The organism is Sphingomonas sp. DMC8, assembly GCF_056314185.1.
In genome coordinates this window covers 342,874-400,235 of sequence record NZ_JBQUYV010000002.1, presented here as the reverse complement: position 1 = coordinate 400,235, position 57,362 = coordinate 342,874, and the positions used below count along the sequence as shown (strand labels likewise).

Genomic DNA, 57,362 nt, shown 5'->3' with positions numbered 1-57,362 from the left:
GGTGCGGCGCGGGTCGGTGGCGATGCGCCAGCGCGCACGCACCTCGCCCTTGTCGAGCAGCGCGAACACGACATTGGTATTGCCGGCATCGATCGCGAGCAGCATCCCCTACCCCTTCGTCCTTACAACAGGAACACGTCGCCCGCGTGAATGGCACGGCTGGTGCCATCGGCCAAGCGCAGGATGAGCGCGCCTTCGCTATCCATGCCGCCAAACAGCCCATCCACGCTGCTGCCATCGCTCAGGCGCGCCGTAAGCGCCGTACCTTCGGGATGAGCGCGTGCCAGCCAGCGCTCGCGGACCGGCCACAGCCCTTCGCCGCGCCATTTGCCCAGCCAACGGCCAAAGCTCTCGGCCAGTACTTCGGCGAAAACATCGGGCACCACCGGCACACCCTGCGCCGCGAGACTGGTAGCCGCGCGGTCGAGGCCTTCGGGGGCGGCAGCAAGATTGACACCAATCCCCACTGCGACCGCGTCGCCGGCGCGTTCCAGCAGAATGCCGGACAGCTTGGCGCCGCCCACCAGCAGATCGTTCGGCCATTTAAGCATCGCCGTCACGCCAAAGGCGCGCACCGCCTCTTCCAGCGCAACGGCGGACACCAAGGCCAGCGTCGCGGGCGGCGGATCGGTAGGCCGCAGCCGTACCAGCGTGGAGATATAGCAATTGCCGACGGGCGAAACCCAGGGTCGGCCCTGCCGACCCTTGCCAGCAGTCTGGCGCTCCGCCCGCAACCAAAAGCCTTCCCCGGCGCCCGAAAGCGCCAGGGAGAGCATGTCGGCATTGGTCGATCCCGTCTCGGCGACGGTACGGATAACCGCCGTCAGAACAGCGCCTTCGCTGCGACCACGGCCCAGCTACCCAGTGCGCCGAACACCAGCCAGCCAATCGGCGAGATCGCCACCGCGCTGATCGTGATCAGGCCGCCCTCGATAAGGTCGGTCTTGCCGGCAAAGGCCGGGGCCGGCTCGTCAAAGTACATCGTCTTGACGATCTTCAGGTAATAATAGGCACCGATCGTCGAGGCAGCGGCACCCACCGCAGCGAAGACCCAGAGGCCGGCATTCACAGCCGCGATGAACACGCCCAGCTTGGCGAAGAAGCCGAGCAGCGGCGGAATACCCGCAAGGCTGAGCATGAAGATCATAAGAGCCAACGCCAGACCCGGCCGCGTGCGCGACATGCCCGACAGGCTGGAAATCGTCTCGACCGGCTCGCCATCCTCACCGCGCATCTGCAGCACCACCAGGAAGCTGCCGATCGTCATGACGACATAGATCGCCATGTAGACGAGCACGCTCGACACACCTTCCGGGCCGCCGGCGGCAAGGCCGATCAGCGCGAAGCCGACATTGTTGATCGACGAGTAAGCGAGCAGACGCTTGATGTTGGTCTGGCCGATCGCCGCCACAGCGCCGAAGATGATCGAGGCGAGCGACGCGAAGATCACGATCTGGCGCCAGTCATGGATGGCCGGACCCATGGCATCGATCGCCACGCGCACCGCAAGCGCCACCGCCGCCATCTTCGGCGCCGACGCGAAATAGGCGGTCACCGGGGTCGGCGCACCTTCATACACGTCGGGCGTCCACATGTGGAACGGCACCGCCGAGATCTTGAACGCGAGACCAGCGAACACGAATACCAGCCCGAACAGCAGGCCCAGATGCTGCGGCGACTTCAGGCCGGCGCTGTATGCGTTGGCGATACCGTCGAACAGCGTCGTGCCGGCAAAGCCATAGACCAGGCTGATGCCATAGAGCAGGATGCCGGAGGCCAGCGCGCCGAGCACGAAATATTTGAGGCCCGCTTCGGCCGACCGCGTATCGCGACGCATGAAGCTGGCGAGGATGTAGGCCGACAGGCTCTGCAGCTCGAGACCGACATAGAGGCTCAGCAGGTCGCCCGCCGACACCATCATGCCCATGCCGACCGTCGAAAGCAGGATCAGCACCGGATATTCCGGCCGAAGATCATCGCCCGAGGTACGCTCGAAGAATTTTGGCGCGATCAGGATGGCGATACCTGCCGCGACATAGATAACCACCTTGGCGAAGGTCGCGAAGGCGTCCGCGCGATAGAGACCGCCAAAGGCCACGCCGCCCGTGGCCGAAGGCCCCGCCAGCGCGATGCCGGCACCCGCGAGCAGCGCCACCGACACCCAGCTTACCAACTTGGTCGATGCCTGGCCGCCCCAGGCGGCCACGAGCATCAGCACGATCGAACCGACCGAGAGCACCAGCTCCGGCAGCGTCATCAGCAATTGCGTCGAATAGGTCATCAGTGCGCCTCCCCGTGCGCGGAGGCCTCATGGGCGGGTGCCGCCTGCGGCGTACCCGGCGTGGGTTTGGAGTCGCTGATCGAAGCGGTATGGGCGGCGCTGTTGAGGCGCGCAGTCAGCCGTTCGACATCGGCACGCATCGGCTGCAGGAAGCTGGTGGGATAAACGCCCATCCACAACACCGCCGCCGCCAGCGCGACCAGCATCGCGATTTCGCGGCCATCAAGGTCCGGCATCGCCTTCACATCGTCCTTGGTCAGGTCACCCCACACCACCCGACGGAACAGGTAGAGCATATAGGCGGCGCCGAGGATGATGCCGGTCGTGCCGATCAGCGCGGTCCAGGTCGAAACCTGATAGGTTCCTGCCAGACCGAGGAATTCGCCGACAAAGTTGCTGGTCCCCGGCAGGCCGATCGAGGCCATGGTGAACAGCAGGAACAGCACCGCATAACGTGGCATGTTGATCGCAAGACCGCCGTACCGGTCGATCTCGCGGGTGTGCAGACGGTCGTAGATGATGCCGACGCACAGGAACAGCGCGCCCGACACCAGGCCATGGCCGAGCATCACCATCATCGCACCGTCGATGCCGTTCGCGTTGAAGGCGAAGAGACCCATGGTAACGATCGCCATGTGGGCGACGGACGAATAGGCGATCAGCTTCTTCATGTCGGTTTGCACCAGCGCGACGAGCGAGGTGTACACCACGGCGATGCACGACAGCGCGAACACCAGCCACATGAACTGGACCGAGGCCAGCGGGAACATCGGCAGCGAGAAGCGCAGGAAGCCATAGCCGCCGAGCTTCAGCAGCACGCCCGCCAGGATGACCGACCCCGCGGTCGGCGCCTGCACGTGCGCATCGGGAAGCCAGGTGTGGAACGGCCACATCGGCATCTTCACCGCGAACGAGGCGAAGAAGGCCAGCCACAGCCAGGTCTGCCAGTTGGCCGGGAAGTCATGCGCCATCAGCACCGGGATCGAGGTGGTGCCGGTATTGAGCACCATTGCGATCATCGCGATCAGCATCAGCAGCGAGCCGATCAGCGTGTACAGGAAGAACTTGTACGACGCATAGATGCGGTTCACGCCGCCCCAGATACCGATGATCAGATACATCGGGATCAGGCCACCTTCGAAGAAGATGTAGAACAGGAACAGATCCTGCGCCGCGAAAGTGCCGATCATCAGCACTTCGGTGGCGAGGAACGCCGCCATATATTCGGGCACGCGCTTGGTGACCGACAGCCAGCTTGCCCCGATGCAGATCGGCATCAGGAACAGCGACAGCATGATCAGGTTGAGCGCGAAGCCGTCAATGCCCAGCGCCCAGGCGAAATCGACGCCGCCGAGCTGGAACAGGCTGACATGCTCAACAAACTGCCACTGCGGCGCGCCGGCGCCCGACTGGAAGTGCATCCAGAGGACGACACCCAGCGCCAGGTTCACCAGCGTGGCGAGGAGCGCCGTCCAGCGGGCTCCCTGCGCACCGACGAAGAGGCAGAGCACAGCGGCAACCGCAGGCACCGCGAGCAGGACGGAAAGGATCGGAATGCCGGTCATTTTTCCATCACCCCGCAATGACCCAGGTGAGCGCGGCCGTAAGCCCGATCAGCATGACGAAGGCATAGGTGTAGAGATACCCCGATTGCAGCTTGACGGCACCCACACTCCCGATCTGCACCAGTCGCGCGGCGCCATTCGGGCCGAACCGGTCGATCGTCTGTTCGTCGCCCCGCTTCCAGAGCAGGCGGCCGATGGCCATTGCCGGGCGGACGAACAGGAAGTTGTAGAGCTCGTCAAAATACCATTTGTTGAGCAGGAACAGGTACAGCGGACGGAACTGCTCGGCGAACGCCGCCGGGAAGCCCGGCGAAACCAGATAGGCATACCAGGCGATCGCCAGACCGCTCAGCATCGCCACCGTCGCCGACAGCTTCACCCACACCGGCACCGCATGCATCGCGTGCATCAGATGCTCGTTGAAGGCGAGTGCGCCGTGCCAATAGGTTTCGCCAGCCGTCGGCTCGATGAAGAAGCCGTGGAAGACGAAGCCAGCGAGCACCGCGCCAACCGACAGGATAATCAGCGGCAGCAGCATGACCGGCGGGCTTTCATGCGGGTGATAGCCCGCCGTGCCGTCGCCATGGTCGTGCGCGTGGTGATGATCGTGACCGTGCGCGGGGTGCGCGGCATGCGCATGATCGTCATGGCCATGGCCGTGCGCGTCATGCACCGCGTGCTGGATGTGCTCGGAAGCCGCCCAGCGCGGCTTGCCATGGAAGGTCAGGAACACCAGACGCCACGAATAGAAGCTGGTGAGCAAGGCCACGATCACGCCGACCCAGAAGACGCCGGTGTTGCCGGCAGCATAGCTCGCCTCGATGATCGCGTCCTTCGAGTGGAAGCCGGCAAAGCCGAACGCCACCGGGTTCCCGAACAGCGCGGGGATGCCAACGCCGGTGATGGCGAGCGTGCCCATCATCATCGCCCAATAGGTGATCGGGATGTGCTTACGCAGGCCGCCATAATAGCGCATGTCCTGCTCGTGGTGCATCGCGTGGATCACCGAGCCGGCACCCAGGAACAGCAGCGCCTTGAAGAAGGCGTGCGTGAACAGGTGGAACATCGCCGCGCCATAGGCGCCGACGCCCGCCGCAAAGAACATGTAGCCGAGCTGCGAGCAGGTCGAATAGGCGATCACGCGCTTGATGTCGGTCTGCGTCGTGCCGACGGTTGCGGCGAAGAAGCAGGTCGCGGCGCCGATCGTGGCGACCACGCCCATCGCGACATGGCTCTGTTCGAACATCGGCGACATGCGGCAGACCATGAACACGCCGGCGGTCACCATGGTCGCGGCGTGGATCAGCGCCGACACCGGGGTCGGGCCTTCCATCGCGTCCGGCAACCAGGTGTGCAGGCCGAGCTGCGCCGACTTGCCCATCGCGCCGACGAACAGCAGCAGGCAGAGCACGGTCAGCGTGTCGAAGCGGTGGCCGAGGAAGCCGATGGTCGAACCGGCATGGCTCGGCGCGGCAGCCAGGATCGTCGGGATGTCGACGGTGCCGAACACCAGGAAGGTGCCGAAGATGCCGAGCATGAAACCAAGGTCGCCGACGCGGTTGACCACAAAGGCCTTGATCGCCGCGGCATTGGCGCTCGGCTTGCGGAACCAGAAACCGATGAGGAGGTAGGACGCGAGGCCCACGCCTTCCCAGCCGAAGAACATCTGCACCAGATTGTTCGCGGTCACGAGCATCAGCATCGCGAAGGTGAACAGCGAGAGATAGGCGAAGAAGCGCGGCTGGTCCGGCTCCTCGCTCATATAGCCCCAGCTATAGAGGTGAACGAGCGCCGAGACGCTCGTGACGACGACGAGCATCACTGCGGTCAGCGCATCAACGCGAAGTTCCCAGGTGAAATTCATCGTGCCCGAGCTGACCCAGTGCAGCACCGGCGTGACGCTCGGCGCGGCATTGCCGCCCAGATATTGAATGAAGATGGGCCACGAAAGGCCGCATGCCACGAACAGCGAGATCGTGGTGACCAGCTTCGGGAGCGCAGCCCCGAACGACTTGTTCACCAGACCCGCAACGGCTGCCGCGATCAGCGGCAGGAATACGATGATCAGAATGGACGACATCAGCCCTTCATCCGATTGACGTCGTCGACCGAAATCGTGCCGCGACCGCGGAAATAGATGACCAGGATCGCAAGGCCGATCGCGGCCTCACCGGCGGCGACGGTCAGCACGAACATCGCGAACACCTGACCGACCAGGTCGTGCAGGAACGACGAGAAGGCGACGAGATTGAGGTTCACGCTCAGCAGGATCAGCTCGATCGCCATGAGGATGACGATCAGGTTCTTCCGGTTCATGAAGATGCCCAGCACCCCCATGGTGAACAGGATCGCCGAGACGACCAGATAATGGGTTAGCGTGATCACAGCTCCATCCCCTGCCCGACAGCCGGGTTCATGTTGCGGGTGGCATCCTTGGCGCGGCGCGCGATCTGCTTGCCGACATTCTGCGGCCGCACGTCGCTGCGCTTGCGATAGGTCAGAACGATCGCACCGATCATCGCGACGAGCAGCACCAGGCCGGCGCCTTCGAACACGAAGAGGTAGCGCGTGTAGAGCAGCTGGCCGATCGCTTCGATATTCGGCACGCCGCCGTCCACCGGCGCGACGCGGCGACCCAGCGCCAGCGTGCCGGCGCTCCACGCACCAACCGCGACGATGATCTCCGCGACCAGCGCCACCGCGAGCAGGCCGCCGACAGCGGCATATTTCATCACGCCAGCGCGCAGCTCGGCAAAGTCGATGTCAAGCATCATCACGACGAACAGGAAGAGCACCGCGACCGCGCCGACATAGACGATCACCAGCAGCATGGCGATGAATTCGGCGCCCACGAGCACCATCAGGCCCGCTGCGTTGAAGAACGCCAGGATGAGCCACAGGACGGAATGTACCGGGTTGCGCGACAGGATCGTGAATGCGCCGGAGACGCACACGATGATCGCGAACAGGTAAAAGGCGAGAAGCTGGATCACGGAATCGGATGGCCCCTTTGAATGGTGCGGCGCTTAACGGTACGGCGCGTCGGCGGCAAGGTTCGCCGCAATCGCGCGTTCCCAGCGATCGCCGTTCGCGAGCAGCTTATCCTTTTGATAAATCAGCTCTTCACGTGTTTCGGTGGAAAATTCGAAATTCGGCCCCTCGACAATCGCATCGACCGGGCACGCTTCCTGGCACAGGCCGCAATAGATGCACTTGGTCATGTCGATGTCGTAGCGCGTCGTGCGGCGGCTGCCGTCGTCGCGCGGTTCGGCCTCGATCGTGATCGCCAGCGCCGGGCACACCGCCTCGCAAAGCTTGCATGCGATGCAGCGTTCCTCGCCATTGGGATAGCGGCGCAGGGCGTGCTCGCCGCGGAAACGCGGCGACACCGGGTTCTTCTCGTACGGATAGTTGATCGTCGCCTTGGGCTTGAAGAAATACTTCAAGGTCAGGGCATGCGCCTTCACGAACTCCCAGAGAGTCCAGGTGCGGACGAAACTTGCGACGCTCATGCGGGCACTCCAACCCGGGTCAGCATGAGGTACCCGGAAACGAGGAAGACGAAGAGAAGCGACAGCGGCAGGAAGATCTTCCAGCCCAGGCGCATCAGCTGGTCATAGCGATAGCGCGGGACGGTGGCCTTCACCCAGCTGAAGCAGAAGAAGAAGAACAGCATCTTGGCGAACAGCCAGATGATACCCGGCACCATGTAGAGCGGCGCCCAGTCGAACGGCGGGAGATAGCCGCCCCAGAACAGCGTGGCGTTCAGCGCGCACATCAGGATGACGTTGGCATACTCGCCGAGCCAGTAGAGCGCGAAGGCCATCGACGAATATTCGGTCTGATAGCCCGCAACCAGCTCCGATTCCGCCTCGGTCAGGTCGAACGGCGCGCGCTGCGTCTCGGCAAGCGACGAGATGAAGAACACGATCGCCATCGGAAACAGCAGCGGGTTGACGAAGTTGCCGTTGATGCCGAAGCCGCCGAGGAACTGGCCGTAATAGCCCTTCTGCGCCTCGACGATGGTGCCGAGGTTGAAGCTGCCGGCCCAGAGCACGACCGAGATCAGCACGAAGCCGATCGAGACTTCGTAGCTCACCATCTGTGCGGCGGCGCGGATCGCCGAGTAGAACGGATATTTCGAGTTCGAAGACCAGCCGGCGAGGATGATGCCGTACACGCCCAGCGACGAGGCCGCGAGCACATAGAGCAGGCCGACATTGATGTTCGACAGCGCGACGCCCGCCTGGAACGGCACCACCGCCCACACGATCAGCGCGACCGTGAAGGTGATGATCGGCGCGAGCAGGAACAGGCCCTTGTTCGCACCCGACGGCACAATGGTTTCCTGCAGCGCGACCTTCAGGCCGTCGGCAAACGACTGGAGCAGGCCGAGCGGACCGACGACGTTCGGACCGCGACGCAGCGCCATCGCCGCCCAGATCTTGCGATCGGCATAGATGACCATCGCGACGGCCAGCATCACCGGCAGCGCGATGACGAGAATGTCGATCAGCGTGGCGATAAACCAGGCCGCCTCGAACGGCAGGCCGAGATAGGTGAACCAGGAGGTCATTCTGCGGCCTCTGCGAAATCTTCGCCATGGAGCAGTTCGGCCGAGCAGCGCTGCATCGTCGGCGACGCACGGCAGATGGCGTTGGTGAGATAGAAGTCGGCGATCGGATAGGTCACCGGGCCGGAAGCCTGCGACGGCAGCGACGGCGGATTCCACGCATAACCGGCCAGACCTTCCTGGCCGAGCGCCGGAACCTCGGCGGCCATCGCGGCGCGCAGTTCGTCGAAGCTGTCGAACGGCAGCGTGCGGCCGAGCTTTTCGGAGAGCGCGCGCAGGATCGTCCAGTCCTCACGCGCCTCGCCCGGTGCGAACACCGCCCGATCGGCGCGCTGCACGCGGCCTTCCAGGTTCACATAGGTGCCCGGCTTCTCGGCATAGGTGGCGCCCGGCAGGATCACATCGGCATGATGCGCGCCCTGATCGCCATGGTGGCCGATATAGACCTTGAAGCTGCCGGCGAACTTGGTGAAGTCCACCTCGTCAGCGCCCAGGAAGAAGGCGAGCTTCGGCGCAGCTGCGACGATGTCGGCAATGCCGCCCTTCTGCGCATAGCCGAGCATCAGGCCGGCCATCCGCGCCGCCGCGGTGTGGACGACGTTGAAGCCGTTCCATGCCGCTTCGGTCTCGGTCGCGGCGCGCTGGAACGCACCGGCAATCGCGAGTGCAGCACCATGGCCGTTCTTCAGCGCGCCCGGGCCGAGGATCAGCGCAGGCTTCTTCGCATTGTCGATCGCCTGGGCGAGATGCTCCGGCAGGCTGTTCAGCAGCCCCAGATCATCGCCCAGCCACTCGACCTTGTAGGTCAGGTCGACTTCCGGCCCGATCGCGAACACCTTGGCGCCGCGCTTGATCGCCTTGCGCACGCGGGTGTTCACCAGCGGCGCTTCCCAGCGCAGGTTGGTGCCGACCAGCAGGATCGCATCGGCCTCTTCGAGCGCCGCGATGGTGGTGTTGAACGCCACCGCCGACAGGCTCGACGTGTCATAGGCCATGCCGGTCTGGCGGCCTTCGAGCAGGTCCGAACCGAACGCCTTCACCAGCGCCTTGGCAGCATACATGGTCTCGGCATCGAGCAGATCGCCGGCGATCGCCGCGACGCTGGAACCCGCCGTGGCGGCCACGCCCGCAATCGCGTCGAACGCTTCTTCCCAGCTCGCCGGAACCAGCTTGCCGTCCTTGCGAACGAACGGGCGGTCGAGACGGCGGCGGACCAGCGCGTCAACATGGTAGCGGGTCTTGTCGTGCGCCCACTCCTCGTTCACGTCCTCGTTGATGCGCGGAAGGACGCGCATCACCTGACGGCCGCGGCTGTCGAGGCGGATGTTGGTGCCGACCGCGTCCATCACGTCGATCGACAGGTTCCGCTTCAGCTCCCAGGGGCGATATTCGAACGCGACCGGCTTGTGGGTCAGCGCGCCGACCGGGCACAGGTCCGCGACATTGCCCGAAAGCTCGCTCTTGAACGCCTTTTCGAGATAGGTCGTGATCTGCATGTTCTCGCCGCGATAGATCGCGCCGATATCCTCCACGCCTGCCACTTCCTCGCCGAACCGAACGCAGCGGGTGCACTGGATACAACGGGTCATCACCGTCTTGATGATGGGCCCCATGTACTTTTCCGTGACCGCGCGCTTGTTTTCCTCGTAGCGCGAGCTCCCACGGCCATAGGCGACCGACTGGTCCTGCAGATCGCACTCGCCGCCCTGATCGCAGATGGGGCAATCGAGCGGGTGGTTGATCAGCAGGAATTCCATCACGCCTTCGCGCGCAGCCTTCACCATCGGGCTGTCGGTGCGGATTTCCTGATTGTCGGCGGCCGGCAGCGCGCACGAAGCCTGCGGCTTGGGCGGTCCGGGCTTCACCTCGACCAGGCACATGCGGCAATTGCCGGCGATGCTAAGCCGTTCATGATAGCAGAAACGCGGAATCTCCTTGCCCGCGGCCTCGCAGGCCTGGAGCACGGTGGCGCCCTGCGGCACCTCTACTTCGATTCCGTCAACCTTGAGCTTGGGCATTACTCTGCCGCCTCTTGCATGGTTTCGATGCCGCCCGACTTGCGCTCGGTGATCCGGCGCTCGATCTCGGGGCGGAAATGGCGGATCAGGCCCTGGATCGGCCAGGCGGCCGCGTCGCCCAGGGCGCAGATGGTGTGGCCTTCGACTTGCTTGGTGACCTGCTGCAACGTGTCGATTTCGGTGATGTCGGCGTCGCCGGTGCGCAGCCTTTCCATCACCCGCCACATCCATCCGGTGCCTTCGCGGCACGGCGTGCACTGGCCGCAGCTCTCATGCTTGTAGAAGTAGGAGAGCCGGCTGATCGCGCGGACGATGTCGGTCGACTTGTCCATCACGATCACGGCCGCGGTGCCGAGGCCCGAGCCGAGTGCGCGCAGGCCGTCGAAATCCATCGGACAGTCCATGATCTGGGCTGCCGGAACCAGCGGCACCGACGAACCGCCCGGGATCACCGCGAGCAGATTGTCCCAGCCGCCGCGGATGCCGCCGCAATGCTTCTCGATCAGCTCGCGGAACGGGATCGACATGGCCTCTTCGACCACGCACGGCTTGTTCACATGGCCCGAGATCTGGAAGAGCTTGGTGCCCTTGTTGTTCTCGTTGCCGAAGCTGGCGAACCATTCGGGGCCGCGCCGCAGGATCGTCGGCGCAACCGCGATCGACTCGACGTTGTTGACCGTGGTCGGGCAGCCATAGAGGCCCGCACCCGCCGGGAACGGCGGCTTCAGGCGCGGCTGGCCCTTCTTGCCTTCCAGGCTCTCGATCATCGCGGTTTCTTCGCCGCAGATATACGCCCCGGCGCCGCGATGGACGAAGACGTCGAAGTCATAGCCCGAACCGCAGGCATTCTTGCCCAGCAGGCCCGCAGTATAGGCCTCGGCGACCGCCGCGAACAGCGTCTCAGCCTCGCGGATATATTCGCCGCGGATGTAGATGTACGCCGCACGCGCCCGCATCGCGAAGCCCGCGACCAGCGCGCCTTCGATCAGCAGATGCGGATCGTGGCGGATAATCTCGCGGTCCTTGCACGAACCCGGCTCGGACTCGTCGGCGTTGATGACGAGGAAGCTCGGGCGCTCCGGCGTCGGGTTCTTCGGCATGAAGCTCCACTTCATGCCCGTCGGGAAGCCGGCGCCGCCACGACCGCGCAGGCCCGAAGCCTTGATGCGGTCGATGATCGTGTCCGCGCCCAGTTCCAGCAGCGCCTTGGTATTGTCCCACGCGCCGCGCGCACGGGCGGCGTCGAGGTGCCACGACTGATAGCCGTAGAGATTGGTGAAGATGCGGTCCTTGTCCTGAAGCACCTTAGCGTCCCTTCCCGACCAGCTTCTGCACGAACAGATAGAAGACTACGGCCAGACCGATCAGGACGACCGTCCCGATCAAGTTAAATGCGAGCTTGAGCACCCAGCCGAGCACGACGATGCCGCCGATGATGGCCAGGATGGTGACGATCAGGCTGTTGCCCCGCATCACCATTCGCTCCGATAATCATGGTTCTCGCCCACCATCGCGGTCAGCGTGGTCGGCCCGCCCAGCGGCTCGACGGTGTGGCGGCCCGGCTCCTGCGTACCCGTCTTCGGGGTCTCGCCCTTGGCCAGCGCGTCGAGGATGCCAAGCGTGCGATCGTAGTCGAGATCCTCGTAATTGTCGTCGTTGATCTGCACCATCGGCGCCGACGCGCAATTGCCCATGCACTCGACCTCGGTGAGCGTGAACAGCCCGTCCTCGGTGGTGTGGCCCTTCTTCAGCCCGCGCGACTTGCACGCGGCCATCACGTCGTCCGACCCGCGCAGCATGCACGGCGTCGTGCCGCAGACCTGCACATGGTAGCGGCCGACCGGCGCCAGATTGAACATGGTGTAGAAGGTCGCGACCTCGAACACGCGGATATAGGGCATGTCCAGTTCGCGGGCGACGAACTCGATCACCGGAACCGGAAGCCAGCCCTGCGTGTTCGTTTCCGCGCCGACCTGGCGCTGCGCCAGATCGAGAAACGGAATGGTGCACGACATCTGCCGACCCGCCGGATAGCGGGCCATGATTTCCTTGGCCTTCTCGGCGTTGGCCGGGGTCCAGGCAAAATTGCCCCAGCGCGCGCGGACTTCCGCTTCATCGGGGAGTTGGGGTGCGTCAGCCATCAGCGGTCACATTCACCAAAAACGATGTCCATGGCGCCCAGAATGGCGGTGATGTCCGCCAGCATGTGCCCCTTGGACATGAAATCCATCGCCTGCAGGTGGCTGAACGCGGTCGGGCGCACCTTGCAGCGATAGGGTTTGTTGGTGCCGTCCGACACCAGATAGACGCCGAATTCGCCCTTCGGGCTTTCGGTCGCGACATACACTTCGCCCGCCGGCACGTGATAGCCTTCGGTGAAGAGCTTGAAGTGATGGATTAGCGCTTCCATCGACTGCTTCATCTCGCCGCGCTTCGGCGCACCGACCTTGCGGTCGAGCGTCAGGACCGGGCCTTCCGGCATTTCCTGAATGCACTGCTTGATGATGCGGGCCGACTGATAGACTTCCTCGACGCGGACCATGAAGCGATCATAGCAATCGCCCTTGGTGCCGACGGGGATTTCGAAGTCCATGCGGTCGTACACGTCGTACGGCTGCGCGCGGCGGATGTCCCACGGAATGCCGGCGGCGCGGATCATCGGGCCGGAGAAGCCCCATTTGATCGCGTCGTCGCGGTTCACGATCGCGATGTCGACATTGCGCTGCTTGAAGATGCGGTTCTCGGCGACCAGGCTGATCGCGTCGCCGAACAGCCGCGGCAGGCGCGTATCGAGCCATTCCGCAATGTCGTTCAGCAGCTTGACCGGCACGTCCTGCCGAACCCCGCCGACGCGGTAATAGTTCGAGTGCATGCGCGCACCCGACGCCCGTTCGAAGAAGTTCAGGCAGTCTTCGCGGATTTCGAACATCCACAGGTTCGGCGTCATCGCGCCGACGTCCATCACGTGCGAACCCAGGTTCAGCATGTGGTTGCAGATGCGGGTCAGCTCCGCAAACAGCACGCGCAGATACTGGCCACGCAGCGGCACTTCCAGATCGAGCAGCTTCTCGACCGCGAGCACATAGCTGTGCTCCATCGCCAGCGGCGAGCAATAGTCGAAGCGATCGAAATAGGGCAGCGCCTGGGTGTAGGTCTTGTACTCGATCAGCTTTTCGGTGCCCCGGTGGAGCAGGCCCACATGCGGATCGATGCGCTCGATGATCTCGCCGTCCAGTTCGGTGACGAGACGGAGCACGCCGTGCGCCGCAGGATGCTGCGGGCCGAAGTTGATCGTGTAGTTCGCGATCTGGGTCTCACCCGTCACCGGGTCGACGCCGTGATCGATGATCTGTTCGACGGTATCGGTCATTGGTTCTGCCCCTCACCCTTGGTGGGGATCACGTCCGAGTCCTTGGGCTTTTCGCCAGGCTGGTTGCCCGGGTGCGACTGGCCGGCGCCGGTCTGGGCCGGGCTGTCGGTGGTCTTTGCCTGGACAGCCTGTGGCGGCGCGGGCGGCGCAGCGGGCGCCTTTTCGTCGCCCGGCAGCACGTATTTCGCGCCTTCCCACGGGCTCATGAAATCGAAGTTGCGGAAGTCCTGCGCCAGGCTGACCGGCTCATAGACGACGCGCTTCGATTCCTCCGAGTAACGCAGCTCGACATAACCCGTCATCGGGAAGTCCTTGCGCAGCGGATGCCCCTGGAAACCATAATCGGTCAGGATGCGGCGCAGGTCGGTATTGCCCTCGAACAGCACGCCGTACATGTCGTACGTCTCGCGCTCGAGCCAGCCGGCGACCGGCCAGATGCCCGTCACGCTCGGCACCGGCTTTTCCTCGTCGGTGGTCACACGAACGCGAATCCGGTGGTTCCGCGTGAACGACAGCAGCTGGTAGATCACGTCGAACCGCTCCGCGCGCTGCGGATAGTCGACGCCGGCGATTTCGCTGAGCTGCTGATATTCCAGGCCCAGCGTATCGCGCAGCGCGATCATCGCCTCGACCAGCTTCTCGCGCACCACGGTGAGCGACACTTCGCCCACAGCGTCCTTAGCCTCGACCAGCATGTCGCCCAGCGCGGCCCGCGCAGCATCGATCACGCCGTCATTGGCGGCATATTTCGGAGCAGGCGCCCTCACCGTTCGAAACTCCCGATACGGCGAATCTTCCGCTGAAGCTGCATCACGCCATAGAGCAGCGCCTCTGCAGTCGGCGGGCAGCCGGGAACATAGATGTCCACGGGCACAATCCGGTCGCAACCGCGCACGACGCTGTAGCTATAGTGGTAATAGCCGCCGCCATTGGCGCAGCTGCCCATCGAAATCACGTATTTCGGTTCCGACATCTGGTCATAGACCCGGCGCAGGGCCGGGGCCATCTTGTTGCACAGCGTGCCCGCGACGATCATCACGTCCGACTGACGCGGCGACGCGCGCGGGGCGGCGCCGAACCGCTCCATGTCGTAGCGCGGCATGTTCACGTGGATCATCTCCACCGCGCAGCACGCCAGACCGAAGGTCATCCACCAGAGCGAGCCGGTGCGGGCCCACTGGAACAGTTCCTCGGTGGAGGTGACGAGAAAGCCCTTGTCGGCGATCTCGGCATTGATGTCGTTCAGGAAGCCGACGTCCGGGAGCGTTCCCGGCGGGGGCGGCGCCGAAAGCTCTACTCCCATTCCAGGGCTCCCTTCTTCCAGGCATAGATTAGGCCAAGCGCAAGCTCGGCGACAAAGATCATCATCGAAATCCAGGCGGTCCAGCCGAGCTTGAACACGCTCACCGCCCATGGATACAGGAAGGCAGCTTCCAGATCGAACACGATGAACAGGATCGCGACGAGGTAAAAGCGCACGTCGAACTGGCTGCGCGAATCCTCGAACGCGGGGAAGCCGCACTCATATTCGGTGAGCTTTTCCGGCGACGGCTGGTTCGTGCCGGTCAGGCGCGAAATCAGCATGGGCAGGAACACGAAGGCGCTGGAGAGCACCAGGGCGACCCCGAGGAACAGCAGGATCGGCAGATATTGTGACAGGTCGACCAATGGCCTTCTCTTCTCGCGAATGCGGAATCTTGCGGCGGCTTCTAGGACGGTGCCACCGGTGCGGCAAGAGCCGGAACCAGTGAGAATCACTCGCAATAATTTGCCGCCCGCACGCTTCCTGAATAGCGAATGGATCGCCGGAAAGGTTGCATCGACCAATCCGGACTTTGGGACAGGATTTACCGGGACTTAGCGCGCACGCGCGACGTGCCCGGGCAAGCAAGCGGACATTTTCCATCGAGCCGAAAAGCCTGTGGAAAATCCCCGTCTGCCATGCGCGACAACGCCGGATCAGCGCAGCGCGTTCGCCACCAGCTTGTGCAGCTTCGAATGCAGCCCGTCATTGGCGGCAAGGAACTGGTTCCGCTGCATCGCCATGTCCTGACCGCGATAGTCGGTGACGAAGCCGCCGGCTTCCTTGACCAGCAGCATGCCCGCCGCCACGTCCCAGGGCTTCAGGTCCGATTCCCAATAACCGTCGAAGCGACCAGCCGCGACCCAGGCGAGGTCGAGCGCCGCAGAACCCAGCCGGCGAATCCCCGCCACTTCCGGCGCCACCGCACCGAAGATTCGGCTCCACTCGGCAAAATTGCCATGACCCATGAAGGGAATGCCCGTCGCGATCAGCGCTTCGGTCAGGTCGCGGCGTGAGGATACGCGCAGCCGCTGGTCCTGCAGCCAGGCACCACGGCCCTTCTCCGCCCAGAAGCTCTCGTCGGTAAGCGGCTGATAGACCAGGCCATGGGTGATCTCCGGCTTGCCCTGCGAACCGTTCGGATCCTCGACCGCGATCGCGATCGAGAAATGCGGGATGCCGTGGAGGAAGTTGGTGGTGCCATCCAGCGGATCGACGATGAACCGGGGCTTGTCAGGGTCGCCCGGCAGTTCGCCGCCCTCTTCAGCCAGAATGCGCCAGTCGGGACGCGCCTTGCGCAGTTCCTCGATCAGCGTCTGCTCGGCGCGCTTGTCGGCCATGCTCACGAAGTCCGCCGGCCCCTTGCGGCTGACCTGCAGGTGCTGGACCTCGTTGAAGTCGCGGCGCAGGCGGGGAGCCGCCTTGCGCGCGGCGCGGTCCATGACGGTGAGAAGGCCGGAATGCGCTACCATATCAATCTCTCTCCCTGCCGCTCGTGCGGGGGACTAAGGAAGGCCTGACCCGAAAACGGGAAAAGGGGACGCAGGCCTGCCGTCCCCTTCCCTTCGATAGGTTCGGCCGAAGCCGGCAGATCAATCCGCGCGGCGGACGTAGGTCTGCTCGTACACATCAACGACGATGCGCGTGCCCGATGCGATGTGCGGCGGCACCATGATGCGCACGCCATTGTCGAGTACGGCCGGCTTGTACGAAGACGAGGCCGTCTGGCCCTTCACGACTGCGTCAGCCTCGACGATCGTCGCTTCGATCGTGTCGGGCAGCTGCACGCTGATCGGCTCTTCGTCATAGAGCTCCATCAGCACGTCCATGCCGTCCTGCAGGAAGGCAGCGGCGTCGCCGAGCAGGTCGCGCGGCAGCGTCGTCTGGTCATAGGTTTCCTTGTCCATGAAGACGAGCATGTCGCCTTCCGGATACAGGAACTGGAAATCCTTGGTGTCGAGGCGCACGCGCTCCACGGTCTCGGCCGAGCGGAAGCGGACATTGTTCTTGCGGCCGTCGCGCAGGTTCTTGAGTTCGACCTGCATATAGGCACCGCCCTTGCCGGGCTGGGTGTGCTGGATCTTGACGGCGCGCCAGATGCCGCCCTCATATTCGATGATGTTGCCGGGACGGATGTCCACGCCGCTGATCTTCATGGATCGTGCCTGTCGTTGAGAAAGAGCTGAGCGCGGCCCTTTAGCTCCCGCTGCGCTTTGCCGCAAGCGGGCGCAGCCGTAACAATTTTCGTGCGTCTGCGGTCGCTACGAATAGACAGATGCGCGCGCCTCTGTCGTAATAGATGGCGATGCGGCGGATATTGGCAGATGCAGAAAGCGTACTCGGCTCGCCGACGCGCAATCTCGTCTCCATTCTCGTCTTCGTACTGGTCGTCGCAGTGCTTTCGACGATCGGCTATATGGCCGCAGGGTGGAGCTTCGCCGACGCCAGCTACATGGTGGTGCTGACGCTCTACACGGTCGGTTATGGCGAGGTCCGGCCGATCGACACGCCTTATCTCCACGCGCTGACCATGGGCACGATGGTGCTGGGCTGTACCGGCATGATCCTGCTCACCAGCGCGCTCGTCCAGTTCTTCACCGTCTTGCAATTGCGTAGCATTTTCGGAGCTTCCCGTATGCAAAACCGGATCGACCGGCTTTCGGACCATGTCGTCATCTGCGGCTATGGCCGGATCGGCATGATGCTGGCGCAGGAGCTGACGCGGGCGGGCATGCCGCTCGTCATCATCGAGCGTGGCCTGGAAAAGCGCGCCGAGGCCGAGGCGGCAGAGCATTGCACGCTGGGCGGTGATGCCACCGAGGAAGAGGTACTGATCGCCGCCGGTATCCAGCGCGCGCGGGCGCTTGCCACCGTGCTGCCGGACGATGCTGCCAATGTCTTCATCACGCTGAGTGCCCGCAACCTCAACCCGCGACTGGAAATCATCGCGCGTGGCGAAGCGACGACCACCGAACGCAAGCTGATCCACGCCGGCGCCGACCGGGTGATCTTCCCCACCCATATTGGTGCCGAGACGATGGCGCGGATGATCCTCTATCCGCACAGCCAGGAAGTGCGCGGCGATGCGCAGCTCGGCCGGTTGCGGACCGAACTGGAAGCGCTGGGGCTGGAGATCGAGCGGATCGAGGCTACTCCCGATGCCGCGCTCTGCGGCCTGACCGTTGACGAGGCGGAGCGGCGTGCGAGCAACGGCCTGTTCATCGTCCAGATCGACCGGGCCGACGGCCATGTCCTGCCGCGCCCGGCCCGCGACGAGCGGATCGAAGCCGGTGACAGCGTGCTGGTCGTAATGCGCGATGCCGCAGCCACCGCGCGCGCACTGTTTACCACGCGGCGCCAGATCCGGGCGGGCCGGAACATCTTCTGATCCACCCGGCTGCTGCGCTGCAAAAATTTTCGTCCGAACCGGCCATTTTCGGGCGCCCGCCGGGTTGCATTTTCGCGCCTTCGCTTAATCCTGCCTTCAGCTAGTCGATTGCATGGGGCCCCGATGGCGAATCGCGAACCAACTGCCGCGGCGGCACCGCGTCTACGCTGGCGGCGCTGGACCGCGACCCTTCTCGCGGTGCTGGCTGCAGCAATAGCGATTCTCTACTGGAGCGCCGGTTTCTTCGATACGAACGCAGTGCGCGTATATAGGGCGGACGGCCCTTCGCGGCATATGGCGGTCGTCTATTTTTCCGGCGATATGGGCCTGCACTGGGGTATGGGCCCCTATATTGTCGACGCGCTGACCGAGGCGGGAATCCCGGTCTATGCGGTGGGCATGCCGGCATTGTTCGGAAAGCGCCGAAGCCGCGCCGATGTCGATGCGCTGGTCGCCCATTCGGTACGCGATGCGATGCGTCGAACCGGCGCAACCCGCGTGATCCTGTCCGGGCAGTCGTTCGGTGCCGATATTGCGCGGGTGGGCATCGCCCATCTGCCCGCCGATCTGCGCCCCCATGTCACCGCACTGGTACTGGTGGTGCCGAGCGCCAGCGCCTATTTCCGCGCCGATCCGCTCAACCTAGCCTATCTCGGGACGCCCGACGTAGAATCGATCGAAGCGCGCGCACTGCACTGGCTGCCCGTTACCTGCATCAGCGGCGCGACCGAAAGCGACAGTCTGTGCCCAACCATGCTAGGCGCGAATGTGCGGCGGATCGCCCTGCCCGGCGGCCATTATCTGCGCATGGACCATGACCTGCTGGTCCGAACCTTTTTCACTGCCCTTGCTCCCGTGCTGGGAGCGCAGACAGCGCCGCATCGACCATGAAACGCACGCTCGCCCTGCTCGCCGCCGCGCCCTTTTCCGCCCCCGCTGCGCAGAGCGACGGCAATGATGCGGTGCTCGGCGTCTGGCAAAACCCCCGCCACAGCATTTCGGTTCGCACCACCATGTGCGGCGAGGAGCTGTGCGGCACGATTATCGCTGCCAATCAGGAAGCGCTGGAGGACGCCCGCGAGTCCGGCGTACAGAATCTGATTGGCACCCAGCTGTTGCGCGCCTATCGGCGGGATACGCCCAAGCGCTGGACCGGGACGGTCTATGTGCCTGACATGGGCCGCAGCTTTTATTCGCACATCCAGGTGGTCTCACCGTCCAAACTGCGTATTTCCGGCTGCATCCTCGGGGGTTGGATATGCAAGTCGCAGGAGTGGACCCGGCTGTAGAAGCGCCGACACCCGCAGAGAAAGGGCTGATCGCCCGGATCCGGCGCTACAAGCGACCGCTGCTGGTGCTGCTCGCCCTTGCCGTTGCGCTGCTGGGGTTCGAAGCAGTGCGCGCCATCCTGGCCCAGGTCCGGCTGCACGACGTGCGCCAGGCGCTGCACCAGATCGGTGGCGACCGGCTGGGAATCGCGATCGCGCTGACGACCTGTTCCTACTTGCTGCTCACACTCTACGACTGGTTCGCGGTCCGCACGATCGGCAAGCGGCTGCCCTGGCGCACCGCAGCGCTGGCATCGTTCACCAGCTACACGATCAGCCATAATCTCGGCCTGTCGCTGCTCACCGGCGGCACTGCCCGGCTGCGCGCCTATACCGCCGCAGGACTGGACTTTACCGATGTCGCCCGGATCACGCTGATCGCCTCGGGCACCTTCTGGGGCGGCGTGTTCGCGGTGACGGCGGCGGCGCTGCTGCTCGGCGCGCAACCGCTGGCGGTAGCGGGGTTCAGCATTGCCGCTTCGGTGCAGCACGCGATAGGCGGAGCGCTGGTGTTGGTCGCAATCGTCCTGTTCGCCCTTCGCGCGCGGGGATGGGCAACGGTGCGGATCGGCGAAGCGGTGCTCCCACTACCTACCCCGCAACTGATGGCGGCACAGATCGGTGTCGCGGCGCTGGACCTTGCCTGCGCTTCGGGCGCGCTGTTCGTACTGGTGCCCGGCGCCGACCCGGCGCTGATCGGCAGCTTCTTCCTTGCCTATGCACTGGCGATCGTCGTCGCGCTGATCACCCATGTTCCGGGCGGGATCGGCGTGTTCGAGGGGACGATGCTGGCGCTGCTGCCGCTCGGCCGCAGCGAGTTGTTCGCCGCCCTCCTGCTCTATCGCCTCGTCTATTATCTGCTGCCCCTGTTGGTTGCCGGCGCGCTGCTCGTCGCGGTGGAGGGGAAGCGGCTGCGCCATCCGATCGCTGCTGGCCTGTCGGTTGCGGACCGGATCGGACAGGCGCTGGCGCCGCCGCTACTCGCGCTGCTGGTGTTCGCGGGCGGACTGGTGCTGCTCGTCTCCGGCGCGCTGCCCCCCGCGCATGGCCGCATGCACCCGCTCCACAAGCTGTTGCCGCTGCCGTTCGTCGAAGGCTCGCACTTCGCTGCCAGTCTGGTGGGCACCGCGCTGCTGCTGATCGCCCCGGCCGTGCAGGCGCGGCTAAAGAGCGGCTTCCACGCCGCGCGGGTGCTGCTGCTCGCCGGCGCGCTGTTCTCGTTGCTGAAGGGCGTGGATTATGAGGAAGCGACGGTGCTGCTCGTCGTCGCGGGGATGCTGCAATATGCCCGGCCGGGCTTTTACCGCAGCGCCGGCATCGGCTCGGCACCGGTCGCGCGCTGGTGGTGGGCGGCGGCGCTGATCGCGCTGGCACTCAGCGCCTGGGCGGGCTTCTTCGCCTACAAGCGCGTGCCGTACAGCGATGCGCTGTGGTGGGACTTTGCCTGGCGCGGCAATGCCCCCCGCTTCCTGCGCGCGACGCTGGGGGCGACGATGCTGCTCGTCGGCTGGGCGTTCTGGCGCCTGATGTCGGCTTCGCCGCACATCCGCGAGGGGCAGGAATTGCCCGAGGATGTCGCCGAACGCGCCATCGCCGTCAGCAGCCGCGCCGACGCGATGCTGGCATTTACCGGCGACAAGGACTTCCTCGTCTCCACCTCAGGCGATGCCTTCCTCATGTACCGCGTGCAGGGGCGTACCTGGGTGGTGATGGGCGATCCGGTCGGTCCCGAAGCGGCGTGGTCGGAACTGATCTGGGAAATTCGCCGCCGCTGCGATGCCGCGCGCGGGCGGCTGTGCCTGTTTCAGGTGAGCGCCGCGATGCTGCCGCTGGTGGTCGAGCTGGGCCTGCAGCCGATGAAATATGGCGAAGAGGCGCTGGTCGATCTGCGCCAGGGCTATGCGCTGAAGGGCGCACCCTACAAGTCGCTGCGCCACTGCGTGAACAAGGCCAATGCCGCCGGGCTGGTGTTCGAGGTCATTCCCGCCGCGCAGGTGCCAGCCGCCCTGCCCGCGCTGCGCCGCGTGTCCGATGCGTGGCTGGAAGGCAAGCCCGGCGCGGAAAAGAGCTTCAGCCTAGGCCGGTTTGATCCAGACTATCTGGCCCGCTTCGATTGTGCGGTGCTGCGCCTGCACGGCGAGATCGTCGCCTTCGCCAATATCTGGGAGACGCCGAACCGCGAGGAGATGTCGGTCGACCTGATGCGCTATCTGCCCGGAACGCCCTATGGCGCGATGGACCTGCTGTTCGTCCGGCTGATGCAATATGGCGCGGCGCAGGGCTTCGAGCGGTTCAACCTCGGCATGGCGCCGCTGTCGGGGCTGAAGCCGGGGCCGCTCGCGCCGATCTGGTCGCGGCTGGGCGCGGCGGTCTATGGCCATGGCGAGCGGTTGTACGGCTTTTCGGGCCTGCGTGCGTTCAAGGCGAAATATGAACCCGTCTGGGTGCCGCGCTATATCGGCACCAGCCCCGGCGTATCGGTGCCGCGCGCGCTGATCGACCTTACTGCGCTGGTCGGCGGCTGAGCCGGTCAGGCGAGCCCGGGTTCGCCCGGCACGCTGCCCAGCTCGCCCCGCGCCCGCGCCAGCCGGCCATAGACCAGCTCGAACAGCGGCGACGCCATCATCGTCGTCACGATCGCCATCAGCACCAGCATCGCGAACAGCGTGGGGCCGATAATCCCCTTTTGCAGGCCGATATTGATGATGATCAGCTCCATCAGCCCGCGCGAGTTCATCAACGCGCCGATGCCCAGCGCGGTGCGGTTGTCCTCGCCCGAAAGCCGCGCCGCCGCCCAGCAAGCGCCGAACTTGGCAAGGATCGATACTGCCAGCACCGCCAGCGTGATGCCGATCAGCGACACCGAATTGACCATGTCCATCCGGGTGTTCAGCCCCGAATAGGTGAAGAACATCGGCAGCAGCAGCACCACTGCCAGCGGCTCGATCTTGCGCTTCAGCTCGGCGGCGAAGCGGCCGCGCGGCATCACGGCGCCCAGGATGAAGCCGCCGAAGATCGCATGAATACCGATCGCGTCCATGAAGAAGGCGGACAGGCAGAACAGCGCCATGGTGATGCCGAGCACCGTCAGGCTCATTTCGCCGCTGCGCTCCACCGCCGCACCCAGCGGGGCCAGCAGCCGCCGGCCGACCAGCACCAGGAACAGCGTGTAGAGCAGGCCCCCGCCGATTGCGAGGATCGCCACGCCCGGCCCCGCGCCGAACGTCGCCAGCACGATCGCCAGCACGCACCACGAACAGGCATCGTCGAACGCGCCCGCCGTCAATGACAGCGTTCCCAGCGACGATTCCGCCAGTCCGCGCTCATTGATGATCCGCGCCAGCATCGGGAACGCCGTCAGCGCGATGCAGGCGCCCAGAAACAGCGTCGCGTTGAAGTTGGAAATACCTGCCGCGAACAGGCCGGGTACGGTAACCAACATCGGCGCGACAATCGCCGCCAGCAGGAACGGCACGGCTATTCCGGCGGCAGAAACGGTCATCGCACTTCGCGCCTTGGATCGGAAATGCTCGACCTGCAGCGTGGTGCCGACAAGGAACATGTACAGCCCCACGCCGAACTGCGCGCCGACATAGAGGACGTTCTTCGTCTCTTTGGGGAAGATCGCTGCTTGCAGGTCCGGAAAGACCAGGCCGAGGAGCGACGGCCCCAGGATCACCCCGGCTATCATCTCGCCCACCACCTGCGGCTGAGCGAGCAGCTTCTGCCCCAGCCAGCCAACGACGCGGCAGGCAACAAGGATCACTGCGAGTTGCAGGAAGAAATGGATGCTATAATCGCCCGGCGCGAAGCTCTTCGCCGCACCGGCGGTCGCCGGGCCATGCGCCCCCAGCATCGTCGTCACTGCGTGGACAAAGCTCTGCCAGACGTCTTCGTGCGTCAATCCATTCCCCCTTCCCGCCTGCACCTTCTCACGCGATGCTTGTGTTGTAACACGTCGATACTATTGGAAATTCGCTTTGGCGAGCCCCGGCGGCTAAGCGCATCAGGAGATTGACATGAATGTTGCATTTCTCGGGCTGGGTCAGATGGGTTTCGGCATGGCATCGGCGCTGCTCGATGCCGGACACAGCCTCACTGTCTGGAACCGCTCCGCCGACAAGGCAGCGCCGCTGGTCGCCCGCGGCGCCCGGCTGGCAACCACGCCGCGTGCGGCAGCGGAGGCGGCCGGCGCCGTGATGACGATGGTGGCGGACGATGCTGCGCTCGATGCGCTGCTGGATGGGCCCTACGGGATGCTCGCCGGCATGGCACCGGGTGCGCTGCACCTGTCGCACAGCACGATTGCAGTAGCGACGGCCGACCGGCTGGCAGAATTGCATGCGGCAAACGGCCATCACTTCGTCTCCGCGCCCGTATTCGGCCGCCCGGCCGTCGCTGCTGCGGGCAAGCTCGCCATCGTCGCAGCCGGCGCACCCGATGGCATGGCTGCGGCCGCACCCCTGTTCGAGGCAATCGGGCGCATTGTCTTCCCGATGGGCGAAACGCCCTCGGCCGCCAACCTCGTCAAGCTGGCCGGCAATTTCATGATCATGGCGACGGTGGAAGCCTATGGCGAGGCGATGGCGCTGGGCGAAAAGGGCGGCGTCTCCCGTGAAAAGATGCTGGAAGTGTTCGCCGGCACGATCTTCGACGGCGCGATCCACAAGGCCTATGGCCCGCCGATCGCCGAGCGCCGCCACCGCCCGGCCGGCTTCACCGCACCGCTGGGGCTGAAGGACATGCGGCTGGCGAGTGAAGCCGCGGCGGCGGTGGGCGCGCGCCTGCCGCTGCTCGATCTGGTCCAGGCGCATCTGGTCGAGACGATCGCTACCGAAGGCGCCGACGTCGACGTGACCGCCATGGCGGAGACGATCGCGAAGCTTTGACGAAAAGCATCGATTCCCCTCCCTGCAAGGGAGGGGACAAAGGGGTGGGTGCGCGCGTCTGCGCGCTACAGGGGCTCTATACTTTGCCGAAAGCGAGCCCCGCCGCCTCACGGCGGCGGCCCCACCCCTAGCCCCTCCCTGCAAGCAGGGAGGGGAATCTGTTCGCCTGACTGATTGCGACAGCCTCCATTCCTGCAAGCCCCCACCACAAACAGCACCGAATTCAGGACCAACGCCCTTCCCCGCCGCCCCGTTCGCCGGTACAATTCCCACATGATCGATCGGCTTTTCCTCGCCCATCCGCGTAGCGTCGGCGAGAGCTATGGCGCCCATGCGGCCACTGCGGCGCGCTTCGGCATCACGATGATCGCAGGGGGCGCCGCGTGCCTCATCCATGCGGCACTGCCCTTCCTGTTCGTCCGCACCGCCAGCGACTCGATCAAGCGCCTCTACGGGGAGATGAAGGCGCGCCAGCCCGCCTTTGCCGACGAGAAACCGGCCTTCACGGCGCCGGAATGGCAGATCGACTACGAAATCTGAGCCGGGGGGCCAGTACATGATCGAACATGTCGCCATTATCGGCGCCGGCTTTTCGGGCACGCTTCAGGCGATCAACCTGATCCGCCATCACGGGCCGCGCGCCACGCTGATCGAGCGCGCGCCGGTGGCGGGTACCGGGCTCGCCTATGGTGCCGCCCATCCCTCGCATCTGCTCAACGTCCGTGCCGCGAACATGAGCGCCTTTCCCGACGAACCCGGCCATCTCGTCCGCTGGCTGGAGGCCCGCGGCGTGGAGAATGCCGCCACGGCCTTCGTGCCGCGCCGCGTCTATGGCGAGTATCTGCGCGAGATGCTGGCGCAGGCGCTGGCCGAGCATCCCGACCGCCTGCGCCTGGTCCATGGCGAGGTGCAGGATGTGACCTTCGATGCCGGCGGCGCCACGCTGCAGCTCGACGGCGAGACGATACGGGCCGATGCCGTAGTGCTGGCGGTCGGTAACTTGCCGCCACACGACCCGCCTGGCCTTGATCCCTCCGCGCTGTCGGGCGTCCGATATAAGGGCGACCCGTGGGATTCGAGCGTACCCGAAGGCCTTGGCGATGCCGACACGGTGCTGGTGATCGGCACCGGGCTTACGATGGTTGACGTAGCGCTGCTGCTCGAGGCCCGCGGGTTCGGCGGGCGGATCGTTGCGGTGTCCCGACGCGGCCTGTTGCCCCGCCCGCACGGGCCGAGGCAGGACTGGGATAGGATCACCGAGCGACCACGCACCCGCGCCTCGCAGCTTGTCCGCACTGTCCGTACCCGTGCCGGGCACGTCGGCTGGCGCAACGCCGTCGATGAGCTGCGCCCCTTCACCCAGCCGATGTGGGCGAATGCCAGCATAGCCGAGCGATCGCGGTTCCTGCGCCACCTGCGGCCCTGGTGGGATGTGCACCGCCACCGGCTTGCGCCCGAGGTCGATACCCGGTTGCACGCGCTGATCGATCGCGGCCAGCTGGAGGTGGTTGCTGCCAAGACGCTGGGCTTCAGCGAAAGGACCGATGGTGTCGACGTGACACTGCGCCGGCGTGGCTGTGACGCCACCGAAGTGCTGACCGTTCAGCGGATCATCAACTGCACCGGCCCCCTCGGCGACCTTGGCCGCACGACCGAACCACTGCTCCAGAAACTGGTCGCGCGCGGGCTGATCCGACCCGACGCGGCGCGAATCGGCATCGATGTCGACAATCAGGGGCAGACGATCGGCGCCGACGGCCGCGCCAATTCCCAACTTTATGCGCTGGGGCCGATGACGCGCGGCGCCTTCTGGGAAATCGTCGCGGTGCCCGACATCCGCACCCAGACCTGGGCAGTCGCCCGCCGCCTCTCCAACGCGCATTGGGTGGGCGGCGAGGGGTTATGACGAACTAGTAACATTTGACACTAAATTGGGAGATGCGGTATCAGGTCGTCATGACCGATACCACCAATCCGCTCGGCCTGAATGGCTTCGAGTTCGTGGAATTCACTTCGCCCGATCCGGACGCGATGGCGCGCCAGTTCGAGCAGCTGGGCTTCGTTCCCACCCACCGCCATCCGCGCAAGAACATCACGCGCTACAAGCAGGGCCGCATCAACCTGATGCTCAACCGCGACGATGCCGGCCGTGTGGCGGCGTTCCGCGGCGAGCACGGCCCCTCGGCCAGCGCGATGGCGTTCCGCGTCGCGGACCCCAAAAAGGCAATGGAATGGGCGCTGGCGCATGGCGCGAAGCCGACGGATGAAGACGACACCGTCATTCAGGGCATCGGCGGCTCCTATCTCTATTTCATCCAGGACGGCAGCGACCTCTATGCCGACTGGGCCGAGTTCCCCGGCTGGCGCGAGGCGGAAGCGAAGAACAGCGTCGGGCTCGACCTGCTCGACCACCTCACCCACAATGTCCGCCGCGGCCAGATGCGCGTGTGGAGCGAATTCTACCGCACGCTCTTCGGCTTCGAGGAGCAGAAGTATTTCGATATCAAGGGCAAGGCGACCGGCCTGTTCAGCCAGGCGATGATCGCGCCCGACAAGGCGATCCGCATTCCGCTGAACGAGAGCCAGGACGACAACAGCCAGATCGAGGAATTCCTGCGCGAATATAAGGGCGAAGGCATCCAGCACCTGGCCCTCACCACCGACGACATCTACGACACCGTGGAGCGGCTACGCGCGCGCGGCGTGCGGCTGCAGGACACGATCGAGACCTATTACGAGCTGGTCGACAAGCGCGTGCCCGGGCATGGCGAAGATCTCGAGCGGCTGCGCAAGAACCGCATCCTGATCGACGGATCGGTGGAGAATGGCGAAGGCATCCTGCTCCAGATCTTCACCGAGAACATGTTCGGGCCGATCTTCTTCGAGATCATTCAGCGCAAGGGCAATGAAGGTTTCGGCAACGGCAATTTCCAGGCGCTGTTCGAGAGCATCGAGCTCGACCAGATCCGCCGCGGCGTCATCAAGGTCGACGCCTGACAGTTTCGGAGAGGGAGAGAGCCGGGGGTGCCGCCGCAGGAACAGTGGCATACCCCGGCCCCACCGAACGCCCCCTCCCCGTCCTGATCCAAAAGGGGAGACGCGCTGGAGAGGACGAACCACGTGACCCAGTATTTCCCCGGCTTCGGCAACCATGTCTCCACAGAGGCAGTCCCCGGCGCGCTGCCCATCGGTCGCAACAGCCCGCAGCGGCCGCCTTACGGCCTCTATGCCGAGCAGCTTTCCGGCACCGCGTTCACCGCGCCGCGCGCCGAAAATCGCCGTAGCTGGCTCTATCGCCTGCGGCCCAGCGCCGAGCATCCGCCCTATCGCCCCTACACCGGCGCCCCGCGCTTCGGCACGGCCGCCGCTGCCGGGCCGCTCGCGCCCAACCGGCTGCGCTGGGATCCCCTGCCGGCGCCCATACGCCCCACCGACTGGATCGACGGGATGACGACGATGCTCGTCACCCGCGATCCCGCCGATCTGGAGGGCGTGGTGATGCACGGCTATGCCGCCAATCGCGACATGGACAATCGCGCCTTTGTCGACGCAGATGGCGAACTGTTGTTCATCCCGCAGGCGGGTCGCCTGACCCTGCTGACCGAACTCGGCCGGATCGACATCGACCCCGGCCAGATCGCGCTGGTTCCGCGCGGCGTGCGGTTCCGGGTGCTGCTGCCCGATGGCGAAGCGCGCGGCTATGTCGCCGAAAACCACGGAGCGATGTTCCGCCTGCCTGATCTCGGCCCGATCGGCGCCAATGGCCTGGCGAACACGCGCGATTTCGAGACGCCGGCCGCCTGGTTCGAGGATCGTGACGAACCGTTCGAGCTTGTGCAAAAGTCGTTGGCAAGCCTGTGGATAACTACCCTCCCCCACAGTCCGCTCGACGTGGTGGCATGGCATGGCAACCTCGCACCCTGCCGCTACGACCTTAGCCGGTTCAACACGATGAACACGGTCAGTTTCGACCATCCCGATCCGTCGATCTTCACGGTTCTCACCTCGCCAAGCACCGTTCCGGGGCGGGCCAATGCCGATTTCGTGATCTTCCCGCCGCGCTGGATGGTGGCGGAGGACACGTTCCGCCCGCCCTGGTTCCACCGTAACGTGATGAGCGAGGCGATGGGCCTGATCCACGGCGCCTATGATGCCAAGGCGGACGGTTTCGCCCCCGGCGGCCTCTCGCTCCACAACATCATGGCGGGCCACGGACCGGACGTTGCCAGCTGGCGCGGCGCGACCGACGCAGAATTGCAGCCGCACAAGATCGACGACACCATGGCCTTCATGGTCGAGACCTGCTGGCCCTACCGCCCCACCGACTATGCAGCCGCACATGCCCAGCCCGACTATGATGCGGTGTGGGAGGGCTTTCCGAAAGCGCGGTTGCCGTGAGGCAGTGCCCGGACGCAGTCTGCGTTCCCCTCCCGCTTGCGGGAGGGGTCGGGGGAGGGAAGGACGTGGGGGCAGCGCTAAACCGGCTCATCCCCTCCCCTAGCTCTTCCCGCAAGCGGAAGGGGAACGCGAACCGTAAAGCGTTGGGAGCCCTTCGCCCCGCATGACCGAACGCCTCACCACCACGCCCGCCGGTGTAACCCTTGGCCCGCTGGACCTGATCCCCGACGGCACCGCCCGCAACTTCGTACTGGAAATGCGCGCCGGCCGTTTCCACGGCTTCGTCGTTCGCCGGGGCGCGGCAGTTTTTGGCTATGTCGATCGCTGCGCGCACATGGCCGTGCCACTTACGCAACAGCTCGACGCCTATCTCACCCCGGACGGCGACCATATCCAGTGCAGTTGGCACGGCGCGCTCTACACCGTGGAGGACGGGCGCTGCGTCGGCGGCCCTTGCGTTGGCGCGCGGCTGCTTCCATGGCCTGTACGCATAATCGACGGCATGATCGTGACCGTTGGAGAGGAACCGCAATGACCCCCGATTTCGATTTCGCACTGGGCGATTCCGCCGACATGATCCGCGAAACCACCGCGCGCTTCGCTCGCGACCGGATCGCTCCGCTCGCCGCCCGGATCGACGCCGAGGACTGGTTCCCGCGCGACGAGCTCTGGCCGGCGATGGGCGAACTGGGCCTGCATGGCATCACAGTTCCGGAAGCCGATGGCGGCCTGGGTCTCGGCTATCTCGAACATGTCATTGCATGCGAGGAAGTGGCCCGCGCTTCTGCCTCGATCGGGCTTAGCTATGGTGCACATTCGAACCTCTGCATCAACCAGATCGCCCGCTGGGCCAATGCCGAGCAGAAAGCCAAATACCTTCCGAAGCTGATCTCCGGCGAGCATGTCGGCAGCCTGGCCATGTCCGAGGCCGGTGCAGGGTCGGACGTCGTTTCGATGAAGCTGAAGGCGGATAAGACCGATCGCGGCTACGTGCTGAACGGCACCAAATTCTGGATCACCAACGCGGCGTACGCCGACACGCTCGTCGTCTACGCGAAGACCGGCGAAGGCTCGCGCGGCATCACCACCTTCCTGATCGAGAAGGACATGCCCGGCTTCGCGATCGGCCAGAAGATCGACAAGATGGGCATGCGCGGCTCGCCCACCGCCGAGCTGGTTTTCACCGATTGCGAAGTGCCGGAGGAAAACGTCATGGGTCCGGTCAATGGCGGCGTCGGCGTGCTGATGAGCGGGCTGGATTACGAGCGTACCGTGCTCGCAGGCATCCAGCTCGGCATCATGCAGGCGTGTCTTGACGTGGTGTTGCCCTATGTCCGCGAGCGCAAACAATTCGGGCAGCCGATCGGCAGCTTCCAGCTGATCCAGGCCAAGATCGCCGACATGTATGTCGCGCTCAATTCCGCCCGCGCCTATGTCTATGCGGTGGCGCGCAGCTGCGATGCGGGCAGGACGACGCGGTTCGATGCGGCGGGCGCGATCCTGCTGGCTAGCGAGAACGCCTTCCGCGTCGCCGGTGAGGCGGTGCAGGCGCTGGGCGGCGCGGGCTACACCAAAGACTGGCCGGTCGAACGCTTCCTGCGCGACGCCAAGCTGCTCGACATCGGCGCAGGCACCAACGAGATTCGCCGGATGCTGATCGGCCGCGAACTGCTGGGGGCGGCGTAATCCCAGATGTCCGCGCCCGTCCTCCCCACCCAGGTTCAGCCTGACAGCGAGCAGTTCCGCACCCAGGCCGCGCATAACCGTGCGTTAGCCGAGAAGCTTCGCGCCGATGTCGCCCGCGCCGCACTCGGCGGCAGCGAGTCCGCCCGTGCGAAGCACACCGCGCGCGGCAAGCTGCTCCCGCGCGAGCGCGTCGAACGGTTGCTCGATCCCGGTGCGCCGTTCCTTGAAATCGGCCAGCTTGCTGCGTTCGACCTGTATGACGGCGAAGTCCCCGGTGCGGGCGTGATCACCGGTATCGGCCGCGTCTCCGGCCGCATGGTGATGATCGTCTGCAACGACGCCACCGTGAAGGGCGGCACCTATTATCCGATGACGGTCAAGAAGCATCTCCGCGCGCAGGAGATTGCCGAGGCCAACCAGCTGCCGTGCATCTATCTCGTCGACAGCGGCGGCGCGAACCTGCCGCATCAGGCGGAGGTGTTCCCCGACAAGGAGCATTTCGGCCGCATCTTCTTCAATCAGGCGAACATGTCCGCCAAGGGCATCCCGCAGATCGCCTGCGTGATGGGCAGTTGCACCGCCGGCGGCGCCTATGTCCCCGCCATGTCGGACGAGAGCGTCATCGTCCGCAACCAGGGCACGATCTTCCTCGCCGGCCCGCCGCTGGTCAAGGCGGCCACGGGGGAGGAGATCAGCGCCGAGGATCTGGGCGGCGGCGAACTTCATGCCCGCCGTTCGGGCGTGGTCGACCACCTTGCCGAAAATGACGAACACGCGCTCCAGATCGTCCGCGACATCGTCAGCACGCTTCCGGCCGACCGGACGCCGGACATCGCATTGCGCGATCCGCGCCCGCCGAAATATGCGGCCGAGGAACTATACGGCATCCTCCCCACCGACGTCCGGGCGCCGTACGACGTGCATGAGGTAATCGCGCGGCTTGTCGACGGATCGGAATTCCATGAATTCAAGGCGCTGTATGGCAGCTCGCTGGTGTGCGGCTTCGCGCACATCTGGGGGATGCCGGTGGCCATCCTCGCCAATAACGGCGTGCTGTTCAGCGAAAGCGCGGTGAAGGGCGCGCATTTCATCGAGCTTGCCTGCCAGCGCCGGGTGCCGCTGCTCTTCCTCCAGAACATCTCCGGCTTCATGGTCGGCGGCAAATATGAGGCGGAGGGCATCGCCAAGCACGGTGCCAAGCTGGTGACGGCAGTGGCGACGGCGAGCGTGCCCAAGCTGACCGTGCTGATCGGCGGCAGCTTCGGCGCCGGCAATTACGGCATGTGCGGCCGGGCCTATTCCCCCCGTTTCCTGTTCAGCTGGCCCAATGCCCGCATCAGCGTGATGGGCGGCGAGCAGGCGGCGAGCGTGCTGGCGACGGTCCACCGCGATGCCGCAAGCTGGACGCCGGAGCAGGCCGAGGCGTTCAAGGCGCCGATCCGCCAGAAATATGAGGATGAAGGCAATCCCTGGCACGCCACCGCGCGGCTGTGGGACGATGGCATCATCGATCCGGCCCAGACACGCGACGTGCTCGGCCTCGCGCTCGCGGCAACGCTCAACGCACCGATTCCGGAGCGCCCGCAGTTCGGCGTGTTCCGGATGTGAGGGAGAAGCTAGGCTCCCCGTCCCGTGCTCCGGTCAAAGGATAACAGATGCTCCTCTCCCTCCTCGCTTTCACCTTGGCTTTGCAGGACAAGCCGCTGCCCCCGCCGCCGGCAAATCCCCCGCGGAGCGCAAAGCCGTCGGACAAGCTGCCGCCCGCCAATCCACTGCCCTATCAGGATGCGGATGCCGCCGCAGTCCTCGCGCCGGTCAAGGCACTGCTCGCCGCGATAGGATCGGGTGACCGGACAGCCTTCCTCGCCACCGTGCGCAGCGAAGGCGGCGCCACGGCGGTCATCGCGCGTGCCGATGGCAGCCGCCGCATCGCCCATCTGGGCTGGAGCGAATTCGCCCCCACGATTGGTTCTGGCAAGGAACCGGTCGCGGAACGATTGATCGATCCCGCCGTCGAGATCGATGGCGATATCGCCATGGTCTGGAGCCCTTATGTCTTCACCGTCGCCGGGCGGACGCAGCATTGCGGCACCGACCATTTCGACCTGGTGCGCGAGAACGGCGTGTGGAAAGTGCTGAACGCCACCTGGAACGAACGAACCACGGATTGCCCGGCATGAGCCGCGACACGCTGTTCGTCCTCGACACCGACTGGGCCGATCCGGCGTTCGGCGGGGAGCGGCGCTTTTACTGCAAGGACTGCATCACCGTGGAGGGTCTGCTCGCCGCCTTTCCGGAACGCGCCACCAATATCGAGGTCGTCCGCGTCCCCTGGCCGCGCCCGCGCGGGCCGGTAGTCGACCGGCTGGGTGCGGAGAACCAGAACCTCCCTGCATTGGCTTTCGCCGAAGGCGGTTTCGTCAATGACGTCGAGGGGGTGCTTGCAGCCCTCCACACTCGCCACGGCTTTCCGGAGCGACACCCGTGATCCAGTCCTTGCTAATCGCCAATCGCGGCGAGATCGCCTGCCGCATCATCCGTACCGCCCGGGCGATGGGCATCCGCACCGTCGCGGTTTATTCGGACGCCGACGCGCAGGCATTGCACGTGCGGCGGGCCGACGAGACCGTGCATATCGGTCCCTCCCCGGCGCGCGAGAGCTATCTGGTCGGTGAAAAGATCATCGCCGCCGCCAAGGCCACCGGTGCCGAAGCAATCCATCCCGGCTATGGCTTTCTTTCGGAAAATGCCGATTTCGCGCAGGCCGTGATGGATGCCGGGCTGATCTGGGTCGGCCCGAAGCCCGACAGCATCCGCGCGATGGGCCTGAAGGATGCCGCCAAGGCGCGGATGATCGCGGCGGGCGTACCAGTAACGCCGGGCTATCTCGGCGACGACCAGAGCCCCGCGCGGTTGCAGGCAGAGGCGGACGCGATCGGCTATCCGGTGCTGATCAAGGCGGTGGCCGGCGGCGGCGGCAAGGGGATGCGCCGGGTGGACAGCGCCGCCGATTTCGCCGACGCGCTCGCCAGTTGCAAGCGCGAGGCCGCCTCCTCCTTCGGCGACGATCGGGTGCTGCTGGAGAAGTACATTCTCTCGCCGCGCCATATCGAGGTGCAGGTGTTCGGCGACACGCACGGCAATGTCGTCCATCTGTTCGAGCGCGACTGTTCGCTTCAGCGCCGTCACCAGAAGGTGATCGAGGAAGCCCCCGCGCCGGGAATGGACTCCGAAACGCGCGCGGCGATCTGCGCGGCGGCGGTGCGCGCGGCACAGGCGGTCGACTATGTCGGCGCGGGTACGATCGAATTCATTGCCGACGCCAGCGAAGGCCTGCGCGCCGACCGCATCTGGTTCATGGAAATGAACACGCGCCTCCAGGTCGAGCATCCGGTGACCGAGGCGATTACCGGCGTCGACCTGGTCGAATGGCAACTGCGCGTGGCGAGCGGTGAGCCACTGCCGAAGCAGCAGGACGAACTGGCGATCAACGGCTGGGCGATGGAAGCGCGGCTTTATGCGGAGGACCCGGCTCGGGGTTTCCTGCCCAGCGTGGGTCGGCTCGACTTTTTCGAGGTCGGCGAACGGCATCTCGTCCGGATCGAAACCGGGGTGACGCAGGGCAGCAGCATCTCGCCCTTCTATGATCCGATGATTGCCAAGCTGGTCGTCCATGGCAGCGATCGGGAGCGGGCACGGACGCAGCTCTCGGCCGCGTGCTACAACACGATTGTAGCGCCGGTGAAGACGAACGCCGCCTTTCTCGCGCGCTGTCTGGCGCAGCCCGACTTTGCCGAAGGCCGCATCGATACCGGCTTCATTGCCAGGCACGAGGCTGCGCTTGTCGGCTCGGCCAAGCCCGACCGGGCGGTGGTCGAAGCGGCCGCGATGGCTATCCTCCATCAGGAGATGGGCGATGCCGATGCGGTGCAGCTCTGGCGGTATGAAGGCCGGCGGGCACCCGAGCCCGGGCCAGGCGGCATCTGGCGCGATATTGTAGGGTTCCGAATGAACGCCCGCCCGCGCATTCGCATTGCTCTCCGCCACGAGCACGAGACGTACACGCTCGACCGGATCGTTGAGGAGCCCGCAAAGGTGAGCACGATCATCAAGGGCGATCAGGTGCTCGTATCCGACATGGGCCAAAGCTTTCTGTTCGAGCGGGAACGCGTCACGGCTGGCGCGACCGGCACCGCCACCGATGGTGCCCTGCTCGCCCCCATGCCGGGCCGCGTCACCGCAGTGGACGTCGCCCCCGGCGCCAGCGTCACCAAAGGCCAACGACTGGTCACGCTGGAGGCGATGAAGATGGAGCATGCTCTGGTGGCACCGTTCGACGGCGTGGTTGCCGAACTGCCCGTAGAGGTCGGCGCGCAGGTGCAGGTGGATGCGCTATTGATTCGCATCAGCGCAGCGCAGGAGGATTGAAATGGCCGGCCGCTTCTATGACGAATGGCAGATTGGCGACCGTATCGAACACGCGCTGCGCCGCACCGTTACGGAAACCGATAACCTCCTTTTCTCCACGCTTACCCACAACACCCAGCCGCTACACCTTGATGCAGAGGCCGCACGGGCGAGCGAATTTGGTCAGATCCTCGTCAACGGCACCTTCACCTTCAGCCTGATGGTCGGCATCACCGTCGGCGACACCACGGCGGGGTCGCTGGTCGCCAATCTGGGCTATGACAAGCTGGTGATGCCCAAGCCGGTTTTCCTGGGCGACACGCTACGGGCGTCGTCCGAAGTGGTGGAGCTGCGTCCCAGCAAGTCGCGGCCGGGCCAGGGCATCGTCACCTGGCGGCACCAGATGCACAACCAGCGCGACGAGCTGGTCTGCGAATGCCTGCGCTCAGCCTTGCTCCGCAGCCGCGCTGCCGCCTGAGACCGGCTCAGGCAGCGTCGCGGCGGGCCGGCGGCGGATTGGAGAACTCCATTTCCTCGTCGATCCCCCCAAAGCGCAGCGCCATCAGGTCGCGCGTATAGTTCTGGTGGAGCCGCCACGGCTTGCGGTTACCCTGCCGCGGCAACACCGCCGATGCCCGCTGAACATAACCGGACGTGAAGTCGATGAACGGCTCGGCCGCCACCGGCGCACTCGGCCGCGGCGTCACTTGCCGCATGCCGCGCTTCGCCATCGCATTGAGCAGGCGCGTGACATAGTTGGCGGTCAGATCCGCTTTCAGCGTCCAGCTCGCGTTGGTGTAGCCAAAGGAAATCGCTAAGTTCGGCACCCCGGCAAACATCATCCCCTTGTAGGTCAGCCGATCCGACCAGCGGACTGTCTCGCCATCCACTCGCACCGGCACGCCGCCCATCAGTTGCAGCTCGAGACCGGTAGCCGTGACGATCAGGTCGGCTGGCAGCTCGCGACCCGAGGCCAGCCGGATACCACCGGGCGTGAACCGCTCCACCGTGTCGGTTACAACGTCTGCGGCGCCACCGCGGATCGCCGCGAACAGATCGGCATCCGGCACCAGGCACAGGCGCTGGTCCCACGGGTTGTAGCGCGGCGTGAAATGGGTCGCGACGTCATAGTCCGGCCCCAGTTCGCAGCGGACCATCTCGACCAGCCGCTCCTTCGCCTTGTCCGGGTGTTTGCGCATGGCGCGGTAAAAATACTGGCCGAGCAGCACATTTTTCCATCGGGTGAGCGCATAGGCAGTGCGTGAAGGCAGGAACCGTCGCAGCCAATTGGCAATGCCGTCCTCCGACGGGCGCGCAACGATATAGGTGGGCGAACGCTGCAGCATCGTTACATGCGCCGCCTGCTTCGCCAGCTCGGGCACCAGCGTAACCGCCGTCGCGCCGCTGCCGATCACGACAACGTTCTTGCCGGCATAGTCGATGTCGGGCGTCCAGAATTGCGGATGAACGATACGGCCGCCGAAATCCTCGACACCGGCAAAGTCCGGGCTGTGGCCACGGGCATAGTCATAATAGCCGGCGCACATGAACAGGAAGCTGCAGCGAAACTGCCGCTGTTCGCCATCCACTTCGGCCGTCACGGTCCACAGCGCCTCTTCGCTCGACCAGTCGGCGGCGACTACGCGGTGGCTGTAACGGATATGCCGGTCGATGCCGTAGGCGGCGGCTGTCTCCTCCAGATAACGCAGGATCGCCGGTCCGTCGGCGATGGCCTTGGCCTCGGTCCAGGGGCGGAACGAAAAGCCCAGCGTGAACATGTCGCTGTCCGACCGGATGCCAGGATAACGGAACAGATCCCAGGTGCCACCCAGACGCTCCCGCCCTTCCAGTATGACATAGGTACGATCCGGGCTCTTGTTCTGCAGATGATAGCCGGCACCGATCCCGGAAATGCCGGCGCCCACGACGACAACGTCGAAATATTCTTTCATGTCTGCCTCTCCCGACAGCCATGTTTACACAAAGGTAAGTAAGCCGCTACTCAATAATCCTTCGAATAGCGGATGCTCGCGCCCGAACCGCTGAACGAACTGGTCTGCGACAACAGGCTGAGCGCCCGTGTTAGCGAGACTTCTATCTGGGTGGCGGTGAAGCCCCGCGCATCGGTGATGATCTCGATATAGATATTGTTGGTAATGTACTTGCCGGCGGCCAGCGATGTGCCCCGGCCGGTGGTATCGTCAGCGCCCAGCACACGCAGCCGGTCGATCCCGGTCGCGGACTTCAGCCGTCCGAGCGGATTGAGTCCCCCGCCCGTCGCCCGCAGCGAGTTGAGCGCTGCAGCAAGCTGAATTGCCTCTGTCGCCGACAGGTTGGTGACGTTGGTGCCGAAGAACAGCCGCGACAACACCTCTTCCTGCGGCAAGCTTGGCGTGGAGGTGAACGCGATCTGTGGCTTCTGTGCGGTACCGGTGATGTTGAGGATCGCAGTTACGCCCTCGGCAGTGGTACTCGCCGACAGGTCGATCGTCGGGTTGTTCAGCGCCTCACCCTGGAAGCTGATCGTGCCCTTGGTAATGTCGAACCGCCGGCTGGCGAAGCTGTATGTGCCGCGGACAATTTCCATCATCCCGCGCACTTCGGGCGCGACCGTGGTACCGCCGATAGTGATCCGCGCCTGCCATTCGGACTCCAGCCCCATGCCCGACACCATCAGCCGGTTATCGGCGCTTACCTGCACATTCAGGTCGAAATTGCCGAAGTCGCGGGCCGGCTTTGCCTGTTGCGCATTGGGGTCGAGCGCGTCGCCCTTGCGACGTACGCCGGTAAGCTCGGCCACTTCGGCGCCGCCCTGGCGGATCACCTGATAATTGGCCTCGGGAATGCGCAGCCGCCCTTCGATTTTCTGGACTTGCGGATTTTTGGTGACGGTAAGCCGTCCCGTTGCCGTGGCACCGATGGACTCGCTGCGCGCCAGCCGGGCATTGTCGAGATCGACAGTGAGTTCGATCGGGAAATTGTCGGCGGAGGAAAGGCCGACCCGGCCTGCCGCACTCACCCGGCCATCGCCCGCGCGCGCGGAGAGCTGATTGAGCACGAAGCTGTCGTTCGAAAACTGGCCGTCGATCTTCATATTGGTCAGCCGCGTGCCGAAATTCTCGTTATCGTACGTCAAATTATCTGCGCGCACGACGCCGGTCAGCTGCGGCCGGTCCAGCCTGCCGGCGAAGTCGGCGGCGATGCCGATCGGCCCGGTGAGCTGCTGGTTCGCCAGCCCTGCCAGCGAGAAAGGCAGCGCTGAGGGACCGTTATAGCGGATGCCCCCCGACAGCGGCGCGGCCTTCAGTCGCTCGATCCAGTCGCCCGCGCCGGGGCCGAGCGGCCGCAGCGTGGCGATGACACGGCCGATGGTGGCATCCCCGCGCCGGATCAGCATCCGCGCATCGCCGCCATCCGGCAGCAACTTGCCCACCAGACTGACATGGACCGGCGCCGATACGCGCGCCAGGCTAGACCGGGTCAGGTCGTCGAGTTCAAGCCGCGCGTCCGCACTGGGGAACGCATCGGGCGAGGTCTGCGCGAAATCCAGGCTGCCGGTCGCGCTGCCGCCGATGCCCAGATCAGGCACAAAGGCGTTGATGATCGCGAGGTCGAGGCGATCGAGCCGAAGTTGCAGAACCATGCCATGGCCATATTGCCCGGCAAGCCTGACATTGCCGTCCTGGAACGCGATCTCGGTCGGCAACAGACTATAGACGCCGTTCTGCACCGCAACCCGCGCGGGGGCAGTGGTATGGAACGGAACCCCGCTCGCCTGCCCCTGGATCGCAGCAGTCCACAAATCCGGGGTCATCCGGCCGTTCAGCGCGATTTGAAAGGGCACGCCTGACGATCCGCTCGCGACTGCCTGCACAGTGCCATTGCCGCCGCGATAATCGATCTTTGCCCGGGCCGTCTTGAGCAGGAAATTGCCGCGTCGCAGATCGGCGACCTGCACATCGGCCACCACCTGCGGCGTATCGGCCAGTATGATGCTGCCGGTGGCGAGCGCCCTGCCGATGGTGAAATCCTTGATACCCGGGATCGCGGCATTCGCGGCCCTGGCATTGAAGTCGGCACGCTGCAGCTTGCCCTCCGCCGCCAGCCGCGCTGTGCCGGTAATGCCGGAGCCGTCAAACGCCAGTTGGCCGGTAAATGGCCCCGCCTCGGACCGGACCAGTTGCCCATTGAAGTCCATCCCGGCGAAGCGCGCGGCACGGACATCGATCGTCAGCGCCTTGGCGGTATCGACCAGCACATCCGCGCTGAATGGTCCGTAATCGCTGCCGCCCTGCGCCGTGACCGCATAGGCGCCGCCGCGCCCGACGACCTTCGCCTCGACATCGGCAAGCCCGACACCCAGGCCCGGCTTTGCGGCACGCAACAGCAGTTCGGGTGCCGCAAGCGTCCCCGTCACACGCGCCGAAAGCGGCCCATAGCGCGTCGACTCCGCATCGGCGTTCAGGCGGATCGGGCCACCCGGATCATAGCTGCCAGACCCGCGCAACACGCGGAACTCCGGCGCGCGCATCCGCAGGTCGTCCACTGCAATCACGCCGCGCGGATCGAGCGTTACGCGCGCAGAGGCCGTCGCATTGCCGCCCAGAAAATCCCGCACGCCTTGATTGAACAACTTGCGGCTGCGGCCCGCCACCCGGCCGCGAATGCCCCACCCGCCGCGGGGGGTGGTGTAAAGCTGGGCGTCGGTATTGAGATCGACCACGCCGACGCTTTCGATGCGGTAGTCGTTCACCTGCCCCTTCAGCGCGCCGGTATAGCGGCCTCGCGCGACATCAGCGGCAATGATGGCCGTCGCGTTCACCCGGTCCGAATGCAGCTTCAGATTATCCGACAGGATGCGACTGCCCGAAACGGCGAGATCGCCGTTCACGGTCAGATTGGTAACACGGCCGCCGGCCGCCGCATTCAGACCAGATACACGTGCCGCCCGTGCCCGTACCGGCACCAGAATGCGGTCGGAATCGACCCGCGCCTTGCCCTCGGCATAGAGTTGCTCGATCACCGTATCGCCCACGCCCAGCGCGCCGGCCTGCAGCTTGTAATCCACCACCGGCGTCGCGAATGGGCCGTCGAGCGCAAGTGCCAGCCGAACCGAACGCCCGACCAGCTTGGGCGCGATCGCCGCAGGCTTCAGTAGCAGCGCCTCTATCCGAAGATTGCCGAACCGATTCGTACCCAGATCGACGCGCCCGCTCACCTGTGCGGAAAGCGATGGCGACGCGATCTGCACCGTGCCGTCTGCCGCGCGGTCGCCCCAGCGGAAATCGCTGTCCAGCCGAACACCCGGCGCGGCAAGCTGCGCGGCCGGCCCTTCCAGATAGAGCGCCGGATGCGTCATCCCCCGTATCTGGAAGCGGCCACTTTGTGCGAGGATCGACAGCTCGGCGAGTTGGCGCCCGCCCAGGCTGCCGGCCACCTGCCCGCGCCAGTTCCGCCAATCACCCCGGCCCCGCACCGTCGCGAGGAGCGGCGCCTTCAGCTTCGCAAGCCCCGCCACCAGCCCGCCCTTTGGTGCATCGAGCGTCAGGTCCATCGCCAGTCGATTGGCTGCCGGCACAGCATCGAGCACGAGCGCAAGCCGGTCGCCTCCGGCAATGCCCTTCGCGGCGAGCGTAGCGGCATGGAGCTGCAACTGGGCGCGCCCCTGCGCGATATGGCCGGCGCCATTCAGGCGTGCGATATGGCGCCGGCCGTCAACGCCGGGGCCGATCTCGATCCGGGTGACATTCAACCGGGCGATGTCGATCTTGAGATCAGGCAGCAGCGGCGCGTTGGGATCGCCCGAGGGTTTGAGCGCCGGCAAGCGCGCCAGCCGGATTTCCGGGCTCTCCAGATCGCGGATGTCGATATGGTTGCGCAGATAGGCGAAGGGCCGCCAATCGAGCCGTATCTCGCGCGCCGAGGCGAATTCGCCCTGGCTGTCGCGAACCCGCACATCGCGCAGCACCATTGCGCCATAGATCGACCCGTCGATCCTGCCGATGCGGAAACCCAGCCCGGATTCGAGCTGGAGCCGCCCGATCTGGTCCGCGAGCAGGCGCCGCCCGGGCTGGGTATTCAGCCCCAGCACCAAAGCAGCCGCGAGCGCCGCGAGCCCCAAGACACCCAGCAAGGCGCCTTTCAGGATCCGCGGCCAAAGCGGCCGGCGGCGGGCGGTCTGCACGGTTGCAGGGGCCTCGGGCGGCACTTGCTCGTCCATCAAAATGCCTGCCCGATCGAAATGTAGAGTGCGACGCGCGACTCGCCACGCTTGCGATTGATCGGCGTCGCCACGTCAACGCGGATCGGGCCGAAATTGGTATACAGCCGGCCGCCGATGCCAGCGCCGAACCGCAAACTGCGTCCCGTCGGGGTCGTCGAATCATAGACCTGCCCGGCATCGAGGAAGGGCACGATGCCGTAATTGCCGAAGCGGTAGCGCGCCTCGATCGCGAACTCATTGAACGAAAGACCGCCGACCGGCTTGCCATCGGGCGAGCGTGGCCCAAGCTCCTGATAGCCGAAGCCCCGCACCGATCCGCCTCCGCCCGAATAATAGCGGCGCGACGGCGGCAATTCGTCGCGGTCAATGCCGAAGATCGAGCCAACCCGCGCGCGGCCGGCAATCACGATATTGTCGGTCGCCGGATAATAGCCATCGGCTTCGAGCATGAAGCGGACATAAGGACGCGGGGCGCCGCGCACCGAAGTCTCGGGGCTTACATTGCCCTTCAGCCGATAGCCGCGCGTCGGGTTGAGAAGATCGTCAGAGCTGTCATACCCGAGGAACGAAGGCAGCGCCGCGATCAGCCAGGTACCGCGGTCGCGCTTGCCAAGGTCGAAATTGTACCGGTCTTCGTTCGAGCCCACGAGTTCAGCGCCGGTATAATAGGTCCAGTGCTTCTGCCAGATCGGCGTCGAATCGCGCGACAACCGGATCGACAGCGACCCGGTATACGACTCGTACGCATCATAATCCGAGTGGTTGAGCCCTGCGCCGATCAGCAGCGTCCGGTCGCGCAGGCCCGCATTGGAACGGCGGAACGTGGTCGTAAACGCCTGTTCCTTCGTGCCCATAATGCCGCTAAACGTCAGGGCCCCTTCGGGCGGGAACAGATTGCGGTGCGTCCAGCTACCGGTCAGGCGAATGCCCTGCCCGGTACTATACCCCGCTTCGCCGGCAAGCGTGCGCGGCTTGCCGGCATTCTGATGGACGAGCAGGTTCACCGTCTCCGATCCATCGGCGGCGATTTCGCCGGTCCGTACCGGCTCCACCGTCACGGCGGAGAACAGGCTGGTTGCAATCAGCGCCTGGCGGAGATCGTCGATCTTGCGGCTGTCATAGATGTCGCCCGGCCGATAGCGGCGAAACACCTCGATATGCCGAGGCGTGAAAACCTGCCGTCGTCCGTCGGTGGTGATACTGCCGAAGCGCGCCCGCGGCCCCAGTTTTACCGGCAGCGTATAGTCGGCATTGTGCGTCTGATCGTCCAGCAACACGTCGCGCTGGCCGAGCGTGATGAAGGGATAGCCTTGTTGCGGCAGGCGCAGGCTGACATTGGCTTCGGCGGCAAGCACGCGGTCTGCCTGCAGCGGGTCGCCCGGGTTCAGGTTGAGTTCGCGATCGAGCAGGCCCGGCGGTATGGTGGGATCGCTTTTGATCGTGATCGACCCCAGCCGATAAAGCTTGCCGGGCGTGGCCGTCAGCGTCGCGCGAACATTGCCCGAATTCTTCGGCGTCTGCTCGATGGCGACCGCGACCGTGCCGTCATAATAGCCCATCGACTGCATCAGCCGGACCATCAGCTTCTCGTCCTCGCGGGCGCGGGCGCTGACCATCGCGGCATTGGCCGCCTTGCCATGGCCCTGATGCAGCGCTGAGAGATCGTTGAACCGGTCGGTCAGCCGCAGCGCGTCCAGCCCTTCGATGACGGTGGTGTAGCGGATCGTCGGCTGCTTGTCCGGGTCGTCCGCCGTATCCGCCACGGGCGTGACCTTGAACGACGAAAGCGGCGGCAGCGGCTCGGCAAATTCGGGCGCTTCCGGACCGACGGGCACAAATCCCTGCTCGCTTGCGGCGGCCGGCGGAACCGCCCCCTTTTCTGCTTGGGACGCCGTTTCCGCCGGCTTAGGCTTCTGGAAGCCTGCCATGGGCTCGAGCGGCGCGTTGATGTCGTTGCTCAGCTTGGGCAGCGCCGCCTCAAACGCACCATCAGGAACGATCGGCGTTTGTGACTGTGCCGGCGCCGTTTCCGCGGATGGCAGCGGCGCCGCAGGCGCGCCCTGCCCCGGCTTGGGATCGCTGGCCTGCGCATGCGCGACAAAGGGCATCATCCCCGCCCCTGCCAGCGCGGCGACCCAGACCGCCCGAACCCCTTTCTTCACGCGCCTCCTTCGGGAGCCGCGATTGTTTCCGGCCCGTCCACACTCGAAACAACCGAAAAGCTTTTTGGCTCCACCGCCTGCCTCCAAGCAAGGCACGCCGTGACATGCAAGAGGCCGAAGCACGTGCCGGAGCAATATTGATCCTGCGCGGGAAAGATTGCGCTCTGGCCCCAAGTCAACCTTCGTGAAGCGCCTCGACCGCCTGCTCCATTCGCGCAAACATCGCCATCAACTGGCGCCGCTCCTCAGCGGAAAAGCCGGCGAACAGCGTCTTTTCCAGATCCAGCGCCTTCGGGGCGATCTGTTCGTACAGCGCCCAGCCCTGTTTGCTCAGCGTCAACAATTGCGAACGCTGATCCTCGGGATTGGCCGTCCGCACGATCACCCCACGATCGGCAAGCGCGATCGCCGCACGGCTGACAGTCACCTTGTCCATGCGCGTGCGGCCACACAATGCCTGCTGGGTCATCGCACCGCCTTCTGCCAGCACGGCAATCAGCCGCCATTCGGGGATACGCAGTCCGAACAGCGTGCGATAAGCCGACGCGACCGCATCCGACACGACATTGCTCGCGATCGAGAGGCGATAGGGCAAAAACTCGTCTAATTTCAGCGTCGTCATTGATCTATGTGTGCCCCCAATTCCGCCTGGCGCATGTGACAACGCTGCCAGATTGCAAATTTTGCAATGATACCGATAACATTTCGCACTTGCAGCAGATGCCTTCGCGGTGCAGAAAGATCGGGCCTTTCAGGCATCCTCTCCTAAGACTTTCATAGGCCGCCCTCCGGGGCGGCCTTTTTTTTTATCCCTTCATCTGGCGGCGAATCGTCGTCCAAACCGCCTTGCCATAAGGCGGTTTCATCCCCGCAATCTTCGCGACATCGAGCCGGGACTGGCGGAAGACGCTGCGCGCGTGGCTGAAAGTACGAAATCCCGCTTCGCCATGATAGGCACCCATGCCGGACGGGCCGATGCCGCCGAAGGGCAGCTCCTCCTGGCTGACGTGCATGATCACATCGTCGAGCGTCACGCCGCCCGAAACGGTCCTGTCCATCACGCGCCGCCGTTCTGCCGAGTCGCGCCCGAAATAATAGAGGGCAAGCGGCCGGTCGCGCCGGTTGATTTCGTCGATCGCCGTGTCGATCCGCGCATAGCGGCGCACCGGCAGGATCGGCCCGAAAATCTCTTCCTGCATCACCTTCATATCGTCGGTGGCGCCGCGAACGATGTGGAGCGGCATCTTGCGCGTGTTCGATCCGGCAAAATCCTCGCCCGCGGGGTTCACGGCAATCACCTCCGCCCCTTTGGCGCGCGCGTCGTCGATCCACTCGGTCAGCCGGGCATGGTGCCGGTCGTTGATGATGGCGGTGTAATCCGGATTGTCGATCAGCCGCGGATACATGGTGGATGCGGCGCGGGTGATCCCCTCGACCACCGCTGCCTCCTGCTCCTCGGGCACCAACATGTAATCGGGTGCGAGGCAGATCTGACCGGCATTGAGCATCTTGCCCAATGCAACCCGCTCGGTCGCCTGCGCGACATCAGCCGAGCGGCCCAACACCACCGGCGATTTCCCGCCCAGTTCCAGCGTGACCGGCACCAGATTGTCGGCCGCGGCGTGAAGTATATGCCGGGCAATGCCGGTGGCGCCGGTAAACAGCAGATGGTCGAACGGTAGCTCGGCAAAGGCCTTGCCGACATCAGGCCCGCCGCTCACGAACGCCAGCTCTTCTCGTGCGAAGTAACGGGGCGCCAGCTCTTCGAACAGCGCCGCGACGGCCGGCGTAAACTCGCTGGTCTTCACCATCGCGCGATTACCGGCCGCGAACACGCCGGCCAACGGGCCGATCACCAGATTGACCGGGAAGTTCCAGGGGGCGATGATCCCCACCACGCCTTTGGGCTGATATTCGATCCACGCCTTCGCCCCCAGCAGGCCGAGCGGGAACAGCGTCGGCTTTCGCTCCGCCCGCGCCCAGCGGGGCAGATGCTTCAGCGCGTGCCGAAGCGGCGCCACCGAGGCGGCAATGTCGGTCAGCATCGATTGCTCGCGGCTGCGATGACCGAAATCGGCGCTGAGTGCGTCGCAGAACCGATCGGCATGGTCGCCGACCAGCGCAATCGCCCGCGTCAGCCGATCGCGGCGTACCTCCAGCGAGACCGGCATTTCCGCCATAAAGGCGGCGCGCTGAGCCTCCAATATCTCCCGCATCTCACTCTCCCGCTTTTGGCACCGCTTCTAGCATAACGACGGCGCCTTCGGGTATTGGCGGCGGCAATTGCGTTATTCCGAGCCAGATGGTCCATGCGGCGGCCGCAAGCAGTACCCCGAACGCGAGCCGGTCGGTGCCCTGCACCCGCTTGCCCGCGCTCAGCATACCGAGCACTGCCGCCAGCCCGATCAGGCAGGCCGCCAGCAACACCAGCGGCAACGCTTCCCAGCCGAGCCAACATCCGATAGCGCCGAACAGCTTGGGATCGCCGCCGCCCAGCCCCTGTCGTCCGCGCAGCCGCTTATATCCCGCGGCGACCAGCCATAGGGCTAAAAAGCCAGCCACACCGCCGATCAACCGTTCTGGCAGTGGCACGCCGATCCCGGCCGCACCGACAGCCAGGCCCGTCATGGCCAGCAAGGCATTCAGTGCATTGGGCAGCCAGAAGGCGGCGAGGTCCAGCGCCGCCAGTGCCAGCAGCAGCCAGCCGAACACCGCCCCGGCAGCGCCTGCCAGGCCGGGCGCAGCAACGCCTGCCAAGACGCCGATCGCGAGACCCACTAATTCCGTCACCACATGGCTGCGCGCAATGGGCCCGGCGCAGTGGCGACATCTGCCCCGCTGCCAGAAAAAGCTGAGTACCGGCACCAGCTCCCCCGGTCCAAGCAGCACGCCGCAATGGTCGCAGGCGGAGCGGCCTTGGCTAATCCCGCGCCCTTCGGGCCAGCGGATCGCCAGCGTCGCGATAAAACTGCCGAACGCCGCCCCCAACAGGCCGAGCAGAATCGGCCAACCCCAGAGTTCAGCGGCCGTCACGCGGCGATCGCTTGCGGATCAGATAGCGATACACGCCGAACAGATTGATCGCGAACAGCACCAGATTCTGCGCCCATAGCGGTTCGTCGCCGGTCAGGAAGGCACCGCTGATCCAGCAGATGCTCGATCCTACGAAGAGCACGAATCCCCAGCCGGTCGCGCGGCGCCCCAGATCGAGCGAGACCATGAACGCCGCGATCATGCCGCTGACTGACGCGCCCCATTTCAGAATGTCGACCAGGTTCACCCACGGCTCCTTCATGCGGGTGCGCGAAGGCTTTTGCAAACCGGGCTGCGCACCCCTAGATCGGCGCCAAACAGTCGAGAGGTGCCTTTATGTCCGCCGACCCCGTCGTCATTGTTTCCTATGCCCGCACGCCGATGGGCGGTTTTCAGGGCAGCCTGACCGACGCCAGTGCAACCGAACTCGGCGCGACGGCGGTCGGCGCTGCAGTCGAACGCGCGGGCCTGAAGGGCGAGGCGATCGAGCGCATCTATATGGGCTGCGTGCTTCCGGCGGGCCTGGGCCAGGCGCCGGCGCGCCAGGCGGCGCTCAAGGCCGGCCTGCCGCAGCACATCGAAGCGACCACGATCAACAAGATGTGCGGATCGGGCATGCAGGCGACGATCATGGCCGCCGAGGCGCTCGCCGCCGGGTCCGTCGACCTGCTGATCGCCGGCGGCATGGAGAGCATGACCAACGCGCCCTATCTGTCGCTGCGCCATCGTGGGGGCGCGCGGATCGGCCATGATGTGCTGAAGGACCATATGTATCTCGACGGGCTCGAAGATGCCTATGAGCCCGGCCGACTGATGGGCAGCTTCGCCGAGGAGACGGCGAAGGAATACCAGTTCACCCGCGAGGCACAGGATGCCTTCGCCATCGCCAGCCTGGAGCGTGCCAAGGCCGCCCACGCAAGCGGCGCGTTCGATCGCGAAATCGTGCCCGTCGAAGTGAAGACTCGTAAAGGCGCGGTGACGATCGACAAGGACGAACAGCCGCTAAAGGCCGACCCGGCCAAGATCCCGACGCTGAAGCCCGCCTTCAGCAAGGATGGCACGATCACCGCCGCCAATGCCTCGTCGATCTCGGACGGCGCCGCCGCGCTGGTGCTGGCGCGTGCTTCGGTGGCGGAAAGGCTGGGGCTGACACCGGTGGCGCGCATCGTCGGCCATGCCGCCCATGCCCATTCCCCTGCCCGTTTTACCACCGCGCCGGTGTTCGCGATGCGCAAGGCACTGGAAAAGGCGGGCTGGTCGACCGGCGATGTCGACCTGTTTGAAGTCAACGAAGCCTTTGCCTGCGTCGCGATGATCGCCATGCAGGATCTTGGCCTCAGTCATGAGGTGGTGAACATCCATGGCGGCGCCTGCGCGCTAGGCCATCCGATCGGCGCCAGCGGTGCGCGAATCCTTGCGACATTGCTGTCGGCGCTGGAGCGCAACGGCCAGAAGTGCGGTCTCGCGTCGCTATGCATCGGCGGCGGCGAAGCCACGGCGGTCGCGGTCGAACTGCTCGACTGAGCAGGCCTCAGGCCGCTTCGTCGGCAACATGATCCGGAAGCGGCGGCCCGCCGAACAGCGGGCTCGCCGGCTTTTCGACGTCCGCAAGCTCCAGGTGCATTTCGGCGAGTTCGCAATGGGCACGGACGGCCTCGCGGCACAGCGAACGCTGCGCCAGTTCCAGTTCGGCAACGGCACGGGTATAATGATAGTCGTTCATTTCAATCACTGCTGCAAATCCTAGCTGGATCAACGCAGTAGGACCGAAACTTGATCCCTGTCGTACGCAGATTGGTGCGTGGAAAATCGGGCGCTCAGTTGAGCGATTCGCCCGGCTCGGTGCCCCAGATACGCGACTGTTCGATATAGCCGCCACGGCCCTTCACGTCGAACCAGCACCAGCCGGCGCTGCAATGGCTGATCCGACCCACCACACCGGGCGCTGCCCGCCAATTCACGCCTGCGTCCAGCTTCGGCGCCGACCGCATTTCGGCAATCGAACCCATCACGATGGCCGTGCGCTTCTCGTCGAGCAGGCTCGCCAGCATCCAGCCCTGCGTGCCATCCGGGTCTTCCACCTTGCGCCACTCGCCATAGCTGGCGAGCACCCGCACCGGCAGTTCCCGACGGCGATACAGCCAGCTTCCGGGATAGTTGCGTCCCGGTCCGGCGCGCATCAGCGCCTTGTTCGACTTGAGCGACATGAAAGTCGGCAGTTTGCGTTCTGCCAAGGCGGGCACGGCGATGCCCAGCGCCGCTGCGCCCATCGCCAGCCAAAGGAACCCCCGTTTCGTCATAACTACGTCTATTCACGAGCATTGGCCGCGCTTCAACCGTTGACTGGCGCGCAAGCTGCCGCCAATCGAGACTCATGGCCCAGCCGCCACGCCCTTCCCGCCCCCGGGTGATCGTCACCCGCGCGTTGCCGCAAGCCAGCGAAGCGCGCATGGGCGAGCTGTTCGATACGGTGCTGAACGCCGACGACACCGCAATGGACGCTGCCGCACTCGCCGCGGCAATGGCCGACGCCGATGTGCTGGTCCCAACCGTTACCGACCGGATCACCGGCGAGTTGATCCGCGCCGCGCCGGACCGGCTGCGCCTGATCGCCAATTTCGGTGCCGGCATCGAGCATATCGATCTGAAGGCCGCGCGCGAACGCGGCATTGTCGTCACCAATACGCCGGGTGTGCTGACCGACGATACCGCGGACATGGCGATGGCGCTGATCCTCGCCGTGCCACGCCGGCTGGTTGAAGGCGACAAGCTGGTGCGCAGCGGCGGCTGGACCGGCTGGAGCCCCACCAGCATGCGCGGCCACCGCATCGGCGGGCGCAAGCTGGGCATCCTCGGCATGGGCCGGATCGGCCAGGCGGTCGCGCAGCGCGCCCGCGCCTTCGGCCTGCAGATTCATTATCACGGCCGCAACCGCGTGCCCGAAGTGCTCGAACACCAGCTCGGCGCGACGTATCACGACAATCTCGACGCGATGCTGGAGGCAGTCGACATCCTCAGCATCCACACGCCGAATACAAAGGCGACCGCGGGCATGATCGATGCGCGCCGGCTGGACCTGCTCGGGCCGGATAGCTGGCTGGTCAACACCGCGCGCGGCGAAATTGTCGACCCGGAAGCGCTGGTGCAGGCGCTCGAGCAGCGCCGCATCGCCGGTGCCGGCCTGGACGTCTATGTCGGCGAGCCGCATGTCGACCCGCGACTGGTCCCGCTGGAGAATGTCGTTCTGCTCCCGCATCTCGGCTCGGCGACGTTCGAGGCGCGCGAGGCGATGGGGATGAAGGTAATCGCCAATATCCGTAGCTGGTCCGACGGGCATCGCCCGCCGGATCAGGTGTTTGAGGGATGGCTTTAAGCGCTTAAGCCCCTCCTCCCTGGAGGAGGGGCTTGGAAGCCAATCAATCTCCGGTCAGGATCCGGTCGACGAGCTGCTTCACCGTCGGCACGAAGCCGTTCGAATAAAACGGATCGCGCTTGAAGTTGTACGCGGCGTGGCCGGCGAACATCAGATTCTCGTCCGGATTGCCGCCATGAGCGATGTCCTGCAGCGTCTTCTGGATGCAGAAGCTGCGCGGGTCGGCGAGGCGACCGGTCGAGTTGGTCTCGCTGTCGGCCCAAGACGAGAACTGGCACTGGCTGAGGCAGCCCATGCAGTCGGCCTGATCCTTGCGGATGAGCTGCTGTTCCTCGGCAGTCACGAACACCAGCGTGTTGTCCGGCGTCTTGAGCGCGCTGGTGAAGCCCAGGCCATACCATTCGCGCGCGCGCAGCAGGTCGTTGCGCGTAACCCAGAAATTCTTGCCCTTCACACCGACGTCGAGCTGGAAGGTGTGGTCCCCCGCCGCTTCGGTCGAATAGGGAATCTGGCGCTCGCTCCGCGCTTCCAGGTTGCGCAGGAACGGGTTGCGGACCGCGCTGGAATAGAAACCGGTCGGCGAGAAGCGGTGCAGCAGCACGTCGCCTTCCTCGATGCCGAGCAGCTTGGCCTTCCACGCATCGGGAATCGGGCTTTCCTGCGTCAGCAGCGGGCGCGTGCCGAACTGGAAGGCGATCGCGCCCAGCTCCGGATTGTCGATCCAGTCGTTCCAGTCGCGCAGATACCACACGCCGCCGGCCATCACGATCGGCACGCTGTCCGGCAGACCGCCCTCGCGCATCGTCTCGCGCAATGCCTTCACGCGCGGATAGGGATCCTGCGGCGCGCGCGGGTCTTCGGCATTCGACAGGCCGTTATGGCCGCCGGCAAGCCAGGGGTCTTCATAGACCACCGCCGCCAGCCATTCCTGCGCCTTGGAATAGGCCCGCTTCCACAGCGCGCGGAAGGCGCGGCCGGAGCTGACGATCGGCAGATAGCTGACATTGTAATGCGCGGCGATCTCGCTCAGCTTGTACGGCATACCGGCACCGCAGGTGACGCCCGCCACCATGCCGCGGGTACGTTCGAGCACGCCCTGCAGCACGCGCTGGGCACCGCCCATTTCCCACAGCACGTTGATGTTGATCGCGCCCTTGCCACCGGCAATGTCGAACGCACGCTTCACCTGCTGCACGGCGCCTTCGATGGCGTACTGGATCAGCTCTTCATGGCGCTCGCGGCGGGTGAGGGCACGGTAGATCTGCGGGATGATCTTGCCATCCGCATCATAGCTGTCGGCGTTGACCGCGCTGACGGTGCCGATGCCGCCGGCGGCCGCCCAGGCTCCCGCGCTTGCATGGTTGGTCGCTGCGACGCCCTTCCCGCCCTCTACCAGCGGCCAGACCTCACGGCCGTTGTACGTAATGGGCGAAAGACCCTTGAACACATTGCCTCCACAAAAATTGCCGCGCGACGCTAGCCGGAACGGCCGAAACAAGCGAGTAACATTTACAGCGGGCGCGTGTCAGCCCAGCACGCCGGGCCGGCCCATCGCCTGCGCATAGAGCCGCGCATAGGCGGCGACCATGTCCGCCTCGTCGAACAACGCAGCAGCCCGCGCGCGGTTCGCCTCACCTACCCGCTTGCGCTCGTCCGGATATTGCGCGAGCAGGTCGAGCCGATCGCGCATCGTCACCTCTCCGCGATCGGGGCAGAGATAGCGGTCATTCGCCTCCGACACCATTGCCGGAATATCCCCTACCCGCGGCGCGACGACAGGCAACCCGGCCGCCATCGCCTCGATTACCGAGACCGGCGCCTGCTCGCTCTTCGACGACAGCGCGAACAGGTCGAACAGGCCCAGATAGCGATGCGGTTCGGGCAGGAAGCCAGGCAGGAACACCTGGTCCTCAATCGCCATCGCCTCAGCCTGGTCGAGGATCGCCTGGCGTTCCGGCCCTTCGCCGATGATGACCAGTTTGAAACGCGAGCTCATGCCGGCCGCCGCACGGACGAGCAGCGGCAGATCTTTCACCGGCCGCAACCCCGCGAGCGCAGCGATAAACACCTCGCCCTTGCGCCGCTTGGCCAGCATCGGCAGCAGCGAGGGATCGGGCGCCCCAGCATAGCGGGCAACCGGCACGCCGTTGGGAATGCGCACCAGCCGTTCGGCGGGCTGCTTCCAGAATTTGAGCGCCACCTGCTCCAGCTTGGTCGACGGCACCACCAGCGCGTTGGCGGCGGGCAATGCCATGCGGCGATACATGTTGCGAACGGTGCTGAGCTTTTCGGCCTCGTCGGCGTTGAAGCCGTCTTCGTGGTGGATGACCGGCGGCAGGCCCTTGCCGAACACCCGCGCCGCCATCACGCCGTCGATCGCGCCCCAATTATAGGTCAGCACCAGATCGAAACGGCGCATGAACCGCGCAATCGCCTCATAGCGACGCACCGAGGGTTTGCCGGTCAGCGGCGGGGGATCGAGCGCGATCTCGTATTTGATGCCCGGCGCAATCGCATCCCGCGCGCCGAGCTGGTCGGGCATTGCGGAGACGATGGTGTGCCGGGCACGGTCGCCAAACGCATTCATCAGTTGCACCGCGCGCGCTTCCTTGCCGCCGAGTGCAAAGGTCGAATGAAGGTGGAGGATATGGATCGACATGAGGGCCGGCGTTTAGCGGGCGATTGCGCCTGCGTCATCCGTTAGGATGCGCAGTTTAGCTGCATCGCCGCCTGGGCGAGAATCCCCGCTCAGTTCTGGGCCTGCCTGCCTCCACGCAACGCATCGTCATACCAGGCAGACAGGTCGCGATGCATGTCCCCCAGCGCATCGGGGTTCATATAGACCATGTGCCCGGCCGGATAATATGTGAAGCGGACATTCTTCTGCAGCTGCGGCGACAGCAGCATGTGGTTCACGTCGAACTCGGTGCCGTAAAAGGGCGTGGCAAAATCGAAATAGCCGTTGATGAACAGCACCTTGAGATAAGGGTTGGCGCGCATCGTATAGGCCAGGTCCACCGCGCTGTCCGGCATCAGGTGTTCGCCGCCCTCGCCCGGCGCCCGGTGCCGCCAATCCCAGCTGAAGTCCGGCCCGCGCGCACTCATGCGATAGGGCATGTCGGTCTTGTAGCCGAGCACGCGGGTCGCATAGTCCTGAAACGTCGCGACGAACGCCCCGGTTACGGCGGTCGAGGCCGGATCGTCCACGGGGCTGTCGGCGTTGGCGTCGCTCACGTTCAGCAGATAGCGCGAATCGAGCCGTCCGACGGCAACCCGGCCATCCCGCATCAGCTCGGTCTGGAAACGTGGTAGGGTAAGGCGCAGATCGGCACGCAGAATATAGGCTTCGCTGATGCCGGTATATTCCGACATCTTCTTCGCAACGGCCGCCTTTTCCTCAGCGGAGATCGTCGATCCCTTGGCCAGCGCCGCGGCATAGGGGCCGCTGGTAAAGGCACGCACTTCCTGCACGAACGCCGCCAGATCGGCAGGGCGATTGGCGAGCCGGTTATGGTACCAGGCCGTCGCCGCCATCGTCGGGAACAGCGTCAGGAAATTCTGGTCATAGCCCGGCTGGCGGACGCCGTAATTCATGATGGTGGAAAACTGGACCATGCCGTTCAGGCTGAGCCCTGCATCTTCCAGCTTTGCCGCCACCACGGGATTGCGCAGCGTGCCGTAACTTTCCCCGAACAGGAATTTCGGCGACGGCCAGCGATCGAACTTGCTGGTGTAGCGCAGGATCGCGCGGGAAAAGCCGTCGGCATCCTGATCGACACCCCAGAAGTCCTTGCCGGTCTTCTCGCCCAAAGGCCGCGACCAACCCGCACCGATCGCGTCGATGAACACCAGGTCGCTCTTGTCGATTAGCGAATGGGGATTCGGACCGAAGCCATAGGGTGCCGGGCGGATATATTCCGGGTTGCCGGTGGTAACGCGGACGGGTGCGAAGCTGCCCATATGCAGCCAGATCGTCGGCGAGCCCGGTCCGCCATTGTAGAAGAAGGTGACTGGCCGCGCCTCCCGCGCCGCGCCGTCGCGCGTATAGGCCGTGTAGAAATAGGATGCAGTCGGCTTCCCATCATTGTCGCGAATGGTGAGCGTACCGGCGGTCGCGGTATAGGCGATCCGCTGACCGCCCACTGTCACCGTGCCGTGACTTACTGCTGTCGCTTCCTCGACGGGCGGCCGGACCCAGGCGGCTTCGGCTTCCGCCTTCATCTGTTCGCGATGATCCTGTCCCTTGGTCGCCTCACGCGGCTTTTCCTGGGCGAGCGCCGGCATGGCGGCACTAGCGAACAACAGGGCCAAGGCAGCGGTGCGGCGCATCAAATTCCCCCCAATCGAAAATCAGGAGGCGATGTTAGCGACCACCGCTGCCGAAACAAGCGGTGCGACGCGCGTTACATCTCGCCGCGCGCGCGGCGGAGGGCATACCATTTCTGCACGTTCGCCTGATGCTGCTCATAGGTATCGGCGAAAACATGCCCGCCGGTACCGTCGGCGACGAAGTAGAGCGCGTTCGAACTGGCCGGGTTCAACACCGCGTCGATCGAGGCGCGGCCGGGATTGGCGATCGGCCCTTCGGGCAGGCCGGTCATGGTGTAGGTATTGTAGCCGTTCTTCGCGTGAAGTTCTGATTGCAGAATGCGGCGGCCGAGCGGCTTGCCCTTGGTGATCGGGTAGATGATCGTCGGGTCGGCCTGTAGGGGCATGCCGCGCTTCAGCCGGTTGGAATAGACGGCGGCAACCGTCCTTCGTTCCTCGGGCTTGGCGGTTTCCTTCTCGACGATCGAGGCGAGGATCAACGCCTCGCGCGGGGAGGAAACGGCGATGCCGGGCTGGCGCCGGGCCCAGGCGGCGGCGAGATAGTCGACCATTGCCTTCTGCATCCGGTCGAGCACCGTCTGGCGGGTATCGCCCCGGTTATAGGCATAGCTGTCGGGCAGCACCGTGCCTTCGACCGGCACCTGCACCGGCCCCGACAATTCCGGCGCCTTCATCAGGTTTTCGTACACCAGAATCGACGGCAACCCTTCCGGCACCGTCACGAAACGCTGCAGCGTTCGACCGCCCTGCAGCATGGTGAGGATGTCGCGCTGGCTCAGGTGCGCGGGCACGCGATATTCACCGGCCTTGATCGCAGTGCGGCTCCCCAGCAGCTTGGAGAAGAGCACGAAAATGCGGGCCGAACGGATCGCCCCCGCCTTTTCCAGTTCGCCTGCCGCCCGCGCCAGCGTGGCACCCGGCGGAATCAGCACTGTCACATTCTGCTGGGCAGGCCCGGGGCCGCCCCAAAGGCGCAGGGCGATGCCGCCAACCGCAAGGATCAGCAACACCGCCACGAGCAGCGCGCAGCCGCCCCGCCGCCGGCCGATATTGCCGACGATCTTGCCCTTTGGCGGGGCGGACGGAGGCGTCTGCTCGCTCAGCTCAGACCGCCTTCATCACCAGGCTGGCATTGGTGCCGCCAAAGCCGAACGAGTTGTTCAGCACAGCCTTGACCTTACGCTGCTTCGCGATGTGCGGGACCAGATCGATGCCGACGCAATTCTCGCTGGGATTGTCGAGGTTGAGTGTCGGCGGCACGACCTGATCGCGCAGCGCCAGGATGCAGAAGATGCTCTCCACCGCGCCGGCGCCGCCGAGCAGGTGGCCGATCGCCGACTTGGTCGAGCTCATCGACAGGCCACCGATCGCATCGCCGAACAGGCGGCGGACGGCACCGAGCTCCAGCTCGTCACCCAGCGGCGTCGAAGTGCCATGGGCGTTGATGTAATCGATCTCGTCAAGCGCGAGGCCGGATTTGCGCACAGCCATCTGCATCGAACGGAATGCGCCCGAGCCTTCCGGGTGCGGCGCCGTGACGTGATAGGCATCGCCCGACAGACCATAGCCGACGACTTCGGCGTAGATCTTCGCGCCGCGGCGCTTGGCATGCTCATATTCCTCGAGCACCACCACGCCGGCGCCTTCACCCATCACGAAGCCGTCGCGGTCCTGGTCCCAGGGGCGGCTCGCCTTGGTGGGATCGTCGCGGAAGCCGGTCGAGAGCGCACGCGCCTGGCCGAAACCGGCGATGCCGATCGGGCAGACAGTGCTTTCGGCACCACCGGCAAGCATGATGTCCGCATCGTCCATGGCGATCATCCGCGCGGCGTCGCCGATCGAGTGGGCGCCGGTCGAGCAGGCAGTGACGACCGCGTGGTTCGGCCCCATCAGGCCGTATTTGATCGAGACCTGACCCGAAATCAGGTTAATCAGGCGGCCATGGACGAAGTGCGGCGAAACGCGCTTCGGCCCCTTTTCGTGGAGCACGAGCGATTCGCTCTCGATGCCCGGCAGGCCGCCGATGCCCGAGCCGATCGAGCAGCCGGCGCGGAACCGCATTTCTTCCGGCATGTCGGTAAGGCCGGCGTCTTCGATCGCCTGGCCGGCGGCATCGATGCCATAGACGATGAAAGGATCGACCTGGCGCTGCACCTTGTGATCGACGCGCTTGCCGGCGTCGAAACCATATTCATGGTCGGCAGGCTTCACTTCGCAGGCATAGTTGCTCTGGAAGTCGGTCGCGTCGAACCGCGTGATCGTGCCCGCACCAGACTTGCTGGCGAGGATGTTCTTCCAGGCAGTTTCGACATCGGCACCCAGCGGGGTGACGAGCCCAAGGCCGGTCACGACTACGCGGCGCATGGCAGTTCTCCGTCAAATAGAATCGGTTCTGGTTCTAATACAAAACGGCTCCCCGTCCGCGCGCCAGAGGCATGGGAACGGGAAGCCGTTGATACGCTATTCCGGCCCACACGGGCTGGGAGCGCCGTTCGGGCGTCAGCCCTGCTGGTGCTCGCTGATATAGGCAACGGCGTCGCCGACAGTCGCGATCTTCTCTGCGGCGTCGTCCGGGATTTCCACCCCGAATTCTTCCTCAAAGGCCATCACCAGCTCGACGATGTCGAGGCTGTCCGCGCCGAGGTCGTCGATGAAGCTCGCAGTCGGAACCACGTCCTTCGCGTCGACGCCGAGATGGTCGACGACGAGCGCCTGCACGCGGGTGGTGATCTCTTCCTGGTTGGCCATGGTCCCTGTTTTCCTTCGTGGCTGGGGCTCAGATTTCGTGAACCCGCACCTAGAATGCCGTTGGTGCGGTTGCAAGAGGGTCACGCGCGCCCGGGCGTGCCCTTATGCAGAGAAATCATGCGCAGCATATTCCAGCGTGTTGAGAAACGCAAAAAACTCCGCCAGCAGCTCTGCGTTCTGGCGAGTCTGTTTGGCGGGGTCGGTTACCGCATCGCGGATAAGGCTCTGGGTAGCCTGGGGGTCGAGCGGCTGGATCCGAGTCTCTTGCGGCAGCGCGGCGAACTGCTT

54 protein-coding genes (2 of these 54 only partly in view) are annotated in these 57,362 nt (G+C 65.1%); 18 read left to right on the top strand and 36 right to left on the bottom strand.

The genetic code is table 11. From position 1 onward, the window contains the following. The 19 genes from ACT53K_RS05870 to efp form a co-directional block, all read right to left on the bottom strand. A protein-coding gene (locus tag ACT53K_RS05870) for a type III pantothenate kinase (protein ID WP_476227624.1) crosses the window boundary here: on the bottom strand, positions 1-105 show its start. 678 nt of this gene lie to the left of the window's left edge; only the first 105 of its 783 coding nucleotides appear in the window; its start codon is at positions 103-105; its stop codon lies beyond the left edge, outside the window. Positions 106-122: 17 nt separating this feature from the next. Next, positions 123-827, bottom strand: coding sequence for a biotin--[acetyl-CoA-carboxylase] ligase (locus ACT53K_RS05865; protein WP_476227983.1), 705 nt, complete (start codon positions 825-827; stop codon positions 123-125). Further along, positions 824-2,281, bottom strand: coding sequence for an NADH-quinone oxidoreductase subunit NuoN (gene nuoN / locus ACT53K_RS05860; RefSeq protein WP_476227623.1), 1,458 nt, complete (start codon positions 2,279-2,281; stop codon positions 824-826). Before nuoN ends, ACT53K_RS05865 begins: the two co-directional genes overlap by 4 nt. Continuing rightward, entirely contained in the window at positions 2,281-3,846 is a 1,566-nt protein-coding gene (locus tag ACT53K_RS05855) for an NADH-quinone oxidoreductase subunit M (protein ID WP_476227622.1), read from the bottom strand. Before ACT53K_RS05855 ends, nuoN begins: the two co-directional genes overlap by 1 nt. 7 nt (positions 3,847-3,853) lie before the next feature. Beyond that, positions 3,854-5,926 (bottom strand): NADH-quinone oxidoreductase subunit L, encoded by a 2,073-nt coding sequence (nuoL, locus tag ACT53K_RS05850; RefSeq protein ID WP_476227621.1) that lies wholly within the window; start codon positions 5,924-5,926, stop codon positions 3,854-3,856. Next, entirely contained in the window at positions 5,926-6,231 is a 306-nt protein-coding gene (gene nuoK, locus ACT53K_RS05845; RefSeq protein ID WP_476227620.1) for an NADH-quinone oxidoreductase subunit NuoK, read from the bottom strand. The genes nuoL and nuoK overlap by 1 nt, the downstream gene beginning before the upstream one ends. Then, a complete protein-coding gene (locus tag ACT53K_RS05840) occupies positions 6,228-6,839 on the bottom strand; it encodes an NADH-quinone oxidoreductase subunit J (protein ID WP_476227618.1) in 612 nt (203 codons plus the stop codon). Before ACT53K_RS05840 ends, nuoK begins: the two co-directional genes overlap by 4 nt. 33 nt (positions 6,840-6,872) lie before the next feature. Beyond that, a complete protein-coding gene (gene nuoI, locus ACT53K_RS05835; protein WP_476227617.1) occupies positions 6,873-7,358 on the bottom strand; it encodes an NADH-quinone oxidoreductase subunit NuoI in 486 nt (161 codons plus the stop codon). Continuing rightward, entirely contained in the window at positions 7,355-8,422 is a 1,068-nt protein-coding gene (gene nuoH, locus ACT53K_RS05830; RefSeq protein ID WP_476227616.1) for an NADH-quinone oxidoreductase subunit NuoH, read from the bottom strand. Before nuoH ends, nuoI begins: the two co-directional genes overlap by 4 nt. Then, positions 8,419-10,437, bottom strand: a complete 2,019-nt coding sequence (nuoG, locus tag ACT53K_RS05825) for an NADH-quinone oxidoreductase subunit NuoG (RefSeq protein ID WP_476227614.1) — start codon at positions 10,435-10,437, stop codon at positions 8,419-8,421. Before nuoG ends, nuoH begins: the two co-directional genes overlap by 4 nt. Then, positions 10,437-11,741, bottom strand: coding sequence for an NADH-quinone oxidoreductase subunit NuoF (gene nuoF / locus ACT53K_RS05820; protein ID WP_476227613.1), 1,305 nt, complete (start codon positions 11,739-11,741; stop codon positions 10,437-10,439). Before nuoF ends, nuoG begins: the two co-directional genes overlap by 1 nt. A gap of 1 nt (position 11,742) precedes the next feature. After that, positions 11,743-11,910 carry a hypothetical protein gene (locus ACT53K_RS05815; RefSeq protein ID WP_157105594.1) on the bottom strand — a complete coding sequence of 56 codons (168 nt, stop codon included), beginning with the start codon at positions 11,908-11,910 and terminating at the stop codon, positions 11,743-11,745. Beyond that, positions 11,910-12,578 (bottom strand): complex I 24 kDa subunit family protein, encoded by a 669-nt coding sequence (locus tag ACT53K_RS05810; protein ID WP_476227612.1) that lies wholly within the window; start codon positions 12,576-12,578, stop codon positions 11,910-11,912. Before ACT53K_RS05810 ends, ACT53K_RS05815 begins: the two co-directional genes overlap by 1 nt. Then, positions 12,578-13,807 (bottom strand): NADH-quinone oxidoreductase subunit D, encoded by a 1,230-nt coding sequence (locus ACT53K_RS05805; RefSeq protein WP_476227611.1) that lies wholly within the window; start codon positions 13,805-13,807, stop codon positions 12,578-12,580. The genes ACT53K_RS05810 and ACT53K_RS05805 overlap by 1 nt, the downstream gene beginning before the upstream one ends. Then, positions 13,804-14,574, bottom strand: coding sequence for an NADH-quinone oxidoreductase subunit C (locus tag ACT53K_RS05800; RefSeq protein ID WP_476227610.1), 771 nt, complete (start codon positions 14,572-14,574; stop codon positions 13,804-13,806). Before ACT53K_RS05800 ends, ACT53K_RS05805 begins: the two co-directional genes overlap by 4 nt. Further along, positions 14,571-15,110 carry a NuoB/complex I 20 kDa subunit family protein gene (locus ACT53K_RS05795; RefSeq protein ID WP_476227608.1) on the bottom strand — a complete coding sequence of 180 codons (540 nt, stop codon included), beginning with the start codon at positions 15,108-15,110 and terminating at the stop codon, positions 14,571-14,573. The genes ACT53K_RS05800 and ACT53K_RS05795 overlap by 4 nt, the downstream gene beginning before the upstream one ends. Further along, positions 15,101-15,475: an NADH-quinone oxidoreductase subunit A gene (locus ACT53K_RS05790; protein WP_476227607.1), complete on the bottom strand. Its 375-nt coding sequence runs from the start codon at positions 15,473-15,475 to the stop codon at positions 15,101-15,103. Before ACT53K_RS05790 ends, ACT53K_RS05795 begins: the two co-directional genes overlap by 10 nt. A 291-nt stretch (positions 15,476-15,766) precedes the next feature. After that, positions 15,767-16,582: an inositol monophosphatase family protein gene (locus ACT53K_RS05785; protein WP_476227605.1), complete on the bottom strand. Its 816-nt coding sequence runs from the start codon at positions 16,580-16,582 to the stop codon at positions 15,767-15,769. Positions 16,583-16,702: 120 nt separating this feature from the next. After that, positions 16,703-17,266 (bottom strand): elongation factor P, encoded by a 564-nt coding sequence (efp, locus tag ACT53K_RS05780; protein ID WP_125977018.1) that lies wholly within the window; start codon positions 17,264-17,266, stop codon positions 16,703-16,705. Between the two features lie 161 nt (positions 17,267-17,427). Between efp and ACT53K_RS05775 the strand changes: the two genes are divergently transcribed. The 4 genes from ACT53K_RS05775 (at position 17,428) to mprF (ending at position 22,351) form a co-directional block, all read left to right on the top strand. Further along, positions 17,428-18,498, top strand: a complete 1,071-nt coding sequence (locus ACT53K_RS05775) for a potassium channel family protein (protein ID WP_476227604.1) — start codon at positions 17,428-17,430, stop codon at positions 18,496-18,498. A 123-nt stretch (positions 18,499-18,621) separates the two neighbouring features. Further along, positions 18,622-19,389, top strand: a complete 768-nt coding sequence (locus ACT53K_RS05770; protein WP_476227603.1) for an AcvB/VirJ family lysyl-phosphatidylglycerol hydrolase — start codon at positions 18,622-18,624, stop codon at positions 19,387-19,389. Beyond that, positions 19,386-19,787 (top strand): DUF2147 domain-containing protein, encoded by a 402-nt coding sequence (locus ACT53K_RS05765; RefSeq protein WP_476227601.1) that lies wholly within the window; start codon positions 19,386-19,388, stop codon positions 19,785-19,787. Before ACT53K_RS05770 ends, ACT53K_RS05765 begins: the two co-directional genes overlap by 4 nt. Then, positions 19,757-22,351, top strand: coding sequence for a bifunctional lysylphosphatidylglycerol flippase/synthetase MprF (gene mprF, locus ACT53K_RS05760; RefSeq protein WP_476227600.1), 2,595 nt, complete (start codon positions 19,757-19,759; stop codon positions 22,349-22,351). The genes ACT53K_RS05765 and mprF overlap by 31 nt, the downstream gene beginning before the upstream one ends. A 5-nt stretch (positions 22,352-22,356) precedes the next feature. On the opposite strand, the gene ACT53K_RS05755 is transcribed toward mprF, so the two are convergent. Next, on the bottom strand, positions 22,357-23,682 hold the full coding sequence (locus ACT53K_RS05755) for a cation:proton antiporter (RefSeq protein ID WP_476227982.1): 1,326 nt from the start codon (positions 23,680-23,682) through the stop codon (positions 22,357-22,359). Positions 23,683-23,845: 163 nt separating this feature from the next. On the opposite strand from ACT53K_RS05755, the gene ACT53K_RS05750 reads away from it, so the two are divergent. From ACT53K_RS05750 to ACT53K_RS05695, 12 genes are all read left to right on the top strand, one after another. Continuing rightward, the gene (locus tag ACT53K_RS05750) at positions 23,846-24,715 is read left to right on the top strand and encodes an NAD(P)-dependent oxidoreductase (protein ID WP_476227599.1); all 870 of its coding nucleotides are present in this window, start codon (positions 23,846-23,848) and stop codon (positions 24,713-24,715) included. Between the two features lie 273 nt (positions 24,716-24,988). Next, a complete protein-coding gene (locus ACT53K_RS05745) occupies positions 24,989-25,255 on the top strand; it encodes a DUF6356 family protein (RefSeq protein ID WP_476227598.1) in 267 nt (88 codons plus the stop codon). 16 nt (positions 25,256-25,271) lie between these two features. Beyond that, positions 25,272-26,621 carry an FAD/NAD(P)-binding protein gene (locus ACT53K_RS05740; protein ID WP_476227597.1) on the top strand — a complete coding sequence of 450 codons (1,350 nt, stop codon included), beginning with the start codon at positions 25,272-25,274 and terminating at the stop codon, positions 26,619-26,621. A 50-nt stretch (positions 26,622-26,671) separates the two neighbouring features. Beyond that, a complete protein-coding gene (gene hppD / locus ACT53K_RS05735) occupies positions 26,672-27,712 on the top strand; it encodes a 4-hydroxyphenylpyruvate dioxygenase (protein WP_476227981.1) in 1,041 nt (346 codons plus the stop codon). A 123-nt stretch (positions 27,713-27,835) separates the two neighbouring features. Beyond that, positions 27,836-29,113, top strand: a complete 1,278-nt coding sequence (hmgA, locus tag ACT53K_RS05730) for a homogentisate 1,2-dioxygenase (protein WP_476227596.1) — start codon at positions 27,836-27,838, stop codon at positions 29,111-29,113. Between the two features lie 163 nt (positions 29,114-29,276). Beyond that, on the top strand, positions 29,277-29,648 hold the full coding sequence (locus ACT53K_RS05725) for a Rieske (2Fe-2S) protein (protein ID WP_476227594.1): 372 nt from the start codon (positions 29,277-29,279) through the stop codon (positions 29,646-29,648). Continuing rightward, on the top strand, positions 29,645-30,799 hold the full coding sequence (locus ACT53K_RS05720) for an isovaleryl-CoA dehydrogenase (RefSeq protein WP_476227593.1): 1,155 nt from the start codon (positions 29,645-29,647) through the stop codon (positions 30,797-30,799). The genes ACT53K_RS05725 and ACT53K_RS05720 overlap by 4 nt, the downstream gene beginning before the upstream one ends. A 6-nt stretch (positions 30,800-30,805) precedes the next feature. Continuing rightward, positions 30,806-32,407 (top strand): carboxyl transferase domain-containing protein, encoded by a 1,602-nt coding sequence (locus tag ACT53K_RS05715; RefSeq protein ID WP_476227592.1) that lies wholly within the window; start codon positions 30,806-30,808, stop codon positions 32,405-32,407. Between the two features lie 47 nt (positions 32,408-32,454). Beyond that, positions 32,455-32,979 (top strand): nuclear transport factor 2 family protein, encoded by a 525-nt coding sequence (locus tag ACT53K_RS05710; protein WP_476227591.1) that lies wholly within the window; start codon positions 32,455-32,457, stop codon positions 32,977-32,979. Then, complete coding sequence (locus ACT53K_RS05705; protein WP_476227590.1) at positions 32,976-33,287, top strand: DUF3088 family protein; 312 nt, start codon at positions 32,976-32,978, stop codon at positions 33,285-33,287. The genes ACT53K_RS05710 and ACT53K_RS05705 overlap by 4 nt, the downstream gene beginning before the upstream one ends. After that, positions 33,284-35,227, top strand: a complete 1,944-nt coding sequence (locus tag ACT53K_RS05700; RefSeq protein ID WP_476227589.1) for an acetyl/propionyl/methylcrotonyl-CoA carboxylase subunit alpha — start codon at positions 33,284-33,286, stop codon at positions 35,225-35,227. The genes ACT53K_RS05705 and ACT53K_RS05700 overlap by 4 nt, the downstream gene beginning before the upstream one ends. A gap of 1 nt (position 35,228) precedes the next feature. Further along, on the top strand, positions 35,229-35,684 hold the full coding sequence (locus tag ACT53K_RS05695; RefSeq protein ID WP_476227588.1) for a MaoC family dehydratase: 456 nt from the start codon (positions 35,229-35,231) through the stop codon (positions 35,682-35,684). A gap of 7 nt (positions 35,685-35,691) precedes the next feature. On the opposite strand, the gene ACT53K_RS05690 is transcribed toward ACT53K_RS05695, so the two are convergent. The 7 genes from ACT53K_RS05690 to ACT53K_RS05660 all read right to left on the bottom strand — a co-directional run bounded on the left by ACT53K_RS05690 (position 35,692) and on the right by ACT53K_RS05660 (position 46,886). After that, positions 35,692-37,158, bottom strand: coding sequence for a flavin-containing monooxygenase (locus ACT53K_RS05690; protein WP_476227587.1), 1,467 nt, complete (start codon positions 37,156-37,158; stop codon positions 35,692-35,694). A gap of 50 nt (positions 37,159-37,208) precedes the next feature. Continuing rightward, positions 37,209-41,426: a translocation/assembly module TamB domain-containing protein gene (locus ACT53K_RS05685; protein WP_476227586.1), complete on the bottom strand. Its 4,218-nt coding sequence runs from the start codon at positions 41,424-41,426 to the stop codon at positions 37,209-37,211. Next, entirely contained in the window at positions 41,426-43,537 is a 2,112-nt protein-coding gene (locus ACT53K_RS05680) for an autotransporter assembly complex protein TamA (protein WP_476227980.1), read from the bottom strand. The genes ACT53K_RS05685 and ACT53K_RS05680 overlap by 1 nt, the downstream gene beginning before the upstream one ends. A 229-nt stretch (positions 43,538-43,766) precedes the next feature. Then, complete coding sequence (locus ACT53K_RS05675) at positions 43,767-44,213, bottom strand: MarR family winged helix-turn-helix transcriptional regulator (protein WP_476227584.1); 447 nt, start codon at positions 44,211-44,213, stop codon at positions 43,767-43,769. Between the two features lie 184 nt (positions 44,214-44,397). Next, a complete protein-coding gene (locus ACT53K_RS05670) occupies positions 44,398-45,807 on the bottom strand; it encodes a coniferyl aldehyde dehydrogenase (protein ID WP_476227583.1) in 1,410 nt (469 codons plus the stop codon). A gap of 1 nt (position 45,808) precedes the next feature. Beyond that, entirely contained in the window at positions 45,809-46,624 is an 816-nt protein-coding gene (locus ACT53K_RS05665; RefSeq protein ID WP_476227582.1) for a prepilin peptidase, read from the bottom strand. Beyond that, positions 46,611-46,886 (bottom strand): hypothetical protein, encoded by a 276-nt coding sequence (locus ACT53K_RS05660; protein ID WP_476227581.1) that lies wholly within the window; start codon positions 46,884-46,886, stop codon positions 46,611-46,613. The genes ACT53K_RS05665 and ACT53K_RS05660 overlap by 14 nt, the downstream gene beginning before the upstream one ends. A 74-nt stretch (positions 46,887-46,960) precedes the next feature. On the opposite strand from ACT53K_RS05660, the gene ACT53K_RS05655 reads away from it, so the two are divergent. Beyond that, on the top strand, positions 46,961-48,148 hold the full coding sequence (locus tag ACT53K_RS05655) for an acetyl-CoA C-acyltransferase (RefSeq protein ID WP_476227580.1): 1,188 nt from the start codon (positions 46,961-46,963) through the stop codon (positions 48,146-48,148). Positions 48,149-48,155: 7 nt separating this feature from the next. Here ACT53K_RS05655 and ACT53K_RS05650 read toward each other — a convergent pair whose 3' ends face one another. Both ACT53K_RS05650 and ACT53K_RS05645 read right to left on the bottom strand, forming a co-directional pair. After that, on the bottom strand, positions 48,156-48,347 hold the full coding sequence (locus tag ACT53K_RS05650; RefSeq protein ID WP_476227579.1) for a hypothetical protein: 192 nt from the start codon (positions 48,345-48,347) through the stop codon (positions 48,156-48,158). A 94-nt stretch (positions 48,348-48,441) separates the two neighbouring features. Further along, positions 48,442-48,924, bottom strand: a complete 483-nt coding sequence (locus tag ACT53K_RS05645) for an SH3 domain-containing protein (RefSeq protein ID WP_476227578.1) — start codon at positions 48,922-48,924, stop codon at positions 48,442-48,444. Between the two features lie 74 nt (positions 48,925-48,998). Between ACT53K_RS05645 and ACT53K_RS05640 the strand changes: the two genes are divergently transcribed. Continuing rightward, positions 48,999-49,997, top strand: a complete 999-nt coding sequence (locus tag ACT53K_RS05640; RefSeq protein ID WP_476227576.1) for a 2-hydroxyacid dehydrogenase — start codon at positions 48,999-49,001, stop codon at positions 49,995-49,997. 43 nt (positions 49,998-50,040) lie between these two features. Here ACT53K_RS05640 and ACT53K_RS05635 read toward each other — a convergent pair whose 3' ends face one another. The 7 genes from ACT53K_RS05635 to ACT53K_RS05605 form a co-directional block, all read right to left on the bottom strand. Then, positions 50,041-51,444: an NAD(P)H-dependent flavin oxidoreductase gene (locus ACT53K_RS05635; protein WP_476227575.1), complete on the bottom strand. Its 1,404-nt coding sequence runs from the start codon at positions 51,442-51,444 to the stop codon at positions 50,041-50,043. Between the two features lie 78 nt (positions 51,445-51,522). Next, entirely contained in the window at positions 51,523-52,656 is a 1,134-nt protein-coding gene (locus tag ACT53K_RS05630) for a glycosyltransferase (RefSeq protein WP_476227574.1), read from the bottom strand. A gap of 89 nt (positions 52,657-52,745) precedes the next feature. Continuing rightward, a complete protein-coding gene (locus ACT53K_RS05625) occupies positions 52,746-54,326 on the bottom strand; it encodes a S10 family peptidase (RefSeq protein WP_476227573.1) in 1,581 nt (526 codons plus the stop codon). 74 nt (positions 54,327-54,400) lie between these two features. Next, on the bottom strand, positions 54,401-55,348 hold the full coding sequence (gene mltG / locus ACT53K_RS05620) for an endolytic transglycosylase MltG (protein ID WP_476227979.1): 948 nt from the start codon (positions 55,346-55,348) through the stop codon (positions 54,401-54,403). Between the two features lie 82 nt (positions 55,349-55,430). Continuing rightward, the gene (fabF, locus tag ACT53K_RS05615; RefSeq protein ID WP_476227571.1) at positions 55,431-56,690 is read right to left on the bottom strand and encodes a beta-ketoacyl-ACP synthase II; all 1,260 of its coding nucleotides are present in this window, start codon (positions 56,688-56,690) and stop codon (positions 55,431-55,433) included. A gap of 135 nt (positions 56,691-56,825) precedes the next feature. Next, positions 56,826-57,074 (bottom strand): acyl carrier protein, encoded by a 249-nt coding sequence (locus ACT53K_RS05610; RefSeq protein WP_476227570.1) that lies wholly within the window; start codon positions 57,072-57,074, stop codon positions 56,826-56,828. Between the two features lie 102 nt (positions 57,075-57,176). Beyond that, positions 57,177-57,362, bottom strand: the 3' portion of a protein-coding gene (locus tag ACT53K_RS05605; protein ID WP_476227569.1) for a hypothetical protein. It continues 354 nt past the right edge of the window; only the last 186 of its 540 coding nucleotides appear in the window; its start codon lies off the right edge, out of view — the gene reads right to left on this strand; its stop codon occupies positions 57,177-57,179.

Bases quoted from the DNA above. Each gene is read 5' to 3' on its own strand.
- nuoN (WP_476227623.1), bottom strand. From the start codon at position 2,281: ATGACCTATTCGACGCAATTGCTGATGACGCTGCCGGAGCTGGTGCTC.
- ACT53K_RS05855 (WP_476227622.1), bottom strand. From the start codon at position 3,846: ATGACCGGCATTCCGATCCTTTCCGTCCTGCTCGCGGTGCCTGCGGTT.
- nuoL (WP_476227621.1), bottom strand. From the start codon at position 5,926: ATGTCGTCCATTCTGATCATCGTATTCCTGCCGCTGATCGCGGCAGCC.
- nuoI (WP_476227617.1), bottom strand. From the start codon at position 7,358: ATGAGCGTCGCAAGTTTCGTCCGCACCTGGACTCTCTGGGAGTTCGTG.
- nuoH (WP_476227616.1), bottom strand. From the start codon at position 8,422: ATGACCTCCTGGTTCACCTATCTCGGCCTGCCGTTCGAGGCGGCCTGG.
- nuoG (WP_476227614.1), bottom strand. From the start codon at position 10,437: ATGCCCAAGCTCAAGGTTGACGGAATCGAAGTAGAGGTGCCGCAGGGC.
- ACT53K_RS05815 (WP_157105594.1), bottom strand. From the start codon at position 11,910: ATGCGGGGCAACAGCCTGATCGTCACCATCCTGGCCATCATCGGCGGC.
- ACT53K_RS05810 (WP_476227612.1), bottom strand. From the start codon at position 12,578: ATGGCTGACGCACCCCAACTCCCCGATGAAGCGGAAGTCCGCGCGCGC.
- ACT53K_RS05805 (WP_476227611.1), bottom strand. From the start codon at position 13,807: ATGACCGATACCGTCGAACAGATCATCGATCACGGCGTCGACCCGGTG.
- ACT53K_RS05795 (WP_476227608.1), bottom strand. From the start codon at position 15,110: ATGGGAGTAGAGCTTTCGGCGCCGCCCCCGCCGGGAACGCTCCCGGAC.
- ACT53K_RS05785 (WP_476227605.1), bottom strand. From the start codon at position 16,582: ATGGTAGCGCATTCCGGCCTTCTCACCGTCATGGACCGCGCCGCGCGC.
- efp (WP_125977018.1), bottom strand. From the start codon at position 17,266: ATGAAGATCAGCGGCGTGGACATCCGTCCCGGCAACATCATCGAATAT.
- ACT53K_RS05770 (WP_476227603.1), top strand. From the start codon at position 18,622: ATGGCGAATCGCGAACCAACTGCCGCGGCGGCACCGCGTCTACGCTGG.
- ACT53K_RS05765 (WP_476227601.1), top strand. From the start codon at position 19,386: ATGAAACGCACGCTCGCCCTGCTCGCCGCCGCGCCCTTTTCCGCCCCC.
- mprF (WP_476227600.1), top strand. From the start codon at position 19,757: ATGCAAGTCGCAGGAGTGGACCCGGCTGTAGAAGCGCCGACACCCGCA.
- ACT53K_RS05755 (WP_476227982.1), bottom strand. From the start codon at position 23,682: ATGCTGGGGGCGCATGGCCCGGCGACCGCCGGTGCGGCGAAGAGCTTC.
- ACT53K_RS05750 (WP_476227599.1), top strand. From the start codon at position 23,846: ATGAATGTTGCATTTCTCGGGCTGGGTCAGATGGGTTTCGGCATGGCA.
- ACT53K_RS05745 (WP_476227598.1), top strand. From the start codon at position 24,989: ATGATCGATCGGCTTTTCCTCGCCCATCCGCGTAGCGTCGGCGAGAGC.
- ACT53K_RS05740 (WP_476227597.1), top strand. From the start codon at position 25,272: ATGATCGAACATGTCGCCATTATCGGCGCCGGCTTTTCGGGCACGCTT.
- hppD (WP_476227981.1), top strand. From the start codon at position 26,672: ATGACCGATACCACCAATCCGCTCGGCCTGAATGGCTTCGAGTTCGTG.
- ACT53K_RS05725 (WP_476227594.1), top strand. From the start codon at position 29,277: ATGACCGAACGCCTCACCACCACGCCCGCCGGTGTAACCCTTGGCCCG.
- ACT53K_RS05720 (WP_476227593.1), top strand. From the start codon at position 29,645: ATGACCCCCGATTTCGATTTCGCACTGGGCGATTCCGCCGACATGATC.
- ACT53K_RS05715 (WP_476227592.1), top strand. From the start codon at position 30,806: ATGTCCGCGCCCGTCCTCCCCACCCAGGTTCAGCCTGACAGCGAGCAG.
- ACT53K_RS05710 (WP_476227591.1), top strand. From the start codon at position 32,455: ATGCTCCTCTCCCTCCTCGCTTTCACCTTGGCTTTGCAGGACAAGCCG.
- ACT53K_RS05705 (WP_476227590.1), top strand. From the start codon at position 32,976: ATGAGCCGCGACACGCTGTTCGTCCTCGACACCGACTGGGCCGATCCG.
- ACT53K_RS05695 (WP_476227588.1), top strand. From the start codon at position 35,229: ATGGCCGGCCGCTTCTATGACGAATGGCAGATTGGCGACCGTATCGAA.
- ACT53K_RS05690 (WP_476227587.1), bottom strand. From the start codon at position 37,158: ATGAAAGAATATTTCGACGTTGTCGTCGTGGGCGCCGGCATTTCCGGG.
- ACT53K_RS05685 (WP_476227586.1), bottom strand. From the start codon at position 41,426: ATGGACGAGCAAGTGCCGCCCGAGGCCCCTGCAACCGTGCAGACCGCC.
- ACT53K_RS05680 (WP_476227980.1), bottom strand. From the start codon at position 43,537: ATGCCCTTTGTCGCGCATGCGCAGGCCAGCGATCCCAAGCCGGGGCAG.
- ACT53K_RS05675 (WP_476227584.1), bottom strand. From the start codon at position 44,213: ATGACGACGCTGAAATTAGACGAGTTTTTGCCCTATCGCCTCTCGATC.
- ACT53K_RS05670 (WP_476227583.1), bottom strand. From the start codon at position 45,807: ATGCGGGAGATATTGGAGGCTCAGCGCGCCGCCTTTATGGCGGAAATG.
- ACT53K_RS05660 (WP_476227581.1), bottom strand. From the start codon at position 46,886: ATGAAGGAGCCGTGGGTGAACCTGGTCGACATTCTGAAATGGGGCGCG.
- ACT53K_RS05655 (WP_476227580.1), top strand. From the start codon at position 46,961: ATGTCCGCCGACCCCGTCGTCATTGTTTCCTATGCCCGCACGCCGATG.
- ACT53K_RS05650 (WP_476227579.1), bottom strand. From the start codon at position 48,347: ATGAACGACTATCATTATACCCGTGCCGTTGCCGAACTGGAACTGGCG.
- ACT53K_RS05645 (WP_476227578.1), bottom strand. From the start codon at position 48,924: ATGACGAAACGGGGGTTCCTTTGGCTGGCGATGGGCGCAGCGGCGCTG.
- ACT53K_RS05640 (WP_476227576.1), top strand. From the start codon at position 48,999: ATGGCCCAGCCGCCACGCCCTTCCCGCCCCCGGGTGATCGTCACCCGC.
- ACT53K_RS05630 (WP_476227574.1), bottom strand. From the start codon at position 52,656: ATGTCGATCCATATCCTCCACCTTCATTCGACCTTTGCACTCGGCGGC.
- ACT53K_RS05625 (WP_476227573.1), bottom strand. From the start codon at position 54,326: ATGCGCCGCACCGCTGCCTTGGCCCTGTTGTTCGCTAGTGCCGCCATG.
- fabF (WP_476227571.1), bottom strand. From the start codon at position 56,690: ATGCGCCGCGTAGTCGTGACCGGCCTTGGGCTCGTCACCCCGCTGGGT.
- ACT53K_RS05610 (WP_476227570.1), bottom strand. From the start codon at position 57,074: ATGGCCAACCAGGAAGAGATCACCACCCGCGTGCAGGCGCTCGTCGTC.